The following is a 54,521-nucleotide window of genomic DNA, read 5'->3' on the forward strand; positions in this document are numbered from 1 at the left end:
GGGTTGGGTGGGGACTCGACCGGGCTTTCTCTCTGGGCACGCCGCCGCGCGTCACCGCGACATACCCGATCGCTTTGGCGCCTTAGCGGACGCTGGCGACCGCGTCCTCGCGGCCGTCGTTGATCGTCACCCAAACGCCCGAGTTCTCCGTCGATTGGCGCTTGAGATAGGTGTAGACCGTGTCGGTCCAGGCGAGCACTTTCGGCTGGAGATTGTCGAGGATGAATTCGCCGAGGCTGGTGCGCACCGTCAGCACGGCATGACCGTCGCCGTTCGGCTGGCGCACCACCGTCATCAACAGATCGCCGGCCGGCACGCCGACGGCCATCAGCTCGCGGCGCTTCTCCAGCGCGTAGTCCTCGCAGTCGCCATAGCCGTTGTCGGGATAGGCCCAATATTCCTCGACGCCGTAGATTTCCATATCGGTGCGCGGCTTGACGCGGGTGTTGACCGAATTGTTGACGTTGACGATCGTCGACCACAGCTTGCGCGTCAGCTCGACCGGCGGACCTTTCGGCGTCCGCTGGTTGCATTCGACCGGAATGCGCTGGCAGAAATCATAGTGGCCGACCGGCTGGGTGGTGCGTCCACCCGTATGCATAAAAGCCGGTCCCGCGCTTGCCGTGCCCCACGCGGAAAGCTGCATCGCCATTGCCAAGAGCAACAGCTTGCCCCTCGTCATTATCATTCTTGTAGTCTCCCCGTTTGAGGAGACTGTGCCACGTTGGGATTTATTTGACGCAAAAACCCGAAGTAGACATTGAGTAAAACGCCAGTAGAATAAACATAAAATTTGAACTATCGCGGTCCTGGATTGTTCAGGTTTGTGAAGACTTGGTAGGTGCCGGGTGGCCTATTTCAGGTAACACCGGGCAACAAAAAACCGGCCGCCGAGGGCCGGTTTTGGCTTGCTGTGGGCTTGCGTCAGGACCGTGGCGCGTTGAATTCCTGGTCGAGCGTTTCCGGCCGCTGGATGACTGCGAACTCGATGGCGACGCCGTCCTCGAAATGGCGCACCACCTGGCCGCGCATCGTGCCCAGCATGACCTGGACGCCGATGGCCGGCTTGACGTCGATCTCGACCGCCGCGCCCGAGAGCGACAGGTCGATGATGCGGCACTGATACTGGCGCCCGTCGGTAAGCTGCAGGACGCTCATCGGATTGCGCGGCGCGACGCGCTCGTGGCGGCGATCCTCGGGCAGGTCGAGCTCATGCTTGTTGGCAAGCCAGGTGAGCTGCGCGGCAAGCTTGTCCTTCTTGCGGTCGGAGGCGATGACGGTCATGGCGAAACCGTCCGGCGATGTGCGCGTCACGATGCCTTCGACACGACCGATATGGTCGATATAGGCGATGACCTTCTCGCCCGGCTTGCCGATGCGGTCCGTGCGCAACGCAACGTTGCCCGGCGACATATCGATCACCTGGCACGGATGTTCGGTGCGGTCTTCCAGCATGAAGCGTCCATAGATCTTGACGCGGACACGCTGGAAATTGCGCCGCTCAGCTCGTGACGGCGCATATTCTACCGCCGCTGACCTCATGACTGCCTACACCCCGTTGGCATTCCGCGCGACGATGCGAGGAATTTCGCCCGAAAAACTACAGCAAAGCGGGTTAACAAACGGGAAAAATCAGCCGCAAAAGCCTGGGTCTGAAGGTCCGCGGGACGCGGAAAAATTAACCGTGAGGGAAGGACAAATTCCGCGCGGCCGGACTCACTCGTGACGCCCGCCGTCAAGGACGACGAGATGGCGGATGCGGCGCACGCGGCCGAGCGCGGAAATGGTCTCCGGAGGATCGAATTCGGTCGGAACGAGCGAGGGGACGTCGATCGCCGGACGGTTCTTCAGGAACATCGGCTCCTTGTCGGGATCTATCACGCGGATCGTATCGATGAGCGCGTCGGCGATCGGATCGGCGCCTAGCCAGAAGGGCTTGTCGGCGGTGCTGATGATGCCGAGGCAGCGCCGGTTCTCCGCACCCCCGTCCAGCGGCAGCGACAGGAGCTCGAACTTGTTGGAGCGGCCGTTGCGGCTGAACCCCTCATAGGTCATCAGCAGGACCGACTTCTGATCGAAAACGCCTTGCATCAGCCGCGACATCAGCCGCTGGTCCTTCTCTCGCCAGAGCGACGGGAAGGAGAAGCCTTTGAGCTCCCGGCCGTAATAGGCGCAGAGCCTTGTGCCGGCGAGCCGGAACACCGCTTCGCCGCGCGTGTCGCGCTCGAGGATGAAGGTGTCGGCCAGAAGCGACTTGATGTCGGCCGGCTCCACCTCCGATCGCTTCGGGGCGAGGCGGCCATCACGCAGCTGATTCCAATATTGGAACAGCGCGATCGATCCTTTTTCTTTCATGTCCATTCCGCTCCGCGCAATCTGTCTTTGATGTCCCATCGGCGAACAGACAGGGCGCCCTCCGATGACCTTCATGCGGTGCGGAGCAGGATGCGTGCCAGTATCGTTAACGTTTGTTCACGCCTCGGGGTCGTTAAGGTTAACAAGTGGTTTACATTGCGAGCCACCGAAGCCTGTGGCACACCAAAACCACTCCAAACGGTCGTTCTCGCAGCGATCGGCAGCACTTCAGTCACGACTTTACGGGGAGCGGGGGACTCGACCGGCCGTTCAGGAAACTCCTGAACGGCCTTCTTTTTGATTCGTACCTGTTCTGATTCGCTCTTTTCGTGCGCGCTCGCTGTGGCGAATAGCCGTTTGTGATTCGAAAGGGCGTGATCTACATGCTCGTCGAAAACCCCGAGTCCCCGACCTGCAAGGGTGCATGAGCGAACCCGTAAGCCCCACTGAAAACGAACCGCTGCCGGAGGAAACTTCCAAGCCGCCGCGCCGTGAACCCATCTTCAACCTGCCGCCCGCTGTCCTGGCGGTGATCGGCATCTGTGTGGCTGTCCACCTGATGCGCGTCTATTTGCTGACCGACGATCAGGATTTTGCCCTGCTCGTCCGAGCGGCCTTCGTTCCCATTCGCTATTCCGGCCGATATAGCCTTGATTTATATGCTTTTTCCAGCCCCTTCACCTATGCTTTCCTGCATGGCGGCGTGGCGCACCTGTTGATCAACATGATCTGGCTTGCCGCTTTTGGTTCGCCTTTGGCCAATCGATTTGGCACGCTGCGCTTCGCCGTGTTCTTCGCGGTAACGAGCCTCGCTTCGGTGGCGCTCTTCTGGGCGCTGCATCCGCTCGGTGAGGTGCCGCTGGTCGGGGCGTCGGGCGCGATCTCCGGCATGATGGGCGCGGCGGCGCGCTATGGCTTCCGCATCGACCGTTCGTCCGGCAGAGCGGCCTTCGCCGGCGAGCCTCTGTCGATCACGGCGGTGTTGCGCTCGCGCGGCGTCATGACCTTTCTGGGCGTTTGGATGGTCATAAATCTCGCCACGGGCCTGCTGGGCTTCGCGCCGGGAATAGAAGGCCAGATCGCCTGGGAAGCGCATATCGGCGGCTTCGTCGCCGGCTTTTTCGGACTGCGCTTGTTCGACCGCCCGCCGGCTGCCGCCTAGAGCAGATCCCGAAAAGTGGGAGCCGGTTTTCGGCGAAGATCATGCTCCAATAAAGAGATAGATCAGGATGGCGATTCAATGAGACGCCATCCTGATCTAGTCCTTAGGCGCACTTGAAATGCAACCAATCACGGCGCACGATGTTGCCATGCATGTCGCCCAAAAGCGCGTAGCGGTTTTGGGAAAAGGACATGCATCAAGACTGTAAGCACCCGGTGTCTTCCAGAGGGCGCCGGGGCTGAAAAGCCGGTCGGGGCGGGAGCCGGTGCCAAAGGCAGTGGAGGACGCCATGACGGTTAAGGCAATTCTTGAAAGCAAGGGCCATGACGTGTTCACGCTCGGGCCCAATGAGAAACTCAGCGAGGCCATCCGCATGCTGGCCGAGCACAGGATCGGCGCGCTCGTCATCACCAATGGCGACCGAAAGATCGTCGGCATCCTCTCGGAGCGCGATATCGTTCGGGTCATGGCCAAAGAGGGCGCCGCCGCGCTCGACATCGCCGTGCGGTCGGCAATGACTCCGAAGGTCAAGATCTGCAACGAAAACCACACCGTCAACGAGGTCATGGAGATCATGACGAGAGGCCGCTTCCGCCATCTGCCGGTGGAGAAAAACGGGCTGCTTGACGGCATCGTCTCCATCGGCGACGTGGTCAAGCGCCGCATCGAGGATGTCGAGCGCGAGGCCGAGGAGATCAGGGCCTACATCGCCACCGCTTGACGGGGGCGAGGAAACCGCCGGCTGTTTCCAGCCGGCGACGTGATGCGTTCTACCGGTTGTCGAGTTCGGCGCGGACGAGCTCGAGCCCGCGCCGGGTGATCCGGTAAGGGCCGCCATCCGTCGAGGAAACCGCTTTCTTGCGCCTCAGCTTCCGAAAGAGGTCCAGGTCGAAGCCCGGATAGCGCCAGCCGTCGCGGGTCAGGCACTGGACCGAGGCGATCTTTTTGCTCTCGTTCTTTTCGATTTCGATACGCCCGCCCTGCGCGAGCAGGTGCAGGATGCGCTGTTCGTTGCGCGAAATGTCCATTGGATAAAGTCCCGGGAAAAACAACAAAAGCCGCCGCCGCGAGACATCGCGGCGCGGGGTTTTCAGGTTTTTCTGCCCTGCCTCGGCTACGAGGTCAGGGCTTCACCGGGACTGAGCGTAAGTGGACATCCACTCTCCATTGGAATGGGTGTCCTATAGGCGAAGGCGGCGGAAAAGGCCAGCGTGCGGGCTTTGCGCTTGTCTCGGAGAGCGGTTTGGACTAGCGAGTGACTTTCACTTTTGACGTGAAAATCACGCTTCCAATCTGCAGGCCTCCATGAGCATCATCGACACCCGCACTCCCGACGCAAAACGTCTGATCCCCGGCGCCACCGGCGACTGGGAGATCATCATCGGGCTGGAGGTGCATGCGCAAGTGATCTCGGAGGCAAAGCTCTTTTCCGGCGCCTCGACCTCGTTCGGCGCGGCGCCCAATGCCAATGTCAGCCTTGTCGACGCGGCGATGCCGGGCATGCTGCCGGTCATCAACGAGGAATGCGTCAAGCAGGCGATCCGCACCGGGCTCGGTCTGAAGGCCGCGATCAACCACAAGTCGGTCTTCGATCGGAAGAACTATTTCTACCCCGACCTGCCGCAGGGCTACCAGATCTCGCAGTACAAGCAGCCGATCGTCGGCGAGGGCAAGGTGATCGTCTCCGTCGGGCCCGACCGCCAGGGCGAGTTCGAGGATATCGAGGTCGGCATCGAGCGCCTGCATCTGGAACAGGATGCCGGCAAGTCCATGCACGACCAGCACCCGACCATGTCCTATGTCGATCTCAACCGCTCCGGCGTCGCGCTGATGGAGATCGTCTCCAAGCCCGATATCCGCTCGGCCGACGAAGCCAAGGCCTATGTCACCAAGCTGCGCTCGATCATGCGCTATCTCGGCACCTGCGACGGCAACATGGACGAAGGCTCGCTGCGCGCCGACGTCAACGTCTCGGTCCGCCGTCCGGGCGGCGCGTTTGGCACGCGCTGCGAGATCAAGAACATGAACTCGATCCGCTTCATCGGCCAGGCCATCGAATACGAGGCGCGCCGGCAGATCGCCATTCTGGAAGACGGCGGCAAGATCGATCAGGAGACCCGCCTGTTCGATCCGGCCAAGGGCGAGACGCGTTCGATGCGCTCCAAGGAAGAAGCGCATGATTATCGCTATTTCCCGGATCCCGACCTTCTGCCGCTGGAGTTCGACCAGGCCTATGTCGACGCGCTCGCCAAGGACCTGCCGGAACTGCCCGACGACAAGAAGGCGCGGCTGGTCGATGTGCTCGGCCTTTCGGCCTATGACGCCTCGGTGCTGGTTTCGGAAAAGCCAATCGCCGACTATTTCGAGAAGGTGGCGGCAGGCCGCGACGGCAAGCTCGCCGCCAACTGGGTCATCAACGATCTCCTGGGCCAGCTGAACAAGGCCGGCAAGGATATTGAAAATGCTCCGGTTTCGCCGGAGCAACTCGGCGCTGTTCTCGACCTGATCAAGGAAGGTACGATCTCCGGCAAGATCGCCAAGGATTTGTTCGAGATCGTCTGGAACGAGGGCGGCGATCCGCGCCAGCTCGTCGAGAGCCGCGGCATGAAGCAGGTCACCGACGCCGGCGCCATCGAGAAGGCGGTCGACGAGGTCATCGCCGCCAACCCGGACAAGGCCGAGCAGGCGCGCGCCAAGCCGACCATGGCCGGCTGGTTCGTCGGCCAGGTGATGAAGGCGACCGGTGGCAAGGCCAACCCTCAGGCGGTCAACGATCTCGTCAAGGCCAAGCTCGGCATCGAGGGCTAGGGATGTTCGTGCGCACGGCGAGCGAACGTGATCTCGCAGCTGTCCGTGCGTTGCTGGTCGAGACCTGGCACGCGACTTATGACGCCCTCTATGGCGCCAAGCGGGTAGCTGAAATCACGGATGACTGGCATTCGATCGCCTCGCTCAAGGCGCGGCTGACGCGCCCGAATTCCGAGTTCCTGGTGGCTGACGATGGCAAGCGGCTCGGCGGCATGGCGTTTGCCGCCGCCACCACCGACCCGAAGATCGTCCTTTTGAACCAGCTCTATGTGCATCCGACCTGCCAGCGGCAGGGGGTCGGCCAATCGCTGCTCGATGAAGTCGAAGCCAGTTTTCCGGAGATGGATACGCTGCGCCTCGAAGTCGAGGAAGCAAATGCCGTGGCGATCGCCTTCTACGAAGCGAACGGCTTCCGTCCGGCCGGCAGGACCGCCGATTGCGGCGGCAATTCGGGATTGCCCGCCCTCATCACGGAGAAGCGGCTCCGCTAGATCGGCGGCGAGCCCCATTTATCGCGCGGTTTTGATTTGATCGCGCCGACCCGCGTGGTCAAGGCTGCGCATCGCCGGCGTCGCTTCACCGGGCCGGGCCGCGTCGGCATCCAGTCGATGTATCTGCGTATGCCGTCGGAAGAGTAGGCGGCGAGCCCGATCGAACGATGTCCGATCAGGTGGAGGGAATCTCCACATTGTCGATCAGCCGCGTCGTGCCGAGCCAGGCCGCCGCGAGCAGGCGGCCGTCATGGCCCCGCTGCCAGGGGCCGAGCGTGACGCTCGCGCGGGCAGCGACATAGTCGATTTTTTGGAAGCCGGCTGAGACAAGCGCCTTTGCGGCATCTTCGGTGGCGCCGGCTTCATCCGCCCCGGTTGAAAGTGCCGCCGCCGTGCGGCGCAGGACCACGTTGAACTTGCGCGCGACTTCGAGCTCGGTCGCGCCGAGATAGGCATTGCGCGATGACATGGCGAGGCCATGGGGGTCGCGCACCGTCGGCGCGCCGATGATCTCGACCTGCAGGTCGAGATCGCGGCAGAGCTGCCCGACAACGCAGAGCTGCTGGTAGTCTTTCTCCCCGAACACGGCGCAATCGGGCGCCGCCTGCAGGAAGAGCTTGGCCACCACGGTCGCGACACCGTCGAAGAAGCTCGGCCTGAAGTCGGTTTCCAGGCCGCGGGAGGGGCCTCCTACCGAGATATTTGTGGCGAAGCCTGCAGGGTACATTTCGCTCACGCCTGGCGTGAAGGCGAGATGGGCTCCCGCATCCCGCAACCGATCGAGGTCGCGCGCCAGCTGGCGCGGATATTTGTCGAGATCCTCGGTCGGCGCGAATTGCGTCGGATTGACGAAGATCGACACGACGCAGCGCTCGGCCCGTTCGAGCGCGATCCGGACCAGCGAGATGTGGCCGTCATGCAGCGCGCCCATCGTCGGCACCATGGCGACCTTCAGGCCGGCCTGCCGCCAGTCGCGGACCTGCGCCCGAAGGGCTGTGACGCTGTCGACGACGATTGGCGCGCTCATGTCTTGTCCTTGGCGGAGGCTGTCGTGAAGACGTGGTCGGGGCCGGGGAAGGCGCGGCTGCGCACCTCGGCGGCGTAGCGCGCCGCCGCATCCGCTATCACACCGCGCAAGTCGGCGTATTCCTTGACGAATTTCGGCACCCGGTCGACTGTCATTCCGACCATGTCGTCGATCACCAGGATCTGGCCATCGCAGTCGCCGCTGGCGCCGATACCGATGGTCGGTATGGAGACGTGACGGGTGAGCTTCGCGGCCACGGCCTCCATCGTGCCCTCGATGACGACCGAAAAGGCGCCGGCTTCTTCCACCGCTTCGGCATCGCTGAGCAGGGCAGCGATGTTGTCCTGCGTTCGGCCCTTGATCTTGTAGCCGCCGTCCTTCTCCACCGATTGCGGCTGCAGGCCGATATGGCCCATGACCGGTATTCCTTCGGCAACGATCGCCGCGATCCGGGAGGCCATGTCGACGCCGCCTTCGAGCTTCACGGCCTGGCAGCCCGTCTCTTCGATGATGCGCTCCGCCGCCGCCACGGCCTGCGCCGGCGAGGCCTCATAGCTGCCGGCCGGCATGTCGACCACCACGCAGGCCTTGGCCGAGCCGCGCATGACGGCCCTGCCGTGCGCGATCATCATCTCCAGCGAGGCGCCGAGCGTGGTGGCGTGGCCATGCAGGACCATGGCGACACTGTCGCCGACGAGGAGCAGGTCGACATGTGGGTCCAGCAGGCGGGCGATCGGATGGGTATAGGCGGTGAGGCAGACGATCGGCACACCGCCCTTGCGGCGGCGAATGTCTTCGGCGCTGATCCGGCTGTCGGCGGTCGGATCCCGGCTCAATCGTCACCTCCCTCAAGGCGCCACCGAAACGGGGCGGATCGAGCTTTAGAAAGACAGGCAAGGCTTGGCAAGCCGGGCTGCCGCGAGCGGAACGGCTGCATCGATTTAACGCACGAAGCATTATGTTCCGGGTGCGGCAAAACCCTTGCCTTCGCGGTGGTGTGACGCCATAAGCAGGGGAAAGGCAGGAGCCGCTGCCGCCGGGAGGATCTGGATGAAAACTTTCCTGCTGCAGTTTTTCACCTGGTGGAACAGCCAGACGCTCGGCACCCGCTTCCACACTTGGCGCTTCGGCAAGAAGGTCGGCGAGGACGAGGCGGGCAACGTCTATTACGAGGGCGGGGTCGACTCGGAAGGTCGCACCCGCCGTTGGGTGATCTATCGCGACTATTCGGAAGCCTCGAAGATCCCGCCCGGTTGGCATGGCTGGATCCATCACCGAGTCGACACCGCTCCTACCAGCGAAAACTACAAGCCGCGCGAATGGCAGAAGCCGCATCAGGCGAATCCGACCGGAACGCCGTTTGCCTACCGGCCGAAGGGTTCGATCCTGACCAATCAGCATCGTCCGCAGGTGACCGGCGACTACGACGCTTGGACGCCCGGATCGTAATCCGCGTCCACGACGCCGGTTCGGTCCTTTATCGCCACAATTGGCATTTAGCTGCTTGCTGACTGCGCAGCCATGACTAGCCTTGGGCGTTGAGAGAATCACCCGGGCGCAACCACCGGTATTTTGCATGAGCTCTTCTAAGCAATTCCAGGAAAAGTGCGCAGCGGTTTTCCCTCCGGAATTGCGACCCAGGATTCCAGGCCAAACGTCAAAGGCGCTGATCGCGGCAGCGTCTCTTCTGGTCGCCTCCACGGCAGCCTTCGCTGCCGCGCAGGCGCCGGCCGCTGCGCCTGCCGCCTCCGACCGCATCACCAATCCGGTGGCCGAGTTCGCCGGCATCGACAAGATCACCGGCCGCATCATCACCTTCGACGTCTATATCGACGAGACCGTGCAGTTCGGCGCTTTGCAGGTGACGCCTCGCGTCTGCTACTCGCGGCCGGACACGGAGCAGCCGAAGACCGATTCCTTCGTCGAGGTCGACGAGATCACGCTCGACCGCAAGATCCGTCGCATCTTCACCGGCTGGATGTTTGCCGAGAGCCCCGGCCTCAACGCCGTCGAGCACGCCGTCTATGACGTCTGGCTCAAGGGCTGCAAGCAGAAGTCGGACGTGCCGCCGCCGACCGCGGCCAAGGCCGACACGGCCAAGCCGAAGACCCAGGCCGCCAAACCCAAGGCTGCGGCGCAGCCGGCCGACGCCACTCCCGAGCCCGCTGACGCGGTGCCGAACCCGGACGACACTACCGACACGAACTGATCTCGGAACTTGCCTGCCCTTGAGCCGTTCCCAATCGGCGACAGGCGAGGAGAATTCCGCGATGACCACCAAGAAGCCGATCACCGCCAACAAGCAGGAACTTCTCGATATAGAGAGGGGCTTTTGGTCAGGCGATTCCGCCTACTATGAAGCCAATGCCGACGTGGAGTGCCTGGTCGCATTCCCGCAGATGGCGCTGGCGATGACAAACGCCGATCTCGCCAAAACCGTCACCAAGCCTAACAGATGGCGCGACCTCGATATCAGGTTGAAAGGCATGGTCGAGCCCGGCAGCGATATCGTTATGCTCACTTACGAGGCCAGGGCCACGCGAGAAAATGGCGAGCCCTATGCGGCGCTCGTCAGCACCGGTTATGTTCATCGCGCCGACGGTTGGAAGATGATGTTCCATGCGCAGACGCCGATCGAGGCGGCACAGGACTGATCCTCTCCTCAAGGATAAAAGACGGCTTCGCCCTTCAGCGCCACGGCGAGCATTTTCTCATACTGGCCGCGTGGCACGTCGACGGCGCCGAAGCGCTTCAAATGCTCGGTGGTGAACTGCGTGTCGAGCAGCGCGAAACCGCGCGCCTTCAGCCGTTCGACCAGATAGTAGAGACAGGTCTTCGACGCGTCGGTCTCCCTGGCGAACATGCTTTCGCCGAAGAACACGCGACCGAGCGAAACGCCGTAGAGGCCGCCGACCAGCCGGTCCTCGCGCCAAGCCTCGACCGAATGGCAGTGGCCCAGGCGATAGAGTTCGACATAGGCTTCGCGGATTGGCGCGTTGATCCAGGTCGAGCGGCGCTCCTCGCGCTTTTCGGCGCAGCCGTCGATCGTCGCCTCGAAATCGAAATCGTAGCGGATCTCGAACGGATGCTTGCGGATCGTCTTCTTCAGGCTGCGCGGTGTATGGAACCCGTCCAGCGGAATGATGCCGCGCGTTTCTGGCCGCACCCAGAACACTTCCGGGTCGTTGGCGCTCTCGGCCATAGGGAAGACGCCGGAGGCATAAGCCCGGAGCAGCAGGTCGGTCGGAATCCGATAGCCTGGTGCGTAGGGGCGGGTCATCGCATCCCCGTGCTATTCACCCTTGGCCAGGTATTTTTCCAGCCAGTGGATGTCGTAGTCGCCATTGGCGATATCCGGGTTGCCGACAAGGTCGCGGAAAAGCGGCAGCGTTGTCTTGATTCCGTCGACGACGAATTCGTCGAGCGCGCGGCGCAGCCGCATCATGCATTCGACGCGGTTGCGGCCGTGCACGATCAGCTTGCCGATCAGGCTGTCGTAATAGGGCGGGATCTTATAGCCGGAATAGACGCCGGAATCGACGCGGATTCCGAGGCCGCCGGGCGTGTGGAAATGCGTGATCGTGCCTGGCGAGGGCGTGAAGGTGCGCGGGTCCTCGGCATTGATGCGGCACTCGATGGCGTGGCCGTTGAACTTGATGTCTTCCTGCCTGACCGACAGCCCGCCGCCGGAAGCGACGCGGATCTGCTCATGCACTAGGTCAATGCCGGTGATCGCCTCGGTCACCGGATGCTCGACCTGCAGGCGCGTGTTCATCTCGATGAAATAGAATTCGCCATTCTCGTAGAGGAACTCGATCGTGCCGGCGCCGGAATAGCCGAGATCGGCAATAGCCTTGGCGCAGATATCGCCGATGCGCGAGCGTTCCTCCGCATTGAGCGCCGGTGAATTGGCTTCCTCCCAGACCTTCTGGTGGCGCCGCTGCAACGAGCAGTCGCGCTCACCGAAATGCACGCCGCGGCCGGCCCCGTCGCCGAACACCTGCACCTCGATATGCCGCGGCTTCTGCAGATATTTCTCGATGTAGACGGCGTCGTCGCCAAAAGCCGCGCCTGCTTCCGACTTTGCCGTCTGCAGCGCGACTTCGAGGTCCGCTTCGGTATGCGCCACCTTCATGCCGCGGCCGCCGCCGCCGGCGGAGGCCTTGATGATCACCGGATAGCCGATCTCGGCGGCGACGCGCTTGGCTTCCTTGTCTTCGCTGATCGCGCCGTCGGATCCGGGCACGACCGGGATGCCGAGACGCTTTGCCGTGCGCTTGGCCTCGATTTTATCGCCCATGATGCGGATATGATCGCCCGACGGGCCGATGAAGGTGATGTTGTGGGCAGCGAGGATGTCGGCGAACTTGGCGTTCTCCGACAGGAAGCCGTAGCCCGGATGCACCGCGTCGGCGCCGGTTATCTCGCAAGCGGCGACGATCTGGTGGATGTTGAGATAGCTTTCGCGCGACGGCGGCGGGCCGATGCAGACGCTCTCGTCGGCGAGCCGCACATGCATGGCATCGGAATCCGCGGTCGAGTGCACGACCACCGTCTGAATGCCGAGCTCCTTGCAGGCGCGCAGCACCCGAAGCGCGATTTCGCCGCGATTGGCGATGAGGATTTTTTGGAACATCTCTTGGCTGTTCCTCACTCGAGGACCACCAGAGGCATCCCGTATTCGACCGGCTGGGCGTCCTCGATGAGGATCGCCGTCACCGTGCCGGCACGCGGCGAGGGGATCTGGTTCATCGTCTTCATCGCTTCGATGATGAGCAGGGTCTGGCCTTCCTTCACCTTCTGGCCGATCTCGACGAACGGCTTGGCGTCGGGCGAGGGCGCCAGATAGGCCGTGCCGACCATCGGCGAGGGCACGGCGTTCTTCGACGGATCGGCAGGCGCTGCCGCGGCGGGCTGAGCCGCTGCGGCTGCCGGAGCCGCCGCGAGCGCCGGCAGCGGCGCCGCAACCGCGTGGACGGCCTGCGACTGGCGCGACACGCGCACCTTGAGGTCGCCGAGCTCCACCTCGATCTCGGTCAGATTGGTGTCGTTCAGAATGCCCGCAAGGTCGCGGATCAGCTGCTGGTCAACACCGTTCTTTTTTATCGACATTTTCGAGCCTTCTGTTTGGGAGCCGGTCACAGGCGTGCCGCCAGTGCCTGCAGCGCGAGCGTGTAGCCGAGCGGCCCGAACCCGCAGATCATGCCGACAGCAACCGGCGCGATCATGGAGACGTGGCGGAAGGGCTCCCGCGCGTGGATGTTGGAAAGATGGACTTCCGCGACGGGCAGCGGCGCGATAGAGCGGATGGCGTCGTGGATGGCGATCGAGGTGTGGCTATAGGCGCCGGGATTGATGACGATTCCGGAAGCCTTGTCGCCGGCTTCCTGGATCCAGTCGACCAGATCGCCCTCATGGTTGGACTGGCGAAAATCGATCTCGAGTCCGAGCGCGGCGCCTGCCGCCTTGCAGTCCTCTTCGATGGCCGCAAGCGTCTTGCCGCCATAAATTCCCGGCTCGCGTTTGCCGAGCGCATTGAGATTGGGACCGTTGAGGACGAAAATCGTTTTCAATATGGCGACCTTGTTCCACGCCGGCCCCGAGCCGGCGCACTGGCCTCTATAATGGGCATAGCCGCCCGCGAAAAGAGCGCAAGTGCGTTCTTGCGCTGTCCACAGCGGCCGGCCTCCGCAACCGCTTACAGCGCGCTCTTGGCCTGTTCGATCTTTTCCGCCAGAACCTGCTGACCGAGCGCTCCGAAGATCACCTCGTTGCCGACCACATAGGACGGCGTGCCGGTGATCGACAATTTCGTCGCGAGGTCATACGTGCGCGAAAGCGTTTCGGCGATGCGCGGGTCCTTCATCTTCTCGCGCAGCGCCGCCTCGTCTGCGCCGAGGGAAAGCGCCACCTTGATGGCCGTCGCTTCGGTGGCGCGGCCCTGGCCGCCGAGCAGCGCGGTGTGGAATTCGCCGTACTTCTCCGGATGCATCAGGTGGAACGCCATGGAGACGACGCTGGCCTTCTGCGAATCCGGGCTGAGGATCGGGAATTCCTTGAGCACGAAACGCAGGTCCGGGTCGGACTTGGTCAGTGCCTGCATGTCCTCGATGGCGCGTTTGCAGAAGCCGCAATTGTAATCGTAGAACTCGACGATCGTGACTTTGCCCTTCGGGTTGCCGACGACGCCGTCGAAGGTGGAATTGAAGATTTCGTTCTTGGAATCCTTGATGACGCCGAGCGCTGCGAGTCGCTGCTCTTCTTTCTGCTTGGCCTCGAGCGCGTCCTGCACCTCGAGCAGAACCTCCGGGTTCTTCAAGAGGTAGTCGCGGATGATGCCCTCGACCTCTTTGCGATCGATCTTGGTATCGGCGGAGGCCTTGGTATCGATGGAGGACGTGACCTGCGCCACTTGCGCGGTGTCGGCCTTCGCGGTCTGGGGGTTCCCCGCGACGAAGCCGAAGGCCAGCATGCCGAGCGCTACCGCCAGACCGCCAGCACTGCCAAGCAGGATTGTCTTGTTCATGATTGTTGATCCTTCTTGCCTATCCTGGTGCGCCTTGGTCGCGGCCAACGCCCGGGAGGTTCATTTGAGTTTGTTCGATGGCGTGTAGTTTATAATATCCTGAGCGCGGACCCAGCGGGGTTCGCCGCGCTTCAATTTCTGTTGAGCGCGCATGGCGAAAATCTTCGCGTTCTTGTAGTCGCCCGAATAGTAATGGCCCTCGGCGGTGGCGAGATCCGCGGCCGGAACGTCGCCGAGCTCACCATAGGCCTGCGCCAGAAAGCGATAGGCGTCGGAATTCTCTCTGTCGCGGCCGACGCCGTTGTTGAGCTGGATGACGGCCTTCTTGAGCGAATCGGGTGTACCGACCGCCATCAGCGCCTGTCCCAGGGAGACCAATAGCAGGCCGGAGCGTGCGGGATCGAGGCTTACCGCCTTAGCATAGGCGTCCGCCGCATCCTTCGGCTTGTTGATCTTCATCAGGATGTCGCCGCGCAACTCCTGGAAATACGGGTTCTTCGGCTGTTCCTTGATGAGTGCCGCCGTCTTGGTCAGCGCCGCGCCCGGATTGCCATAGAGATAGGTCTGCTGCGCGTCGCCGTAGCGAGAGGCGAGGCTGGTCGGATTTTTGCGCATCAGCCGCGCGACGGCAGCCTGGCCCTGCATATAGGCGGCGATCTTGATGCGCATCATGTCATGCCGCTGCTGCAGCGCCGGCGGGTCGATCGTGTTGACGAAGGGGCTTTGCTTGACGAGCGCTTCGAGGTTGGCGATGCGCTCCTGCGGCATCGGATGGCTGATCCGGTAGGGATCGACCTGGGTGCCGGCCAGCGACAGCGCGCTCTGGAAGCGGCCGAAGGTCTTCAGCATGCCCATGCCGGATTGGCCGGTGGCGTTGAGATAGGTGATCGCGGAACGGTCGGCGGTGATCTCTTCGGTGCGCTGGTAGGCAAGGATCGCGCGCTGCGCCATCTCGCCGCCGCCGGCGGCGACGCCCATGCCGGCCCCTGCTAGGCCACGGCTGTTGGTGGTGGCCCCGGCAACCATGGCGCCGGCGCCGAGCAGCGTGGCGATGATGGCCATGGTCTTGGCGCGGTCGAGCTGGTCGCGCAATTTCTGCTGGTGGCCGCCGGCGATATGGCCGGCCTCGTGCGCGATGACGCCGATGATCTCGTTCGGCGTCTCGGCGGTCACCAGCGCGCCGGTGTTGACGAACAGGCGCCGCCCGGTGACGAAGGCGTTGAAGCTCTGGTCGTTGACGAGCACGATGTCGATACCGTCATTGGCGAGCCCCGCCGCCTTGAAGATCGGCCGGGCATAGTCGCGCACCAGCGCCTCGATCTCGGCGTCGCGGACCACCGGCACGCCCTGCGCGAAGGCGCTGACCGAGTTCGACACGGCGACGGCGGCGGCAAGCATAAGCGTCGCGAAACCGCGCACGGTTCGGCTGAAGGAGATCGATTTGCCAATCGATGGTCGGGGTCGGCTCAACATAGGTCCACTGGTAGACGAGCGGGCGAAGGATGAAAAGTCGGCGCCGCAACTTCCTGCGCGCTTGTGATCCCCATATCAATCGGGCATTTGTGCGACGCTGCCCTTTAGCTAGGGCAGTTCAGGGGCAAGTCAGCAACGGTTTGCGTCCCGCATTTCGCCGAACAACGGCAGTTGGAAGAGGTCAAATGGTCGTTTCGCTTTCGCGCCGGGGGGAGGTCGAGCCATTCCACGCCATGGACATCCTCGCCGAAGCCAACCGGCTGAAGGCCACGGGCGTGCGCGTGGTGTCGATGGCGGTCGGCCAGCCGTCGGACCCTGCGCCGGTCGGTGTCCGCGAAGCGGCGGCCGCGGCGCTCAGGCACGGCCTCATCGGCTACACCGACGCCTTGGGCCTGGCCGACCTGCGCAAGGCGATCGCGGCGCATTATGGCGAGCACTACGGGGTTGACGTCGCGCCGTCGCGCATTGCCGTCACGACCGGCTCGTCGGCCGCCTTCAACCTCGCCTTCCTGGCCATGTTCGATCCGGGCGACCGCGTCGCCATCGCCGCGCCCGGCTATCCGGCCTACCGCAACATCATGGCCGCGCTCGGTATCGAGATCGTCGAGATCGAGCTCGGCACGGACGCGTATCTGCACGCCGAGCATCTGAAGGCCGCGCATCGCGAGAAGCCGCTCAAGGGCGTGCTGTTCGCCAGCCCCGCCAATCCGACCGGTGCGGTGATTCCCGCACAGGAACTTGCCGCACTGGTCAAGACGGCCGAGGAGCTCGGCATCGCCGTGATCTCGGATGAGATCTATCACCGGCTCGCCTACGGGGCGCCGGACGTCACCGCGCTGGGGCATGGCGCCGGCGTCACCGTGATCAACTCTTTCTCGAAATACTATTGCATGACCGGCTGGCGCATCGGCTGGATGGTGTTGCCGGAAGAACTGGTGCGGCCGGTCGAGCGCGTCGCGCAGAGCCTCTACATCTCGCCGCCGGAACTGTCGCAGATCGCGGCGATCGAGGCCTTCAAGGCGACGGAGGAGCTCGAAAAGGTGAAGGCGCGCTATGCCTGGAACCGCGACCTTCTGATGAAGCGTCTGCCGGAACTCGGCTTCGCGCTCGCGGCACCGATGGACGGCGCTTTCTATGCCTTCTGCGATGTGACCCGCCACACCAATGACAGCATGGCCTTTGCCCGCAAGATGCTGGCCGAGGCGCATGTGGCGGCGACGCCCGGCCGAGATTTCGACCCGCTGCAGGGTCACCGCACCATGCGCTTTTCCTATGCCGGCAGCCATCACGACATGGTCGAGGCGCTGGCGCGCGTCGAACGCTGGCTGAAATAGAAGCCGTGCCGGAACTCGACCAGGCACTTGCGGAAGTAGCCGCCGAGATGGCGGAGCGTCGCGATCGCGGCGACGTGGCGACCTACATCCCGCAACTCGGCAAGGTCGATCCGAAGAAATTCGGCATTGCCGCGGTGACCAATGACGGCCGCGTCATCCTTGCCGGCGATGCCGACCAGCCCTTCTCGATCCAAAGCGTCTCGAAAGTCTTCACGCTCACGCTGGCGTTGGGCAAGGTCGGCGATGCGCTGTGGCATCGCGTCGGTCGCGAGCCGTCCGGCAATCCGTTCAACTCGATCGTCCAGCTCGAGCACGAGAACGGCATCCCGCGCAATCCGTTCATCAATGCCGGCGCCATTGTCGTCTCAGACGTCCTGCTTGCCGGCCATCAGCCGCGCGAGGCGATCGGCGAAATCCTGCGCTTCATCCAGTTCCTCGCCGATGACGAGACGATCATCATCGACCGCGAAGTCGCGGCATCCGAGCGGGCCACCGGCTACCGCAATTTCGCTTTGGCCAACTACATGAAATCCTTCGGCAATCTCCATCATGAGCCGGAGCTGGCGCTGGGCGTCTATTTCCACCATTGCGCGATCGCCATGAGCTGCCGCCAGCTTGCCATGGCCGGCCGCTTCCTGGCCAACGGCGGCAGGAACCCGGCGACGGGGCATTCCGTCGTGTCGGCCGAGCGGGCCCGCCGCATCGGCGCGCTGATGCTGACCTGCGGCCATTATGACGGCTCCGGCGATTTCGCCTTCCGCGTCGGCATTCCGGGCAAAAGCGGCGTCGGCGGCGGCATCCTCGGCATCGTGCCGGGGGTGGCGTCGTTGGCGGTGTGGTCGCCCGGTCTCAACGAGAACGGTAACTCCAAGCTCGGCTCCATCGCGCTCGAGAAGCTCGCCCGGATGATGAGCTGGTCGATCTTCGCGCCGTAGAAGCAATTGCAGGAAAAGTGCGCAGCGGTTGGGCTCGGCGACTTCGCCGTAGGCGTCCGCCGCTCTATCTCCTTGTTTACGCAATTCCGGGCGGAAAACCGCTCACACTTTTCCTGGAATTGCTCCAGCACCGCAGCAGCGCTCATGTGACACGGAATGGATCCTCGGGTCTGCGCTGCGTCGCTTCGCTCCTTGCTCCGCCCCTGGATGACGACTGAATGGGCGTTTCGTCCAACCGCCAAGGCATGCCACCTGCCAACGCAAACATAGCGACCGGTCAAAATCCCTGTGCTGGGGAACTAGGGCAATGCGCCTGGGAAATGAAAAATCCCGCGCCGGATGCGGCGCGGGATCTGGAGAAATTCAGTCTAACGACCTGAAAGACTTAGAAAAAACCCTTGCGCTGCCACCAGCCGGCGCGCTTCGGCTTGTCCTCGGCTTTAGCCTCGTCAGAAACGTTCGAGGACACGACGGGAACAACTGGCGCGTCCATCGCCTGCGGCTTGCGCCGCGTCGGATGCGCGTTGGCGGCAGGCTCCGCCTCGGCAGCCGCGGGAACGGCAGCCGCCGGCTCCGACTCGGGCTCGACAGCCTCGGGCGCGACCTGGGCTTCCGCCACAGGCTCCGACACCGTCTCGGCGACGGTTTCCTCGGCGACCTTTTTGGCTCGTGAACGACGCGGCTTCTTCGGCTTTTCGGCCGTCTCGGCATCGTCATTGGCGGCGGCGGGAGCAACAGGCTGCTCGGGCGCAGCTGCCACGACTGGTTCACCGGCGGCCTCCTCACCTTCCGCCGCTTCGTCCTCGGTGTCGCCGACAGTCTCGCCGGCAGCGGCCTCCGAAGCTTCGTCCTCGCGCCGATTGCGCTTGCCGCCGCGCTTGCCCCGCCGACGCTTCTTGGCCGAGCCTTCCTCGGTTGCCGTCGCCACGGCTTCGCCGCCGGCGGTCACCTCTTGGGCTGCCTCTTCCGTTGCCTCATCACCGGCTTCGCCGGCTTCCTCCGGCGCGGCAGCGGCTTCGCCATCGTGCTCGCGGTCGCGATCCCGGCCGCCGCGCCGCCGCCGGCGCTTGCGGCGCCTGCGGCCTTCGCCCTCCTCGGAACGCTGCTGGTGCTGGCCCTGCTGTTGCGGGTGGCGCGGCTGGTCGGCCTGCACCGAAACCTCTTCTTCCTCTTCCTCGACGATGATCTCGTCTTCGGGCTCCTCCGGCTCGGCATAGGCCGGCAGGCTGCGCACCTCGACAAAGCCCTCCGGCTTCTCGGCAATGGCGCCGCGGAAGATCGCATAATGCTGGGTGCCGAGCGTCTCGTCAGCCTCGATCGTGATGGTCAAGCCGAAACGCGCTTCGAGCTCCACCAGATTGGCGCGCTTGTGGTTAAGCACATAGAGCGCGGTCGCGGCCGGCGTGCGCACGATGATGTGGCTGCGCGAATCCTTGAGCAGGAATTCCTCGATCGCTCGCACCACCATCAGCGCCACGGAGGAATCGGAACGCACGTGGCCGGTACCGCCGCAATGCGGGCAGGGCTTCATGGTCGATTCCAGCACGCTGGCGCGGATGCGCTGGCGCGACATTTCCATCAGGCCGAAATGCGAGATACGGCCGACCTGGATGCGCGCGCGGTCGTTCTTGAGGTGATCCTTCAGCCGCTTCTCGACAGCGCGGTTGTTGCGGTTCTCCTCCATGTCGATGAAGTCGATGACGATGAGACCGGCAAGGTCGCGCAGCCTGAGTTGGCGGGCAACTTCCTCGGCCGCTTCCAGATTGGTGTGTAGCGCGGTCTCCTCGATCGAATGCTCCTTGGTGGAGCGGCCGGAGTTGACGTCGATCGAAACCAGCGCCTCGGTCTGGTTGATGATGATGTAGCCGCCGCTCTTCAGCGTCACCTGCGGCTGCAGCATGCGGTCGAGTTGCGCCTCGATGCCGTTGCGCACGAAGATCGGCGTCGTGTCGCGGTAGGGCTGAACCACCTTGGCGTGGCTCGGCATCAGCATGCGCATGAAGTCCTTGGCCTCGCGGTAGCCGTCCTCGCCGGAGACCAGGATCTCGTCGATATCCTTGTTGTAGAGGTCGCGCACCGAGCGCTTGATCAGGCTGCCTTCCTCATAGACTAGGGCAGGAGCCGTGGATTGCAGCGTGAGGTTGCGGACGTTCTCCCACAGCCGCATCAGATATTCGTAATCGCGCTTGATCTCGGCCTTGGTGCGGCTCTCGCCGGCGGTGCGCAGGATGACGCCCATGCCTTGCGGCACTTCGAGGTCGGCGACGACCTCCTTCAGGCGCTTGCGGTCCTGCGCGTTGGTGATCTTGCGCGAGATGCCGCCGCCGCGCGCCGTGTTGGGCATCAGCACCGAATAGCGGCCGGCAAGCGAGAGATACGTGGTGAGCGCCGCGCCCTTGTTGCCGCGCTCTTCCTTGACCACCTGCACCAAAAGGATCTGGCGGCGCTTGATGACTTCCTGGATCTTGTACTGGCGACGCACCGGTTTGCGACGGTTGCGGATCTCCTCCAGCGCGTCCTCGGCACCGACCGATTCGACCTCATGCTCGTCGGAATGCGAGGACGAGACATCCTCCAGCATGCCGCGATCATGGTCGCTTGCGGCGGCTTCGCCGCCCTGTTCGGGCTGGTCCGTCTGCGGGACGGCTTCGGAAATCACGTCGGCGTCGACGCTCGCGGCGATAGATGTGGGGCCGCCTTCGGACGGTTTGCCGTCCTCGTCGCCGTCGGCATCATCGGCCGTCACGGCGTCGCCGCCGGTCTCGGCGGCAGGGTCCTCAGCCGTTCCCGACGCAGCCTCGACGGCTTCGGAGACCGTTTCGACCTTTTCAGCCTCGGCGGTCTCGACGCCGGCATCCCCGGCAGCGGCTTCCTCGGTCGCTATGGCTTCAGCCGGGCTTTCCCCGCTTTCAGGCGATGCCGCGACTTCGGCCTCGTGCTTGTGCTCGCCGCGGTCGCGGTTCTTGCCGCCGCGACGCCGGTTGCGCCGGCCGCCGCGATCGCGCGCCTGCTGCTCTTCGCCGTTCTCGGCTTCCTCGTCATCTTCGTCCTCGGCCTCCTGCGCTTCGGCGCGCAGCAAAGCCTGACGGTCGGCGACCGGGATCTGGTAATAATCGGGATGAATTTCACTGAAGGCGAGGAAACCGTGACGGTTGCCGCCATACTCGACAAAGGCTGCCTGGAGTGAAGGTTCGACGCGGGTTACGCGGGCGAGGTAGATGTTTCCTTTGAGCTGCTTCTTGTCCTGGGATTCAAAGTCGAATTCTTCGATGCGGTTACCGCGAACGACTACAACGCGTGTTTCCTCCGGGTGGGAGGCGTCTATCAGCATCTTGTTGGGCATTATTTTGTTTCCTGCCGGCAGCCGACGGCCGCAGCCGGCGTGGCAATGCCCGCCGCTGTGCGCCTGTATCTGTGTGCATGCCGGATAATTGAATGTCCGCTAGCCGCCGTTTCAGCGCCATGGCGGTGCCGCCCGCAGCCACTATGGCGCGGTTCGATGCGGACCTTTCCATGATTGCGCTTGAAACCATCGGCACCCAGCAGAACCTTTTGAACCAAAGCCCGGACTGTGCCGGACCAGCTTGTTTGCTCACGAAGAGCCGGCGCGGGGCAAACCCGGCCGTTTTCCTCACGCAAGCGATTCCCCCGCCACGGGAGCACGCCTGCGAAAATCGTCGCGACCACCTGAGCCTGGAAGGATAGCGGAGCCGCCTTTGCATCCGACCTTTGGCAGGAAACTGCTGAGGCGAGCGGTTCCAGGATTGCAGTGATCCAACGTCGCTTTTATGATTTGGCGGGATGGAAGGCAACCCCGATTTCGGATGCCGGCAAAAAGCGCTTCCGCAGGGGGAGATGCCTTTCGTCGCGCCTCATGAAAGGCTTGGTTAACCTTCTCTGAATACCAATCGTTAATCGAGTTGGTGGCCTGACAGGCACTCTGCAGGAAGGCTGGGCGCAATGCGCCGAACCGGGAGCGACGGATAAGAGATGGGATCGGCGGGCGCCGCAGACAAGAAGGGTAGGGCCGCCGGGCATGTCCTACGCATGGCCTGGGCCGCCTTGCTGCTGACCGTCCTGTCCTATTTCGGTGCCGCGCACGCCGATACCCTGCTTGGAGCGACAGGCTACAAGATGGCCGGCGATGCCACGAAGATGCGCATCGTCGTGAATTTCGACCGCGAGCCGGACGTCAAATGGTTCCTGCTGCGCGGCCCCAATCGCCTGGTCATCGACCTGCCGCGCACACGATTCGCCCTTGACGCCAAGGATGTGAAGCCGCGCGGGCTTGTACGGGCCGTCTGCTATGGCGATCAGGGACACGGCTCGCGCCTGATCCTCACCGGCAAGGGTCCTTTCGCCGTCGACAGGCTCGACGTGCTCAAAAATGATGATGGCGGCTACCGCATCGCCATCGACATGTCGGCGGCTTCCGAGCGGGAATTCGACGAGGCGCTGGCCAACCAGTCGCTGACAACGGGTTCGACCGTTTCGACCGAAAAGGGCGAGCGGATCGGCACCGGACCGATCTCGGCGCCCGGCCATCGCTTCACGGTGGTGATCGACCCGGGCCATGGGGGCGTCGATGGCGGGGCAGAAAGCTCCGCCGGCACGGTCGAGAAGGACGTCACGCTCGCCTTTGCCAAGGAACTGCGCGACAGGCTGGCCGCGGTCGGCAAATACGATGTCTATATGACGCGCGACAACGACGTCTATCTGGCGCTGGACGAACGCGTGCGCATCGCGCGCCAGCACGAGGCCGATCTCTTGATCTCCATCCATGCCGATACGATCGCCGTCAAAGGTCTGCGTGGCGCCACGGTCTACACGCTCTCGGACAAGGCTTCCGACCCGGAGGCCCAGGCGCTTGCCGATCGCGAGAACCTTTCCGATCAGTTCGCCGGGATGAAGATCGAGGACGACAACAAGGAAGTCACCGACATCCTGATCGACCTGATCCGCCGCGAAACCCATGGTTTCTCGATGAGCTTCGCCCATACGCTCGTCGGTCAGCTGTCGACCAGCGTCGGCCTCATCAACAATCCGCAGCGTTCGGCCGGCTTCAGGGTGCTCAAGGCTCCCGATGTGCCGTCCGTTCTGGTCGAGCTCGGCTATCTTTCCAACGTCAAGGACGAGGCGCAACTGCTCAACGCCGACTGGCGCGCCAAGGCGGCGCAGAGCATAACCAACGCGGTCGCCCTGTTTGCCGCGGCCAAGGCCGGAACCGCGACGGGCGGCTGACCCGCCGCACCAACTCGCAACCGCCGGCCCCATGCAACCACAAGCAGCGTTGCATGAGGACAACACCCGGCGCTATTATTCGGCAACCGAGTCCTCAAATGTCGCGCTGCCGTATTTTGTCCACATGCTCGCGACATGGGTTTTTGATTGCGGATTGGGACCGCCCCGGGAAGCTTGCGCGACTGTCGGCTTCGTTTAGGAAATTCCCGAACCTCGGACTGGAGCGGGCATGATTCGTCTCATCGGCTATTTCTTCGGCATCGGCACGACGCTGGCGCTGCTGGTGGCGGCCGGCCTTGCCATCTATATCAGCCATCTGACGAAGGACCTGCCCGACTACGAGGTTTTGGCCAAATACGAACCGCCGGTGACGACGCGCATTCACGCCTCCGACGGGTCGCTGATGGCCGAATATGCGCGCGAACGGCGCCTCTATCTGCCGATCCAGGCCATTCCGGACCGCGTCAAGGCCGCTTTCATGTCGGCCGAGGACAAGAACTTCTACAACCATCCCGGCATCGACATCACCGGCCTCGGCCGCGCGATTGTCGTCAACTTGCAGAACTTCGGCTCAGGCAGGCGCCAGGTCGGCGCCTCTACGATCACACAGCAGGTGGCGAAGAATTTCCTGCTCACCTCCGACCAGACCTATGAGCGTAAGATCAAGGAGATGATCCTGGCCTTCCGCATCGAGCAGGCCTATTCGAAGGACCGCATCCTGGAGCTCTATCTCAACGAAATCTTCTTCGGGTTCGGCGCGTACGGTGTCGCGGGCGCCGCGCTCACCTATTTCGACAAGTCGGTCAACGAGCTGACGGTCGCGGAAGCAGCCTATCTCGCCTCGCTGCCGAAAGGCCCGAACAACTATCATCCCTTCAAGCATGCCGATCGCGCGCTCGAGCGCCGCAACTGGGTCATCGACCAGATGGTCCAGAACGGCTACGTCACCCGCGAGGAGGGCGACAAGGCCAAGGCTGAACCGCTCGGCGTGACGCCGCGCCGCAACGGCTCCTATCTCTTTGCCGGCGAGTACTTCACCGAGGAAGTCCGCCGCCAGATCATCTCCCGCTATGGCGAGAACGCGCTTTACGAGGGCGGCCTGTCGGTGCGGACCACGCTCGACCCGAAGATCCAGCTCATCGCGCGCAAGGCGATGCAGAACGGCCTGCTCAAATACGACATGCTGCGCGGCTATCGCGGTCCGGTCACGCATATCGATGTGTCGGGCGACTGGGGCGTGCCGCTCGGCAACGTCAAGGGCCTCGAGGACGTGCCGGAATGGACGCTGGCCGTCGTGCTGGACAGTTCGGCGAGTGGCCTCACCATCGGCCTTCAGCCGGCGCGACAGGTTTCCGGCGACCTCGTCAAGGAGCGCATCCAGGGCACCGTCAGCAAGGAAGACATGGGCTTTGCCATGCGCCACTTCGTCAATGGCAAGTCCGTCAGGGCGAAATCCCCGGCGGAAGTGCTGGAGTCCGGCGACGTGATCTTCGTACAGAAGAACGAAGGCTCCGACAACACCTACAAGCTGCGCCAGGTGCCGGAGGTCGAGGGCGGCCTCGTCGCCATGGATCCGCATACCGGCCGCGTGCTCGCCATGGTCGGCGGCTTTTCCTATGCGCAATCGGAGTTCAACCGCGCTACCCAGGCGATGCGCCAGCCCGGCTCGTCGTTCAAGCCGATCGTCTATTCGGCGGCGCTCGACAATGGCTACACGCCAGCATCCGTCATCATGGACGGTCCGATCACGATCCAGAGCGGCAACACCACCTGGACGCCGAAGAACTATGACGGCACGGTCGCCGGCCCGGCCACCTTGCGCTCCGGCATCGAGAAGTCGCGCAACCTGATGACCGTGCGGCTCGCCAACGACATGGGCATGAAGCTGGTCGTGGAATATGCCGAGCGCTTCGGCGTCTACGACCATCTGGCGCCCTATCTGCCGATGGCGCTGGGTTCCGGCGAGACGACCGTCATGCGCATGGTGTCGGCCTATTCGATCATGGCCAATGGCGGCAAATCGATCAAACCCTCGCTGATCGACCGCATCCAGGACCGCTACGGCAAGACGGTGTTCAAGCAGGACGAGCGCGGCTGCGAAGGCTGCAACGCCACCGAATGGAAGAACCAGCCGGAGCCGGAGCTGGTCGACAATTCCGAGCAGGTGCTCGACCCGATGACCGCCTACCAGATTACCTCGATGATGGAAGGCGTGGTCCAGCGCGGCACGGGCGCCACCATCGGCGAGCTTGGCCGCCACATCGCCGGCAAGACCGGCACGACCAACGACGAGAAGGACGCCTGGTTCATCGGTTACACGCCAAACCTCGTCGTGGGCCTCTATATGGGTTTCGATACGCCGAAAGGCCTTGGCAAGGGCGCGACCGGCGGCGGCTTGGCGGCGCCGATCTTCAAGGACTTCATGCGCGTGGCGCTTGACGGCAAGCCGAACACCGACTTCCAGGTTCCGGACGGCATGAAGCTGATCGCCATCAACCGCAAGACCGGCATGCGCGCCGCCGAAGGCGATCCCAACACCATCGTCGAGGCATTCAAGCCCGGCACCGGACCGGCCGACAGCTACTGGGTGATCGGCATGGGCGCCGACGGCTCCAACGGTTCCGGCGCAGGACTGTCGCCGCAGGCCAATCAGGCCATCCAGGACGGCGGCGGCGGCCTCTACTGATCCCCTGCATTCCGGAATGGCCGGCGTCTTATTCCTGGACCGTGACCTTTCCGAAACCCGGATTCCACTTTTCGGGCTCACGATTGAGCCGGCCCATTTCGCTTTACAGGCGGCGATGCCGTGCCTATGTATCGCGCCTATTCCGAAAAGACCGAAAAGAACAGGACCGAACGAAAAACCATGCGCGCGGAAACGCAAAACATTGTCGACGAGATCAGGCAGGCGATAACCCTGCTGAGGAGGCATCTTTGACTGGGATCAGGCTGTAAAGCGGCTTGAATACCTGAATTCGCGCGCCGAGGATTCCAGCCTCTGGAATGATCCGATCGAAGCGCAGAAGCTGATGCGGGAGCGCCAGGAGCTCGATGACGGCATCGCCGCCGTCAAGCGAATGACGCGGGCGCTGGAAGACAATATCGGCCTGATCGAGCTCGGCGAGGAAGAGGGCGACGACGGCATCATCGCCGAGGCGGAGGCGGCGCTTCGTTCGATGCAGGGCGAGGCCAAGGCACGCCAGGTCGAGACGCTGCTCTCCGGCGAAGCCGATGCCAATGACACCTATCTCGAAATCCATGCCGGCGCTGGCGGCACCGAAAGCCAGGACTGGGCCTCGATGCTCCTGCGCATGTACACGCGTTGGGCCGAGCGCCGCCGTTTCAAGGTCGAGGTGCTGGAAGTCCATGACGGCGAAGAAGCGGGCATCAAGTCCGCAACCGTGCTGATCAAGGGCCACAACGCCTATGGCTGGCTGAAGACAGAATCAGGCGTCCACCGCCTGGTGCGCATCTCGCCCTACGACAGCAATGCCCGGCGCCACACCTCGTTTGCCAGCGTCTGGGTTTATCCGGTCATCGACGACTCGATCGAGATCAACGTTTCCGAATCCGACGTGCGCATTGATACCTATCGTTCCTCGGGTTCGGGCGGACAGCACGTCAACACGACCGACTCCGCCGTGCGCATCACGCATCTGGCGACCGGTATCGCGGTCGCCTGCCAGGCGGAGCGCTCGCAGCACAAGAACCGCGCCAAGGCTTGGGAAATGCTGCGCTCGCGGCTCTACGAGGAAGAGCTGAAGAAGCGCGAGGCGGTCGCCAATGCCACGGAAGCATCGAAGAGCGACATTGGCTGGGGCCACCAGATCCGCTCCTATGTGCTGCAGCCCTATCAGCTCGTGAAGGATCTGCGCACGGGCGTCGAAAGCACCTCGCCGTCGAGCGTGCTCGATGGCGACCTCGACGAGTTCATGGAAGCCTCGCTCTCGCATCGCATCGAAGGCGGCGCGGGCGAAGCGGTGGCGGACCTCGACTAGGATATGCCCACACTCCAGGTGAGGCTGGGCTGCGAATGATGGTCTCCTGCGCTTCCGGTGCTCACGTCCTTTCAGTACGCTCCGCTCCGGCCTTCGCCGGCCGAAGCCCTCACAAGTGTTTCCGCTCCATGAAGGCTACGGGCGGCGTAGACCGGTTCGGAAACCATCATTCTCGGCTCGGCCTGCCCTGAATCTGAACATATCTGGGCGTGGGATGAAGGAGGAGCCGGTGACGCGCAAACTTGCGGGGAAATGCTTCTGCGGGCCGTCCACTATGAGGTGGCGGACGAATTCGTTTACGCCGCCAACTGCCATTGCTCGAACTGCCGGCGCACGACCGGGTCGGCGTTCAAACCCTTCGCCGGCATCGAGCGCGGCAAGTTCCGTCTCACCGCAGGCGAGGACAGGCTGCTGATCTTCGGCGACGAGAGCGGCTATGACGCGCATTGCGGCCGGTGCGGCTCGCTTGTCTATTCGTTGGTCCGCGATGGCGCCTATGTCCATGTTGCCATGGGAACGCTGATGGACGATCCAGGCATTCGCCCGAGCGCACATATCTTCGTCGGTTCAAAGGCGCCGTGGTTCACGATTACAGACGATCTGCCGCAATATCGTGAACATGTCGACGGCTGAACGCCGGAACCTCCGTCAGCGGAACTTCGTTCTTAGGCACCCTGGGCGCAGGCTGTCGTCTGGTTCTTGCCAGGCCAGGTCTGTGCATCTTTCCGTCGCCGAAGCTAAAAGCCCGGCGCGCCACGGTAGCGCGCCCACTTCTTGCGCCGGATACGGAATCGGCTCAGCATTTCGGGCTGTGGGATAGAAGCATTTATGGCCGGACGCGGCATAACTGCGACTGACGATCCGGCCACTGGGAAGAACACGTTCCGGGAACGGGCAAGCGAAAACGCTTGATGCTCGAAAGGACCGTTTCGATGTCTGCTGCCATATCAGGATCGGCCCTAGCCGTTCGACCGGCTGGCCGACTTTTGTTCTCCCTCTTCGCTGTTGGAGCCATTGCGCTGCTGGCGCCGCCGGCCGTCGCGCACGACGCTCAGCCCACGGCGGCCATGCCGCAAGGCTGGAAATACCCCTTTGCCTGCTGTGCCAATTTCGATTGCAAGGAGGTGCCGCAGTCGTCCATCAGCGAGCGGCCCGAAGGTTATGTCATAAAAGGCACGGGTGAAGTGGTGGCCTATAGCGACAAACGGATCAAGAATTCGCCCGACGGCGAATACCACTGGTGCGCGCATCAGGCCGGGCTCGACGCCGGCAAGACCATCTGCCTGTTCGTGCCGCCGCCCTCTTATTAAGCAATTCCAGGGAAAGTGTGTGCGGTTTTCCGTCTGGAATTGCGTAAAAACAAGGCGGTTGAGCGGTTCGCCGTTTCCGTGAACGGTGAGGCGCTCCAGCGTTCGAGCGCGCCAGCATCTCTGCCGAAGCTGCTGACTGACAGTTGTCAGGGCTGCTTCTTTATGTTGCCTTGCCACCGAGCAATTCCAGGAAAAGTGCGCAGCGATTTTCCGTTGGGGATTGCGTGCAATATGGGCGCGGCGGACAACGGAGAGGTGAGTTCATGACCATCAAAGGCAGCTGCCACTGCAAGGCGACAACCTTCGAGGTTACCGAGGCGCCGCAAACAGTGACGCAATGCACATGCTCGTTCTGCTCGAAGCGCGGGTCGCTGTGGGCCTATTATGTGCCGTCGCAATTCAAGCTCACGAGCCCGCCGGAGAACGTTTCCTTCTACCGCTGGGGATCGAAGACGGTGAAGCATGGTTTCTGCGCCATCTGCGGTTGCGGCACTTTCACCGAAACGCCCGACTGGTCGACCGGGAAGCCGGATTTCGGCAATCCGAAGATCAGCGTCAATTCGCGCCTGTTCGACGATTTCGACCTGGACAAGGTCGAGGTGGTGGTCATCGACGGCAAGAATTTGTGGTAGAGGCGAAGCGGGAACGGCCACTGGTTTTTCGGCCGCATTCCCGTTCCGTTTTTCGCCGCATTTCATGCTACAAAGCTGCGGAAGGGCTGATTTGGCGTGGCCGCAAGGGCCGCGAATTGGAGAGGGACCAATCTTATGAAGAAGACCGTGCTCGTCGTCGTGGCGACGGCTGTGCTGGTGAGCGCCTGCACCACCACCGATCCGTATACCGGCGACCAGAAGATTTCCAACACGGCGGCCGGCGCGGGCCTTGGCGCGTTGGCGGGCGCCAGCCTTGGTCTGCTCGCCGGCGGCAATGACCGCCGCAACGCCCTGATCGGCGCCGGCATCGGCGCGCTCGCCGGCGGCGCGATCGGCGCGACCATGGACCAGAACGAAGCCGAGCTTCGCCGCCAGCTGCAGGGCACCGGCGTCAGCGTCACCCGCAGCGGCGACCAGATCATCCTCAACATGCCGTCCGACATCACCTTCAATGTCGACCAGGACGCAGTGAAGCCGGGCTTCTATCCGGTGCTGAATTCGGTGGCGCTGGTGCTCAAGAAATTTCGCCAGACTACGGTGGACGTGTTCGGCCACACCGATTCGACCGGCAGCGACCAGCACAATTTCGACCTGTCGCAGCGGCGCGCGCTTGCCGTCGCCAATTATCTTGCCGGCCAGGGCGTCGATCAACGCCGCTTCGCCGTCACCGGCTTCGGCAAGACGCGCCCGATCGCATCCAACGCTACGGCCCAGGGGCGCGAGCAGAACCGGCGCGTCGAGATCCAGCTGTCGCCGCTCACCTGAGCCACACCGCGCAAGCAGCGAAGCGCCACCAAACCAAAACGGCCCCGCGCGGGGCCGTTTTTTGTTGGCCCGGTCCAAAGATGGATCGAAGGTCCTAGGACATTAGCTTGTTCTAAATGAATACTTTTCAAATCCAGGGAAAGGACTACCATCCTGCTGTTCCAGAGGGGATGGGGTGGTCAATCGGCCGCGCAATCAGCATCTGCCGCCCCGGTCTTGCACGGCCAGATCAAGGCAACCTGGGAGGAATGCGTGACAAGAACAGCTCGCCTCGGGCGCTGCGGCGTCCTCGTTTTGACTGGCCTTTTGGGCGCATGGCTCGGAGCCGCCACGGCTCGGGCCGAGGACGCCAACAAGGCCGATATCGAAACCCTGAAGAAATCGCTGGCCAAGTATGAAGACTACACCGCCGCCGTCCGCGACCTCTATTTATCGACCGTCGGCTGCGTCCACTATGCTGGCGAGAAGACAGCCGGCGCGATGTACTATCCGAAGGGCGCCATGGGCATCCATTTCGTCAACGTCCCAAGCGTCGGCAGGCCGCTCGACCCGATGAAACCCAATGTCCTGATCTACGAGCCGACCAAGAAAGGCCTGAAACTGGTCGGCGTGGAATGGCTGGTGCCGCTGACGCCGGACACCAAGGAGGTGCCGACGCTGTTCGGTCAGAAATTCATGGGGCCGATGGAAGGGCACTATCCGCTCATTCCGAGGGAATTCGTCCACTACGACCTGCATGCCTGGCTGTTCAGGGACAATCCGAACGGCATGTTCAGCCCGACCAACCCGAAAGTGACGTGCAACAAGGCCGATTTCCCGATGCTGGAGAAGCCGACCAAGATGATGCCTGGGCCGATGTAGGGCAGGGCGCATCAGGCAATGCAAAAAAGAAAACGGCCCCGAGAGCGGGGCCGTTTTTCATGTCTGCTTCTGCCAGTCTGGAGCTCAGACTTTCGCGACGATCCGCATGAAGGCCGGCACGTCGCCGCCGAAGCCGACCGTCGCGTCGTCTTCCTCGCGATGGCGGCCTGAGCGGTCGCGCTGTGGGCGGGCGTCGCCGCGCTGGTCGTTACGGTTGCCAGACCCCTTGCGCTCGTTCTCGGAACGGATCGCATCCTTGCGGGCGCGGCGTTCGGCGATATCGGCAACTTCGGCGACGGGCTGCTCTTCGCGTGTGGCTTCGGGCGCCTCGTCGCGCTTGGCGTGGCGATCCTTCTTGCGCTCGCCGCGTTCTTTGCGATCGTCCTTGCGGTCCTCATCCTTGCGGCCAGCCCGGCGCGGTGCGCCGCGGCCACGACGCGGCTGCTCCTCGCCTTCGCTCTCGGTCACGGTCGACAGGTCGCCGTCATGCCATTCGATCTTCGTGCCGATAAGCCTCTCGATGGCATCGACATATTTGGTGTCGGCGCGCGTGGCGATGGTGAAGGATTTGCCGGAACGTCCGGCCCGGCCGGTGCGACCGATGCGGTGGACATAGTCCTCGGCGTGGATCGGCACGTCGTAGTTGAAGACGTGGCTGACATCGGGAATGTCGAGGCCGCGCGCAGCGACGTCCGAGGCGACGAGATAGCGCAGCTTGCCGTCGCGGAAATTGTTGAGCATCTGCATGCGTGCGCGCTGGTCCATGTCGCCATGCAGGGCGCCTGCGTCGAAATCGTGTTTCAGCAGCGAGCGAAAGAGCTCCGATACCTCGACCTTGCGGTTGCAGAAGATGATGGCGTTCTTCAAGTCGGCGTCTTCGGCCTTGATCAGGTTGCGCAGTGTCTCGCGCTTCTCCCACGGCTTCGTGCCGGACTTCACCAGCCGCTGGACGATGTTGGTCGCAGCCGACGCCGCCTTTGAGACTTCGACGCGCACCGGCGCGTGCAGGAATTTTTCGGTTAGCTTGGTGATCTCCGGCGGCATGGTCGCCGAAAAGAACAGCGTCTGGCGCGTGAACGGGATCATCTCGCAGATGCGCTCGATGTCGGGGATGAAGCCCATGTCGAGCATGCGGTCGGCTTCGTCGATGACGAGGATTTCGACGCCGTTGAGCAAGAGCTTGCCGCGCTCGCGGTGGTCGAGCAGGCGGCCGGGCGTAGCGATCAGCACATCGGCGCCGCGCTCGAGCTTCTTGTCTTGCTCGTCGAAGGAGACGCCGCCGATCAGAAGCGCGATGTTGAGCTTGTGGTTCTTGCCGTATTTGACGAAGTTCTCCTCGACCTGCGCCGCTAGCTCGCGCGTCGGTTCGAGGATCAGCGTGCGCGGCATGCGGGCACGGGCACGGCCCTTTTCCAGCCGCGTCAGCATCGGCAGCACGAAAGAGGCTGTCTTGCCGGTGCCGGTCTGGGCGATACCTAGCACGTCCTTGCCGAGCAACGCATGCGGGATCGCGCCGGCCTGGATCGGAGTCGGCTCGGTGTAGCCGGCATCGGTGACTGCGGAGAGGACCTTGGGCGAAAGGCCAAGGTCTGTGAACGTCAACGCTTCTTGAGCGATCGTGGTGTCTGATGACAAGAGTTTGATGTCTTTGGCTGGTTCGGGAAATCGCAACGGTGTCCGTCACGGCAGGCGCCATGCGCCTGCAAGATTGGCTTGCAGTTAGGCGCAAGTCCGCGATTTGTCAACAGAAACAGCCGGGAATCCAGCAATTGTGAAGTCGTAACCTTAATTGCGATGCTCAAAGCGGGTCGCACCGAAACGGATTGCGGTTACGCGCCTTAGATCTTTGCTTGATGCAGGCCGTATTCCTAAACGGCTGCGCTCTTCGGGCGTCAGGCATTGATCGATACAATATCGTTGCGCCGGCTCAGTAGCGGAACTGCTCGGCAAGGATGCGTTCGTTCCAGGAATGGTTCGGATCGAACAGCAAAGTTGCCGTCGCTGTCGGCGATTCCCGCACGGTGACGGAGGCCACCGCCTTGACCTCGGTATGGTCGGCGGCGGCATTCACCGGGCGCTTTTCGGCTTCCAGTATGTCGAAGCGCACCGTCGCCTTGTTGGAGAGCAGCGCGCCGCGCCAGCGGCGCGGGCGGAACGGGCTCACCGGCGTCAGCGCTAGCAGCGGCGCGTCGAGCGGCAGGATCGGCCCATGCGCCGACAGGTTGTAGGCGGTGGAGCCGGCAGGCGTCGCGATCATCACGCCGTCGCAGTTCAGCTCCTCCAGCCGCACTTGGCCGTCGACGGTGATACGGATCTTCGCGGTCTGGTAGGACTGGCGCCACAGCGCCACCTCGTTGATGGCCGGCGCCGAAACGGATTCGCCGTCATGCGTCACGGCGACCATTTCCAGCGGCCTGATCGTCTCGGAGACCGCGTTGGCGATGCGCTCCTCGAGCCCGCCGGCGCGATATTCGTTCATCAGGAAGCCGATGGTGCCACGATTCATGCCGTAGACCTTCTTGCCCGTGCTCATCGTCTCGCGCAGTGTCTGCAGAAGAAAACCGTCGCCGCCGAGCGCGATGATGATCTCGGCCTCAGCGACAGGCACCTGCCCATAGCGCGCCGACAGGCTTTCCCGCGCGGCGCGGGCGTCGTCGGTGTCGGAAGAGACGAAGGCGAAACGGCTGGCGGCTTTGCTCATGGCTCCCGGAGGGCGACCGTCTGCGGGGCCGCGCCGGCGACGGCGTAGCATGCGCCGCCTGTATCTGTGAAGGGCGCAGCGCCGATCGGCGGGCACGCTGAGTAATCGCGCTTCGTGACAGGCGCGACATGAATGTGATGGCCGCAATGGTTAAGACGAGGCTTAAACACTCGTAAAGCCGGATCGATCATGTTAGCCGACAGTGGATGGGTTAGCGGGGGCTGGCCAGTCGAGAGACCTGTCTATTGCCGGTAACGCGTCTGATCATAGTCTTCCTGATGATGGGAAGTTTCGCGCTGATGTTCGCCGAACTCGTGCGTCATTCGGAAGAGATGAGCCAGCGGCCGCAGCCGACAGCGTCCCGCTGCGGCGACGCCGCGGGGACACCTTGCCCGCAAAGGGCGCTGTAGGCCTCGCTTTTCCGCTCGCTCAGCCACCTTGCAGGTGACAACCTGCTCGGCGCTTGCCCGCGACGTATTCGTCGATGAGTTGCCGGTAGCGCACCTTGCCGAAGCTCGGAAAATGACCCCCGTGCACGACCGAGACGTCGAGTTCGCGCATGGAAAGCAGGGTCCCGACATAATCCCCGATATTCGAGTGGTAGACGTCGTCGATCAGCGGCCCGTCATAGACGATGTCGCCCGATAGCAGGATGCCCGTCTTTTTGTCGTAAAGCGCGATGCCGCCCGGCGAATGTCCAGGTGTGTGGATGACCTCGAAGGCGCGGTCGCCGAGATCGATCACGTCGCCATGCACGAGCAGCCGGCCGGCCGGCGCGGGCAGGATGCGGTAGCCCGCCGTATCCCAGCCTTCGGGCGCGCCGTCGAACATCTCCTCATTGGCGTAACGGTCCGCCACCGTCCATTCGTTGCGCGGATCGGCCAGGATTGCCGCTTCGGCGGAGTGCACGCAGCGGTCCGGAAATTCGTGGTGGCAGCCGATATGGTCGAAATGCGTGTGGCTGGCAACGCAGGTCAACTTGCGCTCGCTCACCAGCGGCACGTGCCGTTTCAGGCTGAAATGGCCAAGGCCGGTGTCGAACAGTAGGTCGCGGTCGCGCCCGCGCACATGCCAGATGTTGCAGCGGAAGAACGGCTTTATCCACGGCTCGTGGATGAGCGTGATGTCGTCGCCCATGCGGATGATCTCGTACCAGTCCGGAGCCTCGATGATCGGAAGCGTGCCCATGGATCAGTCCGCCAGCAGGATGATATCTTGAGCGTTGCATGAAACCGGGATCGTGTCGCCTGCCTGAACGGTGGCGGAAGCCGGAGCCTTGGCGATGAATTGCAGCGCGGCATCAAGAATGGAAGTCGCCAACACACGCCTGAAGCTGCCCTGGAAGACGACATCGCCGACCTTGGCCATGCCCAGCGCGACGTCGCCTTCCGCTTCGCCGAGGACCAGATGCTCGGGTCGGATCGCGAGCGCGACCGTGCCGCCTGCCGGCGACGCGCCAGGCAGTGAAATCGCCCCGACTGCGGTCGAGGCCGTGACGATCCCGTTCTTCGCCTCGGTCACGGTGCCTGCTAGGACCGTGCTTTCTCCCATGAATGTGGCCGAGAAGCGTGTCGCCGGCCGCGCATAGACGCGCTCGGGCGGGCCTTCGTCCTCGATGCGGCCGTCATTCATCACCACGCAATGATCGGCCAGCGCCATCGCTTCTTCCTGGTCGTGCGTGACATGGATGAAGGCGGTGCCGACGCGCTTCTGGATCGCCTTCAGCTCGTCCTGCATCTGCCGGCGCAACTTGAGATCGAGCGCGCCGAGCGGCTCGTCGAGCAGCAGAACCGCCGGCTCGATGACCAGAGCGCGGGCCAGCGCCACACGCTGCCGCTGACCGCCGGAGAGCTGATGCGGCTTCTTGTCGAAGGCAGCCGCCAGCCCGACGAGAGCCAGCGCATCGCGCGCCTTGGCGGCCCGCGTCGCGCCGTCGACGCCTTGCATGCGCAGCCCGAAGCCGACATTGCCGCCGACGCTCATATGCGGAAACAGCGCGTAGTCCTGGAACACGGTGGTCGTCGGGCGCTTGGCCGGCGGCACGGCGGTGCAATCCTGGCCGTGGATGAAGACCTTGCCTTCGCTGGGCGTGACGAAGCCCCCAAGGATCGAAAGCAGCGTCGTCTTCCCGGAGCCCGAGGGCCCGAGTAGGATCGTGTAGCTGCCGGGCTCGATCATGAGCGAGACGTTTTTCAGCACCGCAAGCTGGCCGAAGCGATGCGAGACATTGCGAATGTCGACGAGGGGCACGCTCATGCCGGCTTTCTCCGCAACAACGTCAGCTCGAAAAACACCACCAGGACGATGGAGACGGCAAAGACCAGCGAGCCGACGGCATTGGTCTTGGGGTTGAGACCGGAGCGCAGCAGGTTCCAGATTTCCACGGGCAGCGTCGTCTCGAAGCGGGTGAGCAGGAAGGAGATGACGAACTCGTCCCAGGAGAACGTCATCGACAGGAAGAAGCCGGCAAAGATCGCCGGCGACATCACCGGCACGGTGACCATCAACAGCACCTTCCATTCGGCGGCGCCGAGGTCGCGCGCGGCGCGCTCGATGTTGATCTGGTGGTCGCCCATCTGGCTGTAGATGATGGCGAAGCAGAGCGGCAGGTTGATCACGACATGGCCGATGCCGGCGGCTAAAAGCGATTTCGGCACGCCGACCCAGTTGAACAGCACCAGCAATCCCATGCCGATGATGAGGTAACTGACGGTGAGCGGCAGCGTGATCAGTCCACGCAGCAAGGCGGAGCCCGGCAGGACGAAGCGCGCGAACCCCCAGGCGGACAGGAAACCCAGCGTGACCGAAGCGAGCGAGGAGACCACCGCTACCAGCAGCGAATTGACCAGTGCCGAGGTCAGCCGTGCATCCGATAGCACCGCCTGGTACCAGCGCAGCGACGGGCCGGTGAAGGGCGGAATCGGGAAGGAGGTCGCCTGCAGCGAGAACAGCACCAGCACGACCACCGGCAGGAAGATGAAGCCGTAGACAGCGATGGCGTAGACCCAGGCGGCGAGGCGAATGGCGGCGCGCATGGTCATGCCCGCTCGATCTTCAGCCATCGCGCGCAGGCGAGATAGGCGATGGTGACGACGGCCATCAGGATGATCGACAGCGCCGAGGCCAGCGGGAAATCGCCGCGGCGGCCGATCTGCATCATGACGAGCTGCGGCATCACCAGCTCGTTGTTACCGCCGAGGATCTGCGGCGTGATGTAGTCGCCGATGCAGAGCACAAAAGTGAGGAAGGCGCCGACCATGATGCCGGGCAGGGTCAGCGGCAGCACGACATGCAGGAAGGTGCGCACCGGCCCGGCGCCGAGATCGGCGGCCGCCTTGCGGTAACTCGGGCTGAGCTGCTTCAGATTGGCGAAGATCGTCAGCGTCAAAAGCATGACGAAGAAATGGACGAAGCCGGTGACGGTGGCGAAGCGCGTATTGGCGAGCTGCAGCGGCTCGCCGATGACGCCCAGGCCGGTCAGCGCCCGGTTGATGACGCCGTTCTGCGCCAGCACCAGCAGCCAGGAATAGGAGCGCACGACATAGGACGTCCAGAACGGCAGCACGGCCAGCATCAGCGCCAGCCGCTGCCAGCGCTCCGGCACCATCTCGGCGAGGGTCCAGGCAAAGGGATAGGCGAGCAGGATCGAGATCACGGTGACGATCGCTGTCATCTCCAGCGAGTTCACCATCGCCCGCCAGTAGGACGGATCGGTGAAGAACTGGCTATAATTGGCTAAAGTGAAGCCGCCGCCTTCATGCGCCGTGAGGCTGGAAAGCCCCATGGCAATGAAGGGCAGCACGAAGAACAGAAGCGTCCACGCCAGCGCTGGCGTGACCAGCGCCCAGGGCAGGGCACGCGTATTGTTTCCCGCTGATGCCATCGGCCGATTTACTGCGCCTGCAGCATCTCGGTCCACATATCCTGCATCTTCTTGTCGAGGTCGGCATTTGGCGCCGGATAGGCCTGGGCGCGGGCAAGGAAGCCGGGCTGCTCGTCGAAACGCAGGATCTTCTTCTGGTCGTCGGTGAGCGCCGCCTTCTTGTTCGACGGCATCCCCCAATAGCAGGAAGAGGTCGCAAGCCGCGCCTGGCCTTCCGGGCTCAGAATGTACTGGATGAATTTCAGCGCCATGTCCTTGTTCTTGGAATCCTTGAACATGGCGAGCGACTGCGACCAGAGAACAGCACCCTCCTTCGGGATCGAGAAGTCGAGCGCCGGGTTTTCCTTGGCAAGGCCAGCCGTGACCCACTCGCCGCCGCCGACAAGGATATCCACCTCGCCGGTGGCCAACGCCGTCTGGCTGGCGGTGACTTCGCCGACCAGCTTGGCGTAGGCCTTCATCTTGAGCAGTTCGGCCTTCAGCGCCGGCAAGTCGGCCTCGGTGAGGTCGGCGGTCTTCTTGCCGATGGCGAGCGCCGCCATGCCGATCACCGGCAGGTAGTAATCGTAGATTGCGACCTTGCCCTTGTATTTGTCGCTGGTGAGCGAGGCCAGCGACTGCATGTCGGCCGGGTCGACCTTGGTCTTGTTGAAGCCGATCGTGTTGTAGCCGAACTTTTCGGTGATGCCGTAGCGCTTGCCGTCGACGATGGTCGACTTGTCCATCTTCACTTCGGGGAACAGGTCGGCGAAGGGCAATTTGTCCTCGGGCAGCGGCTCGAACAGGCCTTTCTCGACGCCACGCGGCACATCGATGCTGTCGATCACCATCACGTCCCAGTCGCCGGGCTGCGACTGCTCGACAATGGCGAGACCGGCGCCGGTGCCTTCGAATTCCTTGACGTTGACCTTCACGTTGTTGGCCTGCTCGAAGGGCTGCAGCAGCGCAGGATCGGAATGATCGCACCAGATCAGCGCGTTGAGATCGGCTGCTTGGGCTGCGCCGGCCGCGAGCAGCAGCGCGGCTGTCGCACAGGCGGCTGCGAGGCGAGATTTCAGGGTGGAAAGCGGAATCCGAGTGTTGGTGGTCATCGAGTGTTCTCCCTGCCTTGCTGGCTTGTTGGAAGAAAAGTTGAACCAATTCTAAAATTGAGTCAATTATGATTTTGTGGCAAAGAGGCCGATATGAGCGGATTGCGCGAACGGCAGAAGGCGGACCGGCACCGCCGCATCATCGATGCGGCCACCGCGCTGTTTCGCGAGGCCGGTTATGAAGGCGCCAAGATCGAGGCGATCGCGGCGCAGGCCGAGGTCTCGATCGGCACGATCTACAATTACTACCAGAACAAGGGCGACATCCTCGGCGCCATCGTGTCGATGGAAGTCAACGAGGTGCTGAATGCCGGGCGAGGGGTGGTCGCCGGCCCGCCCGCCAATGTCGGCGACGCGCTCGACACGCTGATCGGCATCTATATCGAGCACTCGCTGAATTATCTGAGCAAGGAGATGTGGCGCCAGGCGATGGCGATCTCGACGCAATTGCCCGACAGCCCCTTCGGCCAGGCCTACACCGCGCTCGACCGGGAACTGACCAAGCAGATCAGCGCGCTGATCGTCCGCCTGCAGGAACTCGGCCTGGTGCGCTCGGACATCGACGGGCCGGCGGTAGGCGAGTTGATCTTCAACAACATGAACATGATGTTCATCGAGTTCGTGAAGCGGGACGAGGCGAGAATACCGGAGCTGCGCGCGGCGATACGACGGCAGAACAGGGTGCTGGTGGCGGCGATTGGATCTGCGTAGCCGGATCAAGATCCTGGTGCCCCCGGCAGGGATCGAACCCGCGACCTTCGGTTTACAAAACCGCTGCTCTACCAGCTGAGCTACAAGGGCATGGCGCTCCGGTAGCATATTTCGTGCGCCAGTAAAGACAAAACTCCGTTTTGGGTTGCTAATGGACCGCCACTGAAGGGCATCCTGAAATCCGTCAGCGAGCTTCCTACATCTCGTCCAGGTGCAATCGCACGAACGGGTGCCGCATGATCAGATTCGTCATCATCCTGCCGCTTATCGTCGTGACCTGGCTTCTCCTCGTGAAGGTCGTCAGCGACCTGAAGAAGGCCAATATCGACTGGACCGGCGTCGCCACCTTCGTCGGCTTCATCGTGCTCGCCTTCTGGCTGAGGCACGTCACGGGAATGGGATGAGGGGGTGGGAAGGCAGTAGGCAGTAGGCGATGCTTCAAGTTCCCTACTGCCTAGTTCCTACTGCCTAACCCCTCAAAACCTTCGAACCTTTTGCCGCTTCGCCACGACTGATCTCCCGAGAGGCGAATGGTCGCCTCGATCAAGGATCCAGGAGATCATCATGTTGAAGCGTACCCTTATCTCCGGCCTCGTCGCCGTCTTTGTCGCCACCGGGGCACTGGTCGCCACGGTCGAGATGTCCTCGGCGCATGGCAACCACCATCATCATCACCACCATCACCACAAGAAGTTCTGGTGGTGGCACCATCACAAGCATCACCACCACGGCAAGGTGATCATCTTCCTCTGACGAGAAGACCATTTGTTTTCCAAGGGCGGCCCTCGGGCCGCCCTTTTGCGTCCGGGCGACCGGCAGCCGGAAGCGGGGGAAAGGCCGGGAAAAATCGTCGGCGAAAAAATCTCAAAGGATCTTCGAACCTTTTCCCGGCCCGCGGCGACCCATGGTCAAGAGGCGGATGGTTCGCCTCTCCATTGAAACAGGAGATCGTCATGTTCAAGCGCACCATCGTTTCCGGCCTCATCGCCACCACCGTCGCCGCCGGCTCGCTCGTCGGCACTGTCCAGCCTTCGGCCGCCCACGACCATCATCACCGCCGCGAGCTCGGCATCGGCATTGCCGCCGGCGTCGGCGGTTTCGTTCTCGGCAGCCTGCTCGCCCAGCAGCCCCGCACCGTCTATGTCGAGGACGACGGCTACGACTCGATCCACGTCCGCCGCTGCTACGCCCGCTACGCCAGCTACGACGAGCGCACCGACACCTATATGAGCTACGACGGCCCGCGCTATTGCAGGCTTTAGGAGGGAGCTAAATTAACGGCGGGAGAGAGGGGCTGCCACAGCCCCTTTTCTTGCGTTTGAATACTACGCATCCGCCTGATCGGCTTGATTTGAAGCGGACAAGGTGCCTGCCTGCACCAGTTCAGGAATTGGGCTTCAGCTCCGGCATCGCCAATCCCGCCGCCTTGCAAGCGCCGCTGACTGAAACGTCATTTATCGCGACGAGCTCGAAGCTGTTTCCGGCATCGGGATAGATCTTGCCGATGAACGGCTCGTTGCCGCCGGGAGAGCCCTTGTCGTCGACATAGCCGCACGCCACGATTTCGTGGCGGCCATTCAAACTGCGCTCGCCGGCAAGCATAGTCCCGAACTTGGCGGCGATGGGATTCTTCAAATGCTGGCGGACGCCGGCGGTGATGATCTCTTCCATGGCCAGCGAGATCGGAACGGGATCGACGAGCGGGTTGCCGTTGGGACCAGCGATGGGCTCGACCGGCGCCGGTGCCGCCGCCATGCATCCGCAAAGGGAAACGGCGGACAGGAGGTAAATTGTTTTCCGCATCCTTGCCCTTTCGCATGCGTCCCGGCACCCCGGCAAGATGGTTAAGTCCAGCGCCCGGCGAGGCTATGACCGGCCGGCACCTTGCCGGGCAACCAGCGATGTACAGCGATTTTGCAAGCGTTTAGTCTGGCTTCGGCGCCAAACGAGGGAAGGGTGGCATGGACGAGCAGGATCCCAGGGAAGAACGGGTCGAACCGGTTTTCCGCAATGGCACCATCACCATCGTCGGCATCCTGCTGGCGTTCTCGCTAGGCTTTATCACCCATTGGGCGGCCAACCCGATCCCATGGCAGACCTACCATCTGATTGCCGTCCTGCCGATCCTGGTCGGCATCGCGCTGCAGATGCGGGCGCTTGCCATTCTGCTCGACATCAAATCCCTGCAGCGAAGCATTCATGACCGCGCCTGTCGGATATTCATCGCCGGCCTCATCTTGGCGGCCTGTGGCGTCGGGCTGGCCATCCTGCTCGATTTCTTCGACATATCGGCAAAGAGCGCCTTGCCGGGCGCGTCTTAGTCAGTAGGCTTTCACGCCGCCTATCATCTTCGTCACCTCGACCGCGGCGTCGCGCACCAGCGGACCGATTTCGGCCAGCCGCTCGGGCGTGACCCGCACCGTCGGTCCGGATACCGAAACGCCGCCGATCGGCTCGCCATATTCGTTAAAAATGGCGGCGGCCACGCAGCGCATGCCGGGGTGGCGCTCTTCGTCGTCGACCGACCAGCCGCGATGGTTGATGGTGGCGAGATCATGGGCCAGCGCCGAGATCTCGGAGAGCGTCTTGTCGGTGTAGCGCTGCAGGCCCGTCTTGCGCAGGATGGCGGCGACCCGTTCGGGCTCGAGATGCGCCAGCACCGCCTTGCCTATGCCGGAAGCATGAAAGGGGCTGCGCGTCCCCGGCCGGAAGAAGGCGCGGATCGCCTGATGCGTCTCGACTTGGCTGACGAAGACGACGCAATCGTCCTCGGCGACGCCGAGATTGGCCGTTTCGCCGGTCTTCTCCATCAACTCCTGCATGACGATGCGGGCACGGTCGACCAGCTTGCGCCGGCGCAGGAAGGCTGCCCCCATGCGATAGGTCTCGACGCCGACCGACCAGAGCTGATCGGTCGTATCGAACTCGACCATGCCGTGGTTTTCCAGCGTCGTCAGCATGCGATAGGCGGTGGAGGCGGCGATGCCGCTTTGCGCCGCGATTTCACTCAGCGACAAGCCGCTGGCTTCGGCGACGATCGCCAGGATCCGCAGCGCCCGGTCGAGCGACTGCACCGAGGCCGCTTCGGACGGACCATTGAAGGCGCGCGGCCGGCCGCGCTGGCGTTTTTCCGTCGTTTCCATGACGGCTATTCTCGCCGATCTGATGCTGGATGCAATGAAAAAGTTTTTCAGTGGTTGTCACGATGCACTTTCTGGAAAACCAAAAGTGCAGCGGAATCAGATGATAAACGCCCTTTTCTGGAAATGAAAAAATATTCTGAAAAAATTGAAAAATCGAAGGCGCGCTGTCACTATCAAGCCAACCAATGAAATGGAGGCTTGTCATGGCCAGAATGCGCGCGGTCGACGCGGCGGTTCTCGTTCTCGAAAAGGAAGGCATCACCGATGCCTTCGGGGTGCCGGGTGCGGCGATCAATCCGCTCTATTCGGCGCTGAAGGCAAGGGGCAGCATCCGCCACGTGCTTGCCCGCCATGTCGAGGGCGCCTCGCACATGGCCGAAGGCTATACGCGGGCCAAGGCCGGCAATATCGGGCTCTGTATCGGCACTTCGGGGCCCGCCGGCACCGACATGATCACCGGCCTCTATTCGGCCGCGGCGGATTCTATTCCGATCCTCTGCATCACCGGCCAGGCGCCGCGTGCCCGCCTCAACAAGGAGGATTTCCAGGCCGTCGACATCGCGTCGATCGCTTCGCCCGTCGCCAAATGGGCGGTCACCGTCATGGAGCCCTACCTGGTGCCGATGGCGCTGCAGAAGGCATTCCACCTGATGCGCTCCTCGCGGCCCGGACCGGTGCTGGTCGACCTGCCGCTCGACGTTCAGCTTGCCGAGATCGAGTTCGACATCGACGCCTATGAACCGCTCAGCCCTTTCAAGCCGGCAATGACGCGCGCCCAGGCCGAGAAGGCGCTTTCGATGCTCAACGAAGCGGAAAAGCCGCTGATCGTCGCCGGCGGCGGCATCATCAATGCCGATGCCTCCGATCTTTTGATCGAGTTCGCCGAAGTCACCGGCGTGCCGGTCATCCCGACGCTGATGGGCTGGGGTGCGATCCCCGACGACCACCGGCTGATGGCCGGCATGTGCGGACTGCAAACATCGCACCGCTACGGCAATGCGACGATGCTTGCCGCCGACTTCGTCTTCGGCATCGGCAACCGCTGGGCCAACCGCCACACCGGCTCGGTCGACGTCTACACCAAGGGGAAAAAATTCATCCATGTCGACATCGAGCCCACCCAGATCGGCCGCGTCTTCGCGCCGGATCTCGGCTTCGTGTCGGATGCGGGCGCCGCGCTGAAGATCCTGCTCGACGTCGCTACGGAATGGCGCACCGCCGGCAAACTGCGCGACTGGGCGGGCTGGGCAAAGGAGTGCCAGCAGCGCAAGAAGACGATGAAGCGCAAGACGCATTTCGAGCAGGTGCCGCTGAAGCCGCAGCGCGTCTATGAGGAGATGAACAAGGCATTTGCCCGCGACACCACCTATGTCACCACGATCGGCCTGTCGCAGATCGCCGGCGCGCAGTTCCTGCACGTCTATAAGCCGCGCAACTGGATCAATTGCGGCCAGGCCGGCCCGCTCGGCTGGACGCTGCCGGCGGCGCTCGGCGTGCGTGCCGCCGATCCGGACCGGGATATCGTGGCGCTCTCCGGCGACTACGACTTTCAGTTCATGATTGAGGAGCTGGCCGTCGGCGCGCAGCACAAGCTGCCTTACATCCACGTCGTCGTGAACAACGCCTATCTCGGCCTCATCCGCCAGGCGCAGCGCGGTTTTTCGATGGATTACGAGGTGAGCCTTGCCTTCGAGAACGTCAACCGTGCAGACGATCCAGAGGCCGGCTACGGCGTCGACCATGTCACGGTAGCCGAGGCGATGGGCTGCAAGGCGGTCCGCGTGAAGAAGCCCGAGGAATTCGCCGGTGCCTTCAAGGAGGCGCAGCGGCTGATGAAGGAGCACCAGGTTCCGGTGGTGTTGGAATTCATCCTCGAGCGCGTCACCAACATTTCCATGGGCACGGAAATCGACAAGATCACCGAGTTCGAGGAACTTGCCGAACGCAACGAGGATGCGCCGACGGCCATCATGATGCTCGATTGAGGCTTGGCGGAGAGAAGGAGAAAAAGGAATGCCGCGTTTTTCAGCCAATCTGTCGATGCTCTTCGGCGAGCATGATTTCCTCGACCGTTTCGATGCCGCTGCCCGCGCGGGTTTCAAGGGCGTCGAATATATCGGCCCCTATGACCACGCGCCTGACGTTGTTGCGGCGCGCCTGAAAAAGAACGGTCTGACACAAGTTCTCTTCAACCTGCCGGCCGGCGACTGGGCGAAGGGCGAGCGCGGCATTGCCGTGCTGCCCGATCGCGTGCCGGAATTCCGCCAGGGCATCGCCAAGGCGATCACCTATGCCCATGCGCTGGGCTGCGAGCAACTCAACTGCCTGGCCGGCATCGCGCCGCAGGGCGCCGACCGCGCGGTGCTAGAAAACGTCTTTGCCGAAAACCTGGCTTTCGCGGCGGAAAAACTGGAGCAGGCCGGCATCAGGCTGCTGATCGAGCCGATCAACACCCGCGACATCCCCGGCTTCTTCCTGAACTATTCCGACCAGGCTCTGGCGCTGATCGACCGCATCGGCTCGAAGAACCTGTTCCTGCAATACGACATCTATCACATGCAGATCATGGAGGGGGATCTCGCCCGTACCATCGAGGCGAACCTCGGCCGCATCGCGCATATCCAGCTTGCGGACAATCCCGGCCGTCACGAGCCGGGGACGGGCGAGATCAACTATCCCTTCCTCTACGACCACATCGACCGGCTCGGCTATTCCGGTTGGATCGGCGCCGAATACAAGCCGAAGGCCGGCACCGAAGCCGGGCTCGGCTGGTTCCGGCAATTCGCCGGGCAGGGAAGCGCGGCGGCCTAAGAGCTTCCTTCTCCCCCGTCACTATACGGGGAGAAGGTGCCGGCAGGCGGATGAGGGGCAGCGCAGACCTCTCGGCAATTTCGAGCCAAGAATTTCAGGAGCAAAACAATGGAAACCATCGGTTTCATCGGCCTCGGCATCATGGGCGCGCCGATGGCGGGGCACCTTCTCGACGCTGGTTATCCGGTCGTCGCCAGCGAGCACCGCTCCAAGCCCCCGGCTGACCTCGTTGCAAAGGGGCTGAAGACCGTAGCCGGCCATAATGCGGTGGCCAAGGCCGCCGACATCATCATCACCATGGTGCCCGACACGCCCCAGGTCGCCGACGTTCTCTTCGGCGAGAACAGCGTCGCTTCAGGTCTGTCCAAGGGCAAGCTGGTCATTGACATGAGCTCGATCTCGCCGATCGCAACCAAGGAATTCGCCGGGAAAATCAACGGGCTCGGCTGCGATTACCTCGACGCGCCGGTCTCCGGCGGCGAGGTCGGCGCCAAGGCGGCGTCGCTCACCATCATGGTCGGCGGCGAGGAAAAGGCGTTCGAACGCGCCAAGCCGGTGTTCGAGAAGATGGGCAAGAACATCACGCTGGTCGGGCCCAACGGCGTCGGCCAGACCACCAAGGTCGCCAACCAGATCGTCGTGGCATTGACCATCGAAGCCGTCGGCGAAGCTCTGGTCTTCGCCTCGAAGGCCGGCGCCGATCCGTCCAAGGTCAGGCAGGCGCTGATGGGCGGCCTTGCCGCCTCGCGCATTCTCGAAGTGCATGGCGAACGCATGATCAAGCGCACCTTCGCGCCCGGCTTCCGCATCGAGCTGCATCAGAAGGACCTCAACCTGGCGTTGGAAGGCGCGAAGGCGCTCGGTGTCTCGCTGCCCAACACCTCGGCGACGCAGCAGCTGTTCAATTCCTGTGCGGCCAATGGCGGGGCGAAGGAAGATCACTCGGGCCTGGTTAGGGCGCTGGAGCGGATGGCTGCGCATGAGGTCGGCGGGGAGGCGGCGCAAGCCAAAGGCAAGGCGGCTTAAAGCGCGTCGCGCTGAAGGGATTCAGCCGAAGCGCTTTAAGTCTTTGTTTGATGCATGTGTTCTCCCAAAACCGCTGCGCAATTTTGGGCGACATGCATCAGGTCAAGGGACGGCGGCTCAACGTTCCCACGCCGCCTGCTCTTTTCCTGTCAGAGAACGGGTTCCTGCGTTTCGCCGCGGGAGCCCGTTTTTCGCTTCGAGGCTGAAGTGGATCCGCACTCAGCCGCGCTTCAGGAATGCGTTCGCCGCATAGAGGCTGACCGCCGCCGCGTTCGACACGTTGAGCGAGTGGATGGCGCCCGGCATGTCGAGGCGGGCGAGCGCGGCCACCGTCTCGCGCGTCTTCTGCCGCAGGCCCTTGCCTTCAGCGCCCAGCACGAGCGCGATCTTCTCGCCGGCGAAACTCTTTTCCAATTCCGCCGGCCCTTCCGAGTCGAGCCCGATGGTCTGAAAGCCGGCCTCGTGCAGTTGCCCCAGCGCATCGGCGAGGTTCTTCACCTCGATCTGGTCGATATGCTCCAGCGCGCCGGAGGCGGATTTGGCCAGCACGCCCGATTCCTGCGGGCTGTGGCGCGCGGTGGTGATCAGCGCGCCGGCGCCGAATGCAACCGCGGAACGCAGGATCGCGCCGACATTGTGCGGGTCCGTTACCTGGTCGAGCACCAGCACCAGCCTGGTTTCGCCGAGCGCGTCGAGGCGCTTCGGCTTGAGCGGCTCGGCCTCGATCAGCACGCCTTGATGCACCGCGTCCGACCCGGTGATCCTGTCGATGTCCTTCGGCTCGACCAACTCGGTCGTGAAGGGCAGGGCGGCGAGATCGCCGATCGACAGACGCTCGGCGGCGTTGCGGGTCACCAGCATCTTTTTGATCTTGCGGCGCGGATTGTCGAGCGCCGCTCGCACCGTGTGCAGGCCGTAAAGCCGCACCAGCCCGTCGCCAGGCCCTTCGCCCGGCGGCACCGGCTGGCGCGGTCGGAATACCGGTGCGCCGCCCGCCTTCTGGTCGCGATGCGCGCGCCGCAGCTTGGCATAATGCGTGTCCTTGCGCGTGCCCGGCTTGTTGCTTTTTTCGTCGCTCATGCGGCCTCTATAGCGGGCTCGCCCGGCTAAGGATACGGCCTGCCGCAATGAATGCCGAACATCTTCGAAAAACCCGCGCCGCGCCGGTTGACACCCACCGGCCTTGCCGCCATAAGGCGCATCGCTGATTTCGGAGAGAAGATCTAACTCGGGCTCCGGATCGGCGCGAATGCCTCGTTGCATGGCTCCGGCGGCAGACTGGAGAGGTGCCCGAGTGGTTAAAGGGGACGGACTGTAAATCCGTTGGCTTAGCCTACGTTGGTTCGAATCCAACCCTCTCCACCACTGCCGGCCCGGAAGCCCTGAACGAACAAGTCTCGGACCGAAAAAGTGCATGGCGCTTTTCGGGTGAATCCGGTACCTCAGTGCAAGGCGCGGGTATAGCTCAGTGGTAGAGCAGCAGCCTTCCAAGCTGAATATGCGGGTTCGATTCCCGCTACCCGCTCCAGATTTCCTCCTCGCACGCTCCAAAGAAAACGCGGCGCGCAATGGCGAAAGGAAAACGCCGCGCGCAGGCGCGCAGCGTTTCCATGTCATCCAGCCCGTTTAGCTGTTGAAGGCCGAAGCGACCTGATGGTTCTGCGGGATCTGGCCGTTAGGCGTCAGCTTGTCGACGATGCCGGGCAACGCCGTGGAAAGTTGCTGCAGAAGTTCCTGCTCATTCATGCCGGTGCGCTGCGCGATCTCGCGGATAACGGACGGCCCAAGTGCCGAGCCGAGGTCGCCCGGATTGATCGGCTGGTTCTGGCCCGTGCCGACCCAGGAGTCGGCAACATTGCCGTGGCCGGCATTCTTCAGCTTGTCGAGTAGGCCGCCAAGACCGCCGAGCAGCCCGCCATCGGCCGACGCGTCGGTTCCCGCAGCCGTCGGCGCCGACGGTTGCGGCGCGGCCGCCTCTTCGCCTCTGCCGCTCAGCATCTTGCCGACCAAAAGCGCGCCGAGCGCGATCATCAGGGGTTTGGTGATATTGCCGCCCGGAACGGCGTTGTCGAAAAGGCCCACAATGGATCTCCTTATCCAGCCAAGTCCGCCCGGCCCCACAATGGCGCAAACGGGCGGAATTTCAAGCTGACTTGAGCTTTTGACAATCATATGAACATGATTGGGGCGGCAGGGGAAATTTTTGGAGGGAATCATGGGCATCATCAGTTGGATCATTCTCGGCCTTATCGCCGGGTTCATTGGCAGCAAGATCGTCAACAAGACCGGCCAGGGCATGATCATGGACATCGTGCTCGGCATTGTCGGCGCTATCGTCGGCGGGCTGATCTTCAGCGCCTTCGGCTCGGCGGGCGTCACCGGCCTCAACATCTGGAGCCTGATCGTGGCCGTGATCGGCTCGATCGTCGTGCTTTGGGCTTATCACCAAATCACCGGTAGCCGGTCGTTGTAAGACGGAGCAAGCCGCAACCGGTTGGCTGCGGGGGGGGGTCGACCCGTTCGGGTCGGCGTATGCTGGCTTTGCGCTCTTAGGCGACCAGGGCCAGTCGGCGTCGTCTTTCGTCGAGAGAGACGATCGCCAGGCCGCTGGCCATCACCAACAGAATGCCGCAGACGGCGAGCGTGTTGGGAAACTGTCCGAACACCAGCAAGCCCGAGATGACCGCCCAGACGGTGAAGCAGTAATAGAAGGGCGCGACCGCGCTTGTCGGCCCTATCCGGTAGGCCATGAAGATGAAGAAATGGCCGAAGATCAGGAACAGGCCTGCTCCGGCGATCAGCAGCAGGTGGCGTCCCTCCGGCATCACCCATTGCTCGGTCGCCAGATGCGCCGCGCCCGAGCCGGCCAGCACCACCAGGACCGCGGAGATGGCGACGATCATGCCTGGCACCTCGGCGGCCACTTTGCGGCCGGCTATATCGCGCACCGCCGCGAAGGCGGCGTTACCGAGCGCCAGCAGCGCATAGACCGAAATGCCCTGCATGGTCGGCTGCGCCACCATGAGCGCCCCGACAAAGCCAAGGCCGATCAACGCCATGCGCAAGACGCCGATCTTTTCGCCGAACAGCATCGAGGAGCCGACCAGCACGATGAGGGGCGTGACCTGCCCGAGCGCGGTGGAATCGGCGATCTGCATGTTCGCCAGGGCCACGACGTAGCAGAGGATCGCCAGGAGTTCGAACAGGTTGCGGTGCAGCACCTTGCGCTCGAAGAGCAGTGGGATATGCCTGGCATAGCCAAGCATCAGAAGCAGCGGCACGCCCCACAAGGTTGCGGCAGCACCCCGCAGCAGGAGCACTTCATAGGGCGGCAGCCCGGTGGTCGCGAGCTTCATCATCGTGTCGTTGACGAGATAGGATCCCGTCGAGACGACCATGAACAGCGGACCGCGGATATTGGATGGAATGAACTGCATGCGGCCGACAAGATCAGAGCGGCGTCGGGGCGGCAATAGGCCAGCCCGGCGCCTTTGATTTTACCCGCGGCAACCCTATATCGCTGCACATCCCACCGAAATCGACCATTGGTTCGGGTCGAGCGGGAATCCGCTCAGCCACAAGGCACTTGTGTTTTTCGGCCGTTGTCGCTAATCGCCCCGCATTCGACTGAACTGAAGGTCAAGGCCGTCCAAGGAAAGAGACTATGGCAAAAGGTAAATTCGAGCGCACCAAGCCGCATGTGAACATTGGCACGATCGGTCACGTCGATCATGGCAAGACGTCGCTGACGGCGGCGATCACGAAGTATTTTGGCGAATACAAGCGCTATGACCAGATCGACGCGGCGCCGGAAGAGAAGGCACGCGGCATCACGATTTCGACGGCTCACGTCGAGTATGAGACGGCCAACCGTCATTATGCCCATGTCGACTGCCCCGGCCACGCCGACTATGTGAAGAACATGATCACGGGTGCGGCGCAGATGGACGGCGCGATCCTGGTGGTTTCGGCCGCCGACGGCCCGATGCCGCAGACCCGCGAGCACATCCTGCTTGCCCGTCAGGTCGGCGTGCCCTCGATCGTGGTGTTCCTGAACAAGGTCGACCAGGTCGACGACGCCGAGCTGCTCGAGCTGGTCGAGCTCGAGGTTCGCGAACTTCTGTCGAAGAACGAGTTCCCTGGCGACGACATTCCGATCGTCAAGGGCTCGGCGCTGGCTGCTCTGGAAGATTCCAACAAGACCATTGGCGAGGACGCTATTCGCGAGCTGATGGCCCAGGTCGACGCCTATATCCCGACGCCGGTTCGTCCGCTGGACAAGCCGTTCCTGATGCCGATCGAGGACGTGTTCTCGATCTCGGGCCGCGGCACGGTGGTGACCGGCCGCGTCGAGCGCGGCGTGGTCAAGGTCGGCGAGGAACTGGAGATCGTCGGCATCCGTCCGACCGCCAAGACGACCTGCACGGGCGTTGAGATGTTCCGCAAGCTGCTCGACCAGGGTCAGGCGGGCGACAACATCGGCGCGCTCTTGCGCGGCATCGACCGCGAGGGTGTGGAGCGCGGCCAGGTTCTGGCCAAGCCGGGCTCGGTCAAGCCGCACAAGAAGTTCGTTGCCGAAGCCTACATCCTGACCAAGGATGAGGGCGGCCGTCACACGCCGTTCTTCACCAACTACCGTCCGCAGTTCTACTTCCGCACCACCGACGTGACCGGCATCGTGACGCTGCCGGCCGGCACCGAGATGGTGATGCCCGGCGACAACATCACCGTCGACGTCGAGCTGATCGTGCCGATCGCGATGGAAGAGAAGCTGCGCTTCGCCATCCGTGAAGGCGGCCGCACCGTCGGTGCCGGCATCGTCGTCACCATCAAGGAATAATCGATCCGGCTTCTGCCGGTTCGACAGGGAAAGGGCGGTCTTCGGGCCGCCCTTTTTGCTTTGGAAGCAGTGTCGCACCGGCCTGTTCAATTCTGTTGCAAGCACCGTCGTCCCAATTAGTATGGCTTGTATCCTTGGGGCTGCCGGACGTGGTTTCCACATTCTGTTCAAAGACCGTACGGTGCTGGCGCGGCCTGCTTCGGCTGGGATTGGCCGCTGCCGTGGGGCTGGCCGCCCTCAGCGCCGCCGCGAAGGAAACCCCGCCGAACTACGGCCCGGCGATGCGCTTCGTCGTCGTACGCAGCAGTGCGCCGGGCTGCGCGCCGAACTGCCCGGAATGGATTTCCGCCGAAGGCACGATCGAGGCCGGCACGCCGGCGCTGCTGAGACGTCTGCTGAAGACGCTCGGCGGGCGGCAATTGCCAATCGTCGTCAATTCTCCCGGCGGCAATGTCGATGCCGCGCTGCAGCTTGGTCGCATGATCCGCAAGAACAAGCTCGATATCGCCGTCGGTATCACGGAGTTTTCCGGCTGCTCGCCGGGGATGAAGAACTGCCGGGACAATGATGGCAAGGACCAGCCCTACTCGGGCGTCGCTCATGACAGCGGAGCGATGTGCAATTCGGCGTGCCCGCTGATGTTTGCCGGCGGCACGCGCCGCGTGGTCGGCGAATGGGCCTATCTCGGTGTCCATCAGATCACCACCACCTACCAGCGCGAGAAGCTGCTCTACCGCACGACCTATCGGATCGTGAACGGCAAGAAGAAGATCATCAGCACCAGGGTCGTCAGCCGCAAGAAGGCCGGCAGCTACAAGACCTATGAGATGAGCAAGGCAGTCGAGAAGCGGCTATCGGCCTATCTGAAGGAGATGGGCGTCGAACAGGGCGTGCTCAGCGTGATGAAGGCGACGCCTGCCAGCGACATAAGGCAGATCGAGCCCGAGGACATGCTTGAGATGAAACTCGTCACCAGCCTCGATTCGCTCGATCTGCTGGCCGACGGCACCATTTGCCGGCGTCAGCCGGCGCCGGCGAATTGTCGCGAGATACCGTCGAACGGCAAGCCGACCGAAGTTGCGGCAGTCGAAGCTGGGCCGTCTCCCGTTACCTCCACGCCAACGCCGTCGCCGCAGGCCCAGGAACAGGAGATGCGCTTCGTTGTTGTTCGCGGCAGCAATCCGCTTTGCAATCCCGATTGTCCGGAATGGATTTCGGCGGAAGGCACGATCGCGGCTGGCTCCGCCGACAAGCTGCGCCAGTTGCTCGATACGATCCGGGAGCGCCGGTTGCCCATCATCGTCGACTCGCCGGGCGGCGATGTGCAGGCGGCGCTTGCCGCAGGCCGGCTGATCCGCGAACGCAGGTTGGATGTCGCGATCGCGCGAACGGATTTTCTCGATTGCGATCCGGGCACGGAGGGCTGCGCCGCATCCGACGGTGTCCATCCCGGCCTCACCATCGACGCAGGCGCCGAATGCGATGCGGCTTGCGCGGTCATGATCGCCGGCGGCGTTCGGCGTCTGGTCGGCGCCAATGCGCATTTCCTGGTGCATTCCATGGGCATGGCAGACAAAGTCAGGGCGTATCTCGATGAGATGGGGATCGGCTCAGGCTTTTTCGTTGCCATGCAGTCGGCCGAATATGCGAAGCACAGGGAACTCAGCCGGGATGAACTGAAGACATTCGGACTGACGACCGGGCCGCAATCGGTGGACGCGCTGACGGGCGCCACGATTTGCAGTTCCGCTCCCATGCCGGACAATTGCCGGGCTCTTCCAGCTGCCGATGCCGAGGCTAAGGCGCCGGCGAAGCTGTAGGGCAGTTCCAGGAAAACTGTTTACGGCTTCCCGTCTGCAATTGCGTGAACAAGCAGATCGCGCGCACTGGCCATCGGGGCAGGTTGAGCGGGGCAGGGCGCTGCCGCTATCTTCCGCGTGGTGCATGCAGTGGAGGAGCGGCGATGGGCGAGGACATCCCGACTTTGTATGAATGGGCCGGCGGCAGCGAGGCGCTGAACCGGCTGACCCGAGCCTTTTACGAAAAGGTGGCGGTGGATCCCGTCGTCGGGCCGGTATTCAAGCATATGTCGCCGGATCACCCGGCACATGTCGCGGCCTTCATCGGCGAGGTCTTCGGCGGGCCGAAAACCTACAGCGAGAAGCATGGCGGCCATCGCGAAATGGTGATGCATCACCTCGGCAAGCACCTGACCGAGGAGCAGCGCAGGCGCTGGATCAACCTGCTCGCCGATGCTGCGGATGATGTCGGCCTGCCGAACGACCCCGAGTTCCGCTCCGCCTTCATGGGCTATGTCGAGTGGGGATCGCGGCTGGCGAAGATGAACTCGAATCTGGGCGAGACCTGCGATCCCGAGACCGAGCCGATGCCGGCCTGGGGCTGGGGCGTGCCGGGCGGCCCCTACAAGCCGCCGGCCGGAAAACCGTAGGCGCCTGCGCCCCGTGATCGATTGCCGACAGTCGCCAGTTCAGATTTCTGACAAGGGCTCCAAAACGGCATCGGAGCGCTCTTTACAGAACGCCCGGAAGCTTTTAGGAAGCGCCTGCGCCGAACAAGCGCATGCACGGGCATAGCTCAGTTGGTAGAGCGGCGGTCTCCAAAACCGCAGGTCGTAGGTTCGAGCCCTGCTGCCCGTGCCATCTTTCCAAAGGGCAAAAGAAACTCTCCCGGTTGAAAATCGGCGGGCGGCTTGCCATATGGCGGAAATTGGGGCATAAGCCCCGCATAGCCGGGACGGGACGACTGGATGGTTCCGAGGCGGCGCCAGGACATAAAGCGGACCTTGCCACTTGCGTGGATTAAGAATCGGTTTTATGTAGACAAGACAGACACGCGACGCGTGGAGCTGGGAAGCCGGCTTTACGCGTCTGATTTGCGTGGGTGAAATAGCGGCGCTGATTCGCCCCGCATGGAGCTCAGGCGGCACGTCCCGGCCAGCGGGATCATCCAGGAGGCCCGGCCAACGGGTCTTGAACACAGGCGGCACATGGCTTCGAAAACCACTAATCCCTTTACCTTTCTCCAGCAGGTTCGCGCGGAGACGGCCAAGGTGACATGGCCTTCGCGGCGCGAAACCATGATCTCGACCGTGATGGTCCTGGTGTTCGCGGTGATCGCGATGCTCTTCTTCTTCGCTGCCGATATTCTGATGGGCTATGCGATCGAGTGGATCCTGGGTCTCGGGCATTAATTCGGCGGTTTACGGAGAGGTCGTGAAATGACTGCGCGGTGGTATATCGTCCACGCCTATTCGAACTTCGAGAAGAAGGTCGCCGAGGATATTGAGAACAAGGCCAAGCAGAAGGGCCTGTCCGGCGAGATCGAGCAGATCGTGGTGCCGACCGAGAAGGTGGTC

57 protein-coding genes and 4 tRNA genes (1 of these 61 running past the window's edge) are annotated in these 54,521 nt (G+C 63.1%); 35 read left to right on the plus strand and 26 right to left on the minus strand.

The annotated features are described in order from the left end of the window. Window positions 1–82 precede the first annotated feature (82 nt). From FJW06_RS25265 to FJW06_RS25275, 3 genes are all read right to left on the minus strand, one after another. Window positions 83–688: a transglutaminase-like cysteine peptidase gene (locus FJW06_RS25265; protein WP_140755676.1), complete on the minus strand. Its 606-nt coding sequence runs from the start codon at window positions 686–688 to the stop codon at window positions 83–85. Window positions 689–924: 236 nt separating this feature from the next. Beyond that, a complete protein-coding gene (locus tag FJW06_RS25270) occupies window positions 925–1,542 on the minus strand; it encodes a PilZ domain-containing protein (protein ID WP_140755678.1) in 618 nt (205 codons plus the stop codon). Between the two features lie 174 nt (window positions 1,543–1,716). Beyond that, entirely contained in the window at window positions 1,717–2,355 is a 639-nt protein-coding gene (locus FJW06_RS25275) for a PAS domain-containing protein (protein ID WP_140755680.1), read from the minus strand. Between the two features lie 424 nt (window positions 2,356–2,779). On the opposite strand from FJW06_RS25275, the gene FJW06_RS25280 reads away from it, so the two are divergent. Together FJW06_RS25280 and FJW06_RS25285 are read left to right on the plus strand one after the other, a co-directional pair. Further along, window positions 2,780–3,517 (plus strand): rhomboid family intramembrane serine protease, encoded by a 738-nt coding sequence (locus FJW06_RS25280; RefSeq protein ID WP_140755682.1) that lies wholly within the window; start codon window positions 2,780–2,782, stop codon window positions 3,515–3,517. Window positions 3,518–3,806: 289 nt separating this feature from the next. Next, entirely contained in the window at window positions 3,807–4,238 is a 432-nt protein-coding gene (locus FJW06_RS25285) for a CBS domain-containing protein (protein WP_140755684.1), read from the plus strand. Window positions 4,239–4,287: 49 nt separating this feature from the next. Here the strand turns inward: FJW06_RS25285 and FJW06_RS25290 are convergent, their stop codons facing one another. Continuing rightward, window positions 4,288–4,545: a YjhX family toxin gene (locus FJW06_RS25290; RefSeq protein WP_140755686.1), complete on the minus strand. Its 258-nt coding sequence runs from the start codon at window positions 4,543–4,545 to the stop codon at window positions 4,288–4,290. A gap of 277 nt (window positions 4,546–4,822) precedes the next feature. Between FJW06_RS25290 and gatB the strand changes: the two genes are divergently transcribed. Continuing rightward, window positions 4,823–6,325: an Asp-tRNA(Asn)/Glu-tRNA(Gln) amidotransferase subunit GatB gene (gatB, locus tag FJW06_RS25295; RefSeq protein ID WP_140755688.1), complete on the plus strand. Its 1,503-nt coding sequence runs from the start codon at window positions 4,823–4,825 to the stop codon at window positions 6,323–6,325. Window positions 6,326–6,327: 2 nt separating this feature from the next. Next, entirely contained in the window at window positions 6,328–6,816 is a 489-nt protein-coding gene (locus FJW06_RS25300) for a GNAT family N-acetyltransferase (RefSeq protein WP_140755690.1), read from the plus strand. A gap of 175 nt (window positions 6,817–6,991) precedes the next feature. Here the strand turns inward: FJW06_RS25300 and panC are convergent, their stop codons facing one another. Both panC and panB read right to left on the minus strand, forming a co-directional pair. Then, a complete protein-coding gene (panC, locus tag FJW06_RS25305) occupies window positions 6,992–7,843 on the minus strand; it encodes a pantoate--beta-alanine ligase (RefSeq protein WP_140755692.1) in 852 nt (283 codons plus the stop codon). After that, the gene (gene panB, locus FJW06_RS25310) at window positions 7,840–8,679 is read right to left on the minus strand and encodes a 3-methyl-2-oxobutanoate hydroxymethyltransferase (RefSeq protein WP_140755694.1); all 840 of its coding nucleotides are present in this window, start codon (window positions 8,677–8,679) and stop codon (window positions 7,840–7,842) included. Before panB ends, panC begins: the two co-directional genes overlap by 4 nt. A 214-nt stretch (window positions 8,680–8,893) precedes the next feature. Between panB and FJW06_RS25315 the strand changes: the two genes are divergently transcribed. The 3 genes from FJW06_RS25315 to FJW06_RS25325 all read left to right on the plus strand — a co-directional run bounded on the left by FJW06_RS25315 (window position 8,894) and on the right by FJW06_RS25325 (window position 10,497). Further along, window positions 8,894–9,292, plus strand: a complete 399-nt coding sequence (locus FJW06_RS25315; RefSeq protein WP_140755696.1) for an NADH:ubiquinone oxidoreductase subunit NDUFA12 — start codon at window positions 8,894–8,896, stop codon at window positions 9,290–9,292. Between the two features lie 127 nt (window positions 9,293–9,419). After that, on the plus strand, window positions 9,420–10,052 hold the full coding sequence (locus FJW06_RS25320) for a DUF2155 domain-containing protein (RefSeq protein WP_246674832.1): 633 nt from the start codon (window positions 9,420–9,422) through the stop codon (window positions 10,050–10,052). Window positions 10,053–10,113: 61 nt separating this feature from the next. Continuing rightward, a complete protein-coding gene (locus FJW06_RS25325; protein ID WP_140755698.1) occupies window positions 10,114–10,497 on the plus strand; it encodes a hypothetical protein in 384 nt (127 codons plus the stop codon). Window positions 10,498–10,505: 8 nt separating this feature from the next. On the opposite strand, the gene aat is transcribed toward FJW06_RS25325, so the two are convergent. From aat to FJW06_RS25355, 6 genes are all read right to left on the minus strand, one after another. Beyond that, complete coding sequence (aat, locus tag FJW06_RS25330; protein WP_140755700.1) at window positions 10,506–11,123, minus strand: leucyl/phenylalanyl-tRNA--protein transferase; 618 nt, start codon at window positions 11,121–11,123, stop codon at window positions 10,506–10,508. Between the two features lie 12 nt (window positions 11,124–11,135). Continuing rightward, window positions 11,136–12,479: an acetyl-CoA carboxylase biotin carboxylase subunit gene (gene accC / locus FJW06_RS25335; protein ID WP_140755702.1), complete on the minus strand. Its 1,344-nt coding sequence runs from the start codon at window positions 12,477–12,479 to the stop codon at window positions 11,136–11,138. A gap of 14 nt (window positions 12,480–12,493) precedes the next feature. Beyond that, on the minus strand, window positions 12,494–12,955 hold the full coding sequence (gene accB / locus FJW06_RS25340; protein ID WP_140755704.1) for an acetyl-CoA carboxylase biotin carboxyl carrier protein: 462 nt from the start codon (window positions 12,953–12,955) through the stop codon (window positions 12,494–12,496). Between the two features lie 26 nt (window positions 12,956–12,981). Continuing rightward, window positions 12,982–13,416, minus strand: a complete 435-nt coding sequence (gene aroQ / locus FJW06_RS25345; protein WP_140755706.1) for a type II 3-dehydroquinate dehydratase — start codon at window positions 13,414–13,416, stop codon at window positions 12,982–12,984. Window positions 13,417–13,541: 125 nt separating this feature from the next. Then, entirely contained in the window at window positions 13,542–14,369 is an 828-nt protein-coding gene (locus FJW06_RS25350; RefSeq protein WP_140755708.1) for a DsbA family protein, read from the minus strand. A gap of 60 nt (window positions 14,370–14,429) precedes the next feature. After that, a complete protein-coding gene (locus tag FJW06_RS25355) occupies window positions 14,430–15,842 on the minus strand; it encodes a M48 family metalloprotease (RefSeq protein WP_140755710.1) in 1,413 nt (470 codons plus the stop codon). A 185-nt stretch (window positions 15,843–16,027) separates the two neighbouring features. On the opposite strand from FJW06_RS25355, the gene FJW06_RS25360 reads away from it, so the two are divergent. Together FJW06_RS25360 and FJW06_RS25365 are read left to right on the plus strand one after the other, a co-directional pair. Continuing rightward, window positions 16,028–17,176: an aminotransferase class I/II-fold pyridoxal phosphate-dependent enzyme gene (locus tag FJW06_RS25360; protein WP_140755712.1), complete on the plus strand. Its 1,149-nt coding sequence runs from the start codon at window positions 16,028–16,030 to the stop codon at window positions 17,174–17,176. Window positions 17,177–17,181: 5 nt separating this feature from the next. Beyond that, entirely contained in the window at window positions 17,182–18,111 is a 930-nt protein-coding gene (locus FJW06_RS25365) for a glutaminase (protein WP_281404899.1), read from the plus strand. A gap of 385 nt (window positions 18,112–18,496) precedes the next feature. Here the strand turns inward: FJW06_RS25365 and FJW06_RS25370 are convergent, their stop codons facing one another. Next, window positions 18,497–21,454, minus strand: a complete 2,958-nt coding sequence (locus FJW06_RS25370) for a ribonuclease E/G (RefSeq protein WP_140755716.1) — start codon at window positions 21,452–21,454, stop codon at window positions 18,497–18,499. 92 nt (window positions 21,455–21,546) lie between these two features. Here FJW06_RS25370 and FJW06_RS25375 point away from each other — a divergent pair, with 92 nt between their 5' ends. The 9 genes from FJW06_RS25375 to FJW06_RS25415 all read left to right on the plus strand — a co-directional run bounded on the left by FJW06_RS25375 (window position 21,547) and on the right by FJW06_RS25415 (window position 30,939). After that, window positions 21,547–21,816: a hypothetical protein gene (locus tag FJW06_RS25375; protein ID WP_140755718.1), complete on the plus strand. Its 270-nt coding sequence runs from the start codon at window positions 21,547–21,549 to the stop codon at window positions 21,814–21,816. Window positions 21,817–22,158: 342 nt separating this feature from the next. Further along, window positions 22,159–23,352 (plus strand): N-acetylmuramoyl-L-alanine amidase, encoded by a 1,194-nt coding sequence (locus FJW06_RS25380; RefSeq protein WP_246674833.1) that lies wholly within the window; start codon window positions 22,159–22,161, stop codon window positions 23,350–23,352. 229 nt (window positions 23,353–23,581) lie between these two features. Beyond that, window positions 23,582–26,038 (plus strand): penicillin-binding protein 1A, encoded by a 2,457-nt coding sequence (locus FJW06_RS25385; RefSeq protein ID WP_140755722.1) that lies wholly within the window; start codon window positions 23,582–23,584, stop codon window positions 26,036–26,038. 180 nt (window positions 26,039–26,218) lie between these two features. Then, window positions 26,219–27,350, plus strand: a protein-coding gene (prfB, locus tag FJW06_RS25390) for a peptide chain release factor 2 (protein WP_140755783.1) whose coding sequence is annotated in 2 segments (ribosomal slippage) — window positions 26,219–26,284 and window positions 26,286–27,350 — 1,131 coding nt in all. Because the reading frame shifts where the segments join, the coding sequence is not laid out codon by codon here. A gap of 252 nt (window positions 27,351–27,602) precedes the next feature. Then, window positions 27,603–27,983 (plus strand): GFA family protein, encoded by a 381-nt coding sequence (locus tag FJW06_RS25395; RefSeq protein ID WP_140755723.1) that lies wholly within the window; start codon window positions 27,603–27,605, stop codon window positions 27,981–27,983. A 299-nt stretch (window positions 27,984–28,282) separates the two neighbouring features. Next, window positions 28,283–28,660 carry a hypothetical protein gene (locus FJW06_RS25400; RefSeq protein ID WP_140755785.1) on the plus strand — a complete coding sequence of 126 codons (378 nt, stop codon included), beginning with the start codon at window positions 28,283–28,285 and terminating at the stop codon, window positions 28,658–28,660. A 263-nt stretch (window positions 28,661–28,923) separates the two neighbouring features. Next, window positions 28,924–29,292 (plus strand): GFA family protein, encoded by a 369-nt coding sequence (locus FJW06_RS25405; RefSeq protein ID WP_140755725.1) that lies wholly within the window; start codon window positions 28,924–28,926, stop codon window positions 29,290–29,292. A 135-nt stretch (window positions 29,293–29,427) separates the two neighbouring features. Further along, window positions 29,428–30,078, plus strand: a complete 651-nt coding sequence (locus FJW06_RS25410) for an OmpA family protein (RefSeq protein ID WP_112129995.1) — start codon at window positions 29,428–29,430, stop codon at window positions 30,076–30,078. Between the two features lie 252 nt (window positions 30,079–30,330). Then, window positions 30,331–30,939, plus strand: a complete 609-nt coding sequence (locus FJW06_RS25415) for a hypothetical protein (RefSeq protein WP_140755727.1) — start codon at window positions 30,331–30,333, stop codon at window positions 30,937–30,939. A gap of 84 nt (window positions 30,940–31,023) precedes the next feature. Here the strand turns inward: FJW06_RS25415 and FJW06_RS25420 are convergent, their stop codons facing one another. From FJW06_RS25420 to FJW06_RS25450, 7 genes are all read right to left on the minus strand, one after another. Then, entirely contained in the window at window positions 31,024–32,574 is a 1,551-nt protein-coding gene (locus tag FJW06_RS25420) for a DEAD/DEAH box helicase (RefSeq protein WP_181178557.1), read from the minus strand. A gap of 292 nt (window positions 32,575–32,866) precedes the next feature. Then, window positions 32,867–33,640 (minus strand): NAD kinase, encoded by a 774-nt coding sequence (locus FJW06_RS25425; RefSeq protein WP_040983094.1) that lies wholly within the window; start codon window positions 33,638–33,640, stop codon window positions 32,867–32,869. A 429-nt stretch (window positions 33,641–34,069) separates the two neighbouring features. Next, window positions 34,070–34,828 carry an MBL fold metallo-hydrolase gene (locus FJW06_RS25430; protein WP_140755731.1) on the minus strand — a complete coding sequence of 253 codons (759 nt, stop codon included), beginning with the start codon at window positions 34,826–34,828 and terminating at the stop codon, window positions 34,070–34,072. 3 nt (window positions 34,829–34,831) lie between these two features. Next, window positions 34,832–35,896, minus strand: a complete 1,065-nt coding sequence (locus FJW06_RS25435; protein WP_140755733.1) for an ABC transporter ATP-binding protein — start codon at window positions 35,894–35,896, stop codon at window positions 34,832–34,834. Continuing rightward, window positions 35,893–36,675 carry an ABC transporter permease gene (locus FJW06_RS25440; protein WP_140755787.1) on the minus strand — a complete coding sequence of 261 codons (783 nt, stop codon included), beginning with the start codon at window positions 36,673–36,675 and terminating at the stop codon, window positions 35,893–35,895. Before FJW06_RS25440 ends, FJW06_RS25435 begins: the two co-directional genes overlap by 4 nt. Window positions 36,676–36,677: 2 nt before the next feature. Next, on the minus strand, window positions 36,678–37,523 hold the full coding sequence (locus FJW06_RS25445) for an ABC transporter permease (protein ID WP_140755735.1): 846 nt from the start codon (window positions 37,521–37,523) through the stop codon (window positions 36,678–36,680). 8 nt (window positions 37,524–37,531) lie between these two features. Further along, the gene (locus FJW06_RS25450) at window positions 37,532–38,614 is read right to left on the minus strand and encodes a spermidine/putrescine ABC transporter substrate-binding protein (protein ID WP_140755737.1); all 1,083 of its coding nucleotides are present in this window, start codon (window positions 38,612–38,614) and stop codon (window positions 37,532–37,534) included. 93 nt (window positions 38,615–38,707) lie between these two features. On the opposite strand from FJW06_RS25450, the gene FJW06_RS25455 reads away from it, so the two are divergent. Further along, window positions 38,708–39,325, plus strand: coding sequence for a TetR/AcrR family transcriptional regulator (locus FJW06_RS25455; RefSeq protein ID WP_140755739.1), 618 nt, complete (start codon window positions 38,708–38,710; stop codon window positions 39,323–39,325). A gap of 14 nt (window positions 39,326–39,339) precedes the next feature. Here FJW06_RS25455 and FJW06_RS25460 read toward each other — a convergent pair. Continuing rightward, window positions 39,340–39,415 (minus strand) — tRNA-Thr (locus FJW06_RS25460). Window positions 39,416–39,561: 146 nt separating this feature from the next. Between FJW06_RS25460 and FJW06_RS25465 the strand changes: the two genes are divergently transcribed. From FJW06_RS25465 to FJW06_RS25475, 3 genes are all read left to right on the plus strand, one after another. Then, the gene (locus FJW06_RS25465) at window positions 39,562–39,729 is read left to right on the plus strand and encodes a hypothetical protein (protein WP_095767587.1); all 168 of its coding nucleotides are present in this window, start codon (window positions 39,562–39,564) and stop codon (window positions 39,727–39,729) included. A gap of 160 nt (window positions 39,730–39,889) precedes the next feature. Continuing rightward, a complete protein-coding gene (locus FJW06_RS25470) occupies window positions 39,890–40,078 on the plus strand; it encodes a hypothetical protein (protein ID WP_140755741.1) in 189 nt (62 codons plus the stop codon). 200 nt (window positions 40,079–40,278) lie between these two features. Then, window positions 40,279–40,587 (plus strand): BA14K family protein, encoded by a 309-nt coding sequence (locus FJW06_RS25475; protein ID WP_140755743.1) that lies wholly within the window; start codon window positions 40,279–40,281, stop codon window positions 40,585–40,587. 121 nt (window positions 40,588–40,708) lie between these two features. On the opposite strand, the gene FJW06_RS25480 is transcribed toward FJW06_RS25475, so the two are convergent. Then, a complete protein-coding gene (locus FJW06_RS25480) occupies window positions 40,709–41,080 on the minus strand; it encodes a hypothetical protein (RefSeq protein ID WP_246674836.1) in 372 nt (123 codons plus the stop codon). 206 nt (window positions 41,081–41,286) lie between these two features. Between FJW06_RS25480 and FJW06_RS25485 the strand changes: the two genes are divergently transcribed. Further along, window positions 41,287–41,646, plus strand: coding sequence for a hypothetical protein (locus tag FJW06_RS25485; protein WP_140755747.1), 360 nt, complete (start codon window positions 41,287–41,289; stop codon window positions 41,644–41,646). Here the strand turns inward: FJW06_RS25485 and bhcR are convergent, their stop codons facing one another. Next, window positions 41,647–42,468 (minus strand): HTH-type transcriptional regulator BhcR, encoded by an 822-nt coding sequence (bhcR, locus tag FJW06_RS25490; protein ID WP_140755749.1) that lies wholly within the window; start codon window positions 42,466–42,468, stop codon window positions 41,647–41,649. 203 nt (window positions 42,469–42,671) lie between these two features. On the opposite strand from bhcR, the gene gcl reads away from it, so the two are divergent. The 3 genes from gcl (at window position 42,672) to FJW06_RS25505 (ending at window position 46,305) form a co-directional block, all read left to right on the plus strand. Continuing rightward, entirely contained in the window at window positions 42,672–44,453 is a 1,782-nt protein-coding gene (gene gcl / locus FJW06_RS25495) for a glyoxylate carboligase (RefSeq protein WP_140755751.1), read from the plus strand. A 28-nt stretch (window positions 44,454–44,481) separates the two neighbouring features. Beyond that, on the plus strand, window positions 44,482–45,279 hold the full coding sequence (gene otnI / locus FJW06_RS25500) for a 2-oxo-tetronate isomerase (RefSeq protein ID WP_140755753.1): 798 nt from the start codon (window positions 44,482–44,484) through the stop codon (window positions 45,277–45,279). Between the two features lie 108 nt (window positions 45,280–45,387). Further along, window positions 45,388–46,305 carry a 2-hydroxy-3-oxopropionate reductase gene (locus FJW06_RS25505; RefSeq protein ID WP_140755755.1) on the plus strand — a complete coding sequence of 306 codons (918 nt, stop codon included), beginning with the start codon at window positions 45,388–45,390 and terminating at the stop codon, window positions 46,303–46,305. Window positions 46,306–46,524: 219 nt separating this feature from the next. On the opposite strand, the gene FJW06_RS25510 is transcribed toward FJW06_RS25505, so the two are convergent. Next, window positions 46,525–47,385: an RNA methyltransferase gene (locus FJW06_RS25510; RefSeq protein WP_140755757.1), complete on the minus strand. Its 861-nt coding sequence runs from the start codon at window positions 47,383–47,385 to the stop codon at window positions 46,525–46,527. Between the two features lie 200 nt (window positions 47,386–47,585). Between FJW06_RS25510 and FJW06_RS25515 the strand changes: the two genes are divergently transcribed. Together FJW06_RS25515 and FJW06_RS25520 are read left to right on the plus strand one after the other, a co-directional pair. After that, window positions 47,586–47,670, plus strand: a tRNA-Tyr gene (locus FJW06_RS25515). A gap of 89 nt (window positions 47,671–47,759) precedes the next feature. Beyond that, a tRNA-Gly gene (locus FJW06_RS25520) sits at window positions 47,760–47,833 on the plus strand. A gap of 98 nt (window positions 47,834–47,931) precedes the next feature. Here FJW06_RS25520 and FJW06_RS25525 read toward each other — a convergent pair. Further along, complete coding sequence (locus tag FJW06_RS25525) at window positions 47,932–48,387, minus strand: YidB family protein (RefSeq protein WP_140755759.1); 456 nt, start codon at window positions 48,385–48,387, stop codon at window positions 47,932–47,934. Between the two features lie 133 nt (window positions 48,388–48,520). Between FJW06_RS25525 and FJW06_RS25530 the strand changes: the two genes are divergently transcribed. Further along, window positions 48,521–48,778 (plus strand): GlsB/YeaQ/YmgE family stress response membrane protein, encoded by a 258-nt coding sequence (locus FJW06_RS25530; protein WP_128260876.1) that lies wholly within the window; start codon window positions 48,521–48,523, stop codon window positions 48,776–48,778. A 76-nt stretch (window positions 48,779–48,854) separates the two neighbouring features. Here FJW06_RS25530 and FJW06_RS25535 read toward each other — a convergent pair whose 3' ends face one another. Beyond that, window positions 48,855–49,742: a DMT family transporter gene (locus FJW06_RS25535; RefSeq protein WP_140755761.1), complete on the minus strand. Its 888-nt coding sequence runs from the start codon at window positions 49,740–49,742 to the stop codon at window positions 48,855–48,857. A gap of 227 nt (window positions 49,743–49,969) precedes the next feature. Here FJW06_RS25535 and tuf point away from each other — a divergent pair, with 227 nt between their 5' ends. The 6 genes from tuf to nusG all read left to right on the plus strand — a co-directional run. Continuing rightward, entirely contained in the window at window positions 49,970–51,145 is a 1,176-nt protein-coding gene (gene tuf, locus FJW06_RS25540; protein WP_040983039.1) for an elongation factor Tu, read from the plus strand. A gap of 281 nt (window positions 51,146–51,426) precedes the next feature. Next, window positions 51,427–52,965: a hypothetical protein gene (locus FJW06_RS25545; RefSeq protein WP_140755789.1), complete on the plus strand. Its 1,539-nt coding sequence runs from the start codon at window positions 51,427–51,429 to the stop codon at window positions 52,963–52,965. Window positions 52,966–53,108: 143 nt separating this feature from the next. Beyond that, complete coding sequence (locus FJW06_RS25550) at window positions 53,109–53,594, plus strand: group II truncated hemoglobin (protein WP_140755763.1); 486 nt, start codon at window positions 53,109–53,111, stop codon at window positions 53,592–53,594. A 135-nt stretch (window positions 53,595–53,729) separates the two neighbouring features. Next, window positions 53,730–53,805 (plus strand) — tRNA-Trp (locus tag FJW06_RS25555). A 347-nt stretch (window positions 53,806–54,152) separates the two neighbouring features. Beyond that, window positions 54,153–54,356, plus strand: coding sequence for a preprotein translocase subunit SecE (gene secE / locus FJW06_RS25560; protein ID WP_027170383.1), 204 nt, complete (start codon window positions 54,153–54,155; stop codon window positions 54,354–54,356). A gap of 27 nt (window positions 54,357–54,383) precedes the next feature. Continuing rightward, on the plus strand, window positions 54,384–54,521 hold the 5' end (the start) of the coding sequence (gene nusG, locus FJW06_RS25565; protein WP_041003121.1) for a transcription termination/antitermination protein NusG. 390 nt of this gene lie beyond the right edge of the window; the window shows 138 of its 528 coding nt (coding positions 1–138); its start codon is at window positions 54,384–54,386; the stop codon falls past the right edge of the window.

This window comes from Mesorhizobium sp. B4-1-3, from assembly GCF_006439355.1.
GTDB lineage: Bacteria > Pseudomonadota > Alphaproteobacteria > Rhizobiales > Rhizobiaceae > Mesorhizobium.

What these genes read in the sequence shown, in the direction of transcription:
- FJW06_RS25265 (WP_140755676.1), bottom strand. Translation starts at nt 688, where the DNA reads ATGATAATGACGAGGGGCAAGCTGTTGCTCTTGGCAATGGCGATGCAG.
- FJW06_RS25270 (WP_140755678.1), bottom strand. Translation starts at nt 1,542, where the DNA reads ATGAGGTCAGCGGCGGTAGAATATGCGCCGTCACGAGCTGAGCGGCGC.
- FJW06_RS25275 (WP_140755680.1), bottom strand. Translation starts at nt 2,355, where the DNA reads ATGAAAGAAAAAGGATCGATCGCGCTGTTCCAATATTGGAATCAGCTG.
- FJW06_RS25280 (WP_140755682.1), top strand. Translation starts at nt 2,780, where the DNA reads ATGAGCGAACCCGTAAGCCCCACTGAAAACGAACCGCTGCCGGAGGAA.
- FJW06_RS25285 (WP_140755684.1), top strand. Translation starts at nt 3,807, where the DNA reads ATGACGGTTAAGGCAATTCTTGAAAGCAAGGGCCATGACGTGTTCACG.
- FJW06_RS25290 (WP_140755686.1), bottom strand. Translation starts at nt 4,545, where the DNA reads ATGGACATTTCGCGCAACGAACAGCGCATCCTGCACCTGCTCGCGCAG.
- gatB (WP_140755688.1), top strand. Translation starts at nt 4,823, where the DNA reads ATGAGCATCATCGACACCCGCACTCCCGACGCAAAACGTCTGATCCCC.
- FJW06_RS25300 (WP_140755690.1), top strand. Translation starts at nt 6,328, where the DNA reads ATGTTCGTGCGCACGGCGAGCGAACGTGATCTCGCAGCTGTCCGTGCG.
- panC (WP_140755692.1), bottom strand. Translation starts at nt 7,843, where the DNA reads ATGAGCGCGCCAATCGTCGTCGACAGCGTCACAGCCCTTCGGGCGCAG.
- FJW06_RS25315 (WP_140755696.1), top strand. Translation starts at nt 8,894, where the DNA reads ATGAAAACTTTCCTGCTGCAGTTTTTCACCTGGTGGAACAGCCAGACG.
- FJW06_RS25320 (WP_246674832.1), top strand. Translation starts at nt 9,420, where the DNA reads ATGAGCTCTTCTAAGCAATTCCAGGAAAAGTGCGCAGCGGTTTTCCCT.
- FJW06_RS25325 (WP_140755698.1), top strand. Translation starts at nt 10,114, where the DNA reads ATGACCACCAAGAAGCCGATCACCGCCAACAAGCAGGAACTTCTCGAT.
- aat (WP_140755700.1), bottom strand. Translation starts at nt 11,123, where the DNA reads ATGACCCGCCCCTACGCACCAGGCTATCGGATTCCGACCGACCTGCTG.
- accC (WP_140755702.1), bottom strand. Translation starts at nt 12,479, where the DNA reads ATGTTCCAAAAAATCCTCATCGCCAATCGCGGCGAAATCGCGCTTCGG.
- accB (WP_140755704.1), bottom strand. Translation starts at nt 12,955, where the DNA reads ATGTCGATAAAAAAGAACGGTGTTGACCAGCAGCTGATCCGCGACCTT.
- FJW06_RS25350 (WP_140755708.1), bottom strand. Translation starts at nt 14,369, where the DNA reads ATGAACAAGACAATCCTGCTTGGCAGTGCTGGCGGTCTGGCGGTAGCG.
- FJW06_RS25355 (WP_140755710.1), bottom strand. Translation starts at nt 15,842, where the DNA reads ATGTTGAGCCGACCCCGACCATCGATTGGCAAATCGATCTCCTTCAGC.
- FJW06_RS25360 (WP_140755712.1), top strand. Translation starts at nt 16,028, where the DNA reads ATGGTCGTTTCGCTTTCGCGCCGGGGGGAGGTCGAGCCATTCCACGCC.
- FJW06_RS25370 (WP_140755716.1), bottom strand. Translation starts at nt 21,454, where the DNA reads ATGCCCAACAAGATGCTGATAGACGCCTCCCACCCGGAGGAAACACGC.
- FJW06_RS25375 (WP_140755718.1), top strand. Translation starts at nt 21,547, where the DNA reads ATGTCCGCTAGCCGCCGTTTCAGCGCCATGGCGGTGCCGCCCGCAGCC.
- FJW06_RS25380 (WP_246674833.1), top strand. Translation starts at nt 22,159, where the DNA reads ATGGCCTGGGCCGCCTTGCTGCTGACCGTCCTGTCCTATTTCGGTGCC.
- FJW06_RS25385 (WP_140755722.1), top strand. Translation starts at nt 23,582, where the DNA reads ATGATTCGTCTCATCGGCTATTTCTTCGGCATCGGCACGACGCTGGCG.
- FJW06_RS25395 (WP_140755723.1), top strand. Translation starts at nt 27,603, where the DNA reads ATGCTTCTGCGGGCCGTCCACTATGAGGTGGCGGACGAATTCGTTTAC.
- FJW06_RS25400 (WP_140755785.1), top strand. Translation starts at nt 28,283, where the DNA reads ATGTCTGCTGCCATATCAGGATCGGCCCTAGCCGTTCGACCGGCTGGC.
- FJW06_RS25405 (WP_140755725.1), top strand. Translation starts at nt 28,924, where the DNA reads ATGACCATCAAAGGCAGCTGCCACTGCAAGGCGACAACCTTCGAGGTT.
- FJW06_RS25410 (WP_112129995.1), top strand. Translation starts at nt 29,428, where the DNA reads ATGAAGAAGACCGTGCTCGTCGTCGTGGCGACGGCTGTGCTGGTGAGC.
- FJW06_RS25425 (WP_040983094.1), bottom strand. Translation starts at nt 33,640, where the DNA reads ATGAGCAAAGCCGCCAGCCGTTTCGCCTTCGTCTCTTCCGACACCGAC.
- FJW06_RS25430 (WP_140755731.1), bottom strand. Translation starts at nt 34,828, where the DNA reads ATGGGCACGCTTCCGATCATCGAGGCTCCGGACTGGTACGAGATCATC.
- FJW06_RS25435 (WP_140755733.1), bottom strand. Translation starts at nt 35,896, where the DNA reads ATGAGCGTGCCCCTCGTCGACATTCGCAATGTCTCGCATCGCTTCGGC.
- FJW06_RS25440 (WP_140755787.1), bottom strand. Translation starts at nt 36,675, where the DNA reads ATGCGCGCCGCCATTCGCCTCGCCGCCTGGGTCTACGCCATCGCTGTC.
- FJW06_RS25445 (WP_140755735.1), bottom strand. Translation starts at nt 37,523, where the DNA reads ATGGCATCAGCGGGAAACAATACGCGTGCCCTGCCCTGGGCGCTGGTC.
- FJW06_RS25450 (WP_140755737.1), bottom strand. Translation starts at nt 38,614, where the DNA reads ATGACCACCAACACTCGGATTCCGCTTTCCACCCTGAAATCTCGCCTC.
- FJW06_RS25455 (WP_140755739.1), top strand. Translation starts at nt 38,708, where the DNA reads ATGAGCGGATTGCGCGAACGGCAGAAGGCGGACCGGCACCGCCGCATC.
- FJW06_RS25465 (WP_095767587.1), top strand. Translation starts at nt 39,562, where the DNA reads ATGATCAGATTCGTCATCATCCTGCCGCTTATCGTCGTGACCTGGCTT.
- FJW06_RS25470 (WP_140755741.1), top strand. Translation starts at nt 39,890, where the DNA reads ATGTTGAAGCGTACCCTTATCTCCGGCCTCGTCGCCGTCTTTGTCGCC.
- FJW06_RS25475 (WP_140755743.1), top strand. Translation starts at nt 40,279, where the DNA reads ATGTTCAAGCGCACCATCGTTTCCGGCCTCATCGCCACCACCGTCGCC.
- FJW06_RS25480 (WP_246674836.1), bottom strand. Translation starts at nt 41,080, where the DNA reads ATGGCGGCGGCACCGGCGCCGGTCGAGCCCATCGCTGGTCCCAACGGC.
- FJW06_RS25485 (WP_140755747.1), top strand. Translation starts at nt 41,287, where the DNA reads ATGGACGAGCAGGATCCCAGGGAAGAACGGGTCGAACCGGTTTTCCGC.
- bhcR (WP_140755749.1), bottom strand. Translation starts at nt 42,468, where the DNA reads ATGGAAACGACGGAAAAACGCCAGCGCGGCCGGCCGCGCGCCTTCAAT.
- gcl (WP_140755751.1), top strand. Translation starts at nt 42,672, where the DNA reads ATGGCCAGAATGCGCGCGGTCGACGCGGCGGTTCTCGTTCTCGAAAAG.
- otnI (WP_140755753.1), top strand. Translation starts at nt 44,482, where the DNA reads ATGCCGCGTTTTTCAGCCAATCTGTCGATGCTCTTCGGCGAGCATGAT.
- FJW06_RS25505 (WP_140755755.1), top strand. Translation starts at nt 45,388, where the DNA reads ATGGAAACCATCGGTTTCATCGGCCTCGGCATCATGGGCGCGCCGATG.
- FJW06_RS25510 (WP_140755757.1), bottom strand. Translation starts at nt 47,385, where the DNA reads ATGAGCGACGAAAAAAGCAACAAGCCGGGCACGCGCAAGGACACGCAT.
- FJW06_RS25530 (WP_128260876.1), top strand. Translation starts at nt 48,521, where the DNA reads ATGGGCATCATCAGTTGGATCATTCTCGGCCTTATCGCCGGGTTCATT.
- FJW06_RS25535 (WP_140755761.1), bottom strand. Translation starts at nt 49,742, where the DNA reads ATGCAGTTCATTCCATCCAATATCCGCGGTCCGCTGTTCATGGTCGTC.
- tuf (WP_040983039.1), top strand. Translation starts at nt 49,970, where the DNA reads ATGGCAAAAGGTAAATTCGAGCGCACCAAGCCGCATGTGAACATTGGC.
- FJW06_RS25545 (WP_140755789.1), top strand. Translation starts at nt 51,427, where the DNA reads ATGCGCTTCGTCGTCGTACGCAGCAGTGCGCCGGGCTGCGCGCCGAAC.
- FJW06_RS25550 (WP_140755763.1), top strand. Translation starts at nt 53,109, where the DNA reads ATGGGCGAGGACATCCCGACTTTGTATGAATGGGCCGGCGGCAGCGAG.
- secE (WP_027170383.1), top strand. Translation starts at nt 54,153, where the DNA reads ATGGCTTCGAAAACCACTAATCCCTTTACCTTTCTCCAGCAGGTTCGC.